This is a genomic window from Albidovulum aestuarii, assembly GCF_029961185.1.
Taxonomy (GTDB): domain Bacteria; phylum Pseudomonadota; class Alphaproteobacteria; order Rhodobacterales; family Rhodobacteraceae; genus Albidovulum; species Albidovulum aestuarii.
On the sequence record NZ_JASBQQ010000002.1, the window covers coordinates 1 to 57,329 of the forward strand.

Below are 57,329 nucleotides of genomic sequence, written 5' to 3' on the forward strand. Positions count from 1 at the left end.
GTCGGTCTGTTTCCGTTTCCCATAGAACACCTCCTGGTTCCTCAGTTGGTGCTCTCCACTTTTCTCGGGCAAGTCCAGGTTGCATTGAGCATCCTGTCGTCACAATGCAGCTACACCGGGCGCAGCTGGAACAGGCGGTGCATAGCCGCCAAGGCGTGAGGTGTGCAGATTGAGCCGGACCATCGCTTCGCTCAACGCCACTGCCGACACCACTCCGTCGATCACCGGCACCCCGTGTTTGGCTGAAAGCGACGCGGCGAAATCGGCCATGCCAGCGCAGCCGAGAACAATGGCTTCCGCCTTATCCTCGGCAATCGCGCGGGCGACCTCGGCGCTGATCCGTCCGCGTGCATCCGATCCCGGACTCTCCAGTTCCAGTACCGGCACATCAGATGCCCGCACGTTCGCGCAGCGCGCCGCGAGCCCATATCTCGTCAGGTTGTGTTGAAGTGCGGGCACCGAACGGGCAAGAGTCGTGACCACGGAGAACTTGTTCGAAAGCATCGAGGCCATGTGATAGGCCGCCTCGCCGATGCCGATCACCGGCCGGTCGGTCAGGCAGCGCGCGGCATCGAGGCCGGTATCGTCAAAGCAGGCAATGACCACGGCATCAAACCCATCGGTGGTTCGGATGATGTCGAGAAGGCCGGGAACGCACATTGCCTCGTCATAGTAGCCTTCGATGGCGGCGGGGCCTTCATTAGGGTTCACTGCAATGATCTCGGTCCCCGGCAGTGCGACACGCCGGGCGGCGGCACCGACCTTTTCGGTCATGTGCCGCGTGGTGTTCGGATTGATGACGAGTATGCGCATCATATTACCTATAGCTCGCCGCCGAGATAGGCGGCCTTGATCCGGTCGTCGGTCATCAGCTCCTTGCTTTTGCCCGAGAGCGCGATCGACCCAGTTGACAGGGCGTAGGCCCGGTTCGAGATCGACAGCGCCATACGGCTGTTCTGCTCGACCAGAAGCACGCTGACATTTTCGTCGCGGTTGATCGCGACGATGGCCCTCGCGATGTCCTGCACCAGCTTCGGCGCAATGCCGAGCGACGGTTCGTCCAAGAGCAGCAGGCGAGGTTTCGCCATCAGCGCGCGGCCGATCACCATCATCTGCTGCTCGCCGCCCGAGAGCGTGCCAGCCTGTTGGCCGTAACGTTCCTTGAGCCGGGGAAAGCGTTCCAGCACGCTGTCGAGCGTCTGCTGGATCTCGATCTTGTCGGTTCGGGTGAACGACCCCATCAGGAGGTTGTCCTTCACCGACATGTAGGGAAAGACCCTGCGCCCTTCGGGCACCATGGCGATGCCCATCCTGACGATATCGGCCGCCGGGGTCCCGTCGAGACGGGCGCCCATATAATGGATCTCGCCCGACTTGATCTTCCGCAGGCCGGTGATCGCCCTGAGGATCGACGACTTTCCGGCGCCGTTCGCACCGATCAGCGCGACTGTCTCGCCCTCGTTGACCTCGATCGACACGCCCTTCAACGCGTAGACGTGATCGTAGTAAAGCTCGACATCCTTGAAGTTCAGAATCTGGGTCATGGCCTACATCCCGATCGCGGCGTCTTCGCTGCCGAGATAGGCCTCGATGACTTTTTCGTTAGACTGGATCTCGGCGGGCGTCCCCTCGGCGATCTTCTCGCCGAAGTTGATCACCACGATCCGGTCGGAGATTTTCATGACCGCGGGCATGTCGTGTTCCACCAGAAGCACGGTCACACCCCGCTCGTCCCGAAGCCGGCGTACGAGCGAGACCATGCGCATGGTCTCGTCGTGGTTCATACCCGCGAAAGGTTCGTCGAGCAGCAGGACGGTCGGGTTGGTCGCCAGCCCGATCGCCATGCCGAGCGCGCGCAGATGACCTTGTGGCAGGTTCGAGGCGAGCTCGTCCCGGATTGCCTCCATGCCGAGAAACTCGATGATGTCGTCGGCCGAGGCACCGAACTCCGTCTCGTCGGCCCGCGCCTGCGCGGTGCCGAGGAAAAAGCCCAGAAGCGATGCCTTGGACCGCAGGTGATGCGCCACGATGATATTCTCGCGCACGGTCATCGAACGGAAAATCGTGGTTTCCTGGAAGGTTCGCACCACCCCCATCTGCGCCACCTTGTGCGGCGCGAGGTTCGATATTCGGTTCCCCCTGAACAGAACTTCGCCCGACGTAGTCTTGAGGAACGAGGCGATGAGCTTGAAGAGCGTCGATTTGCCAGCCCCGTTCGGTCCGATAACCGACAGTATCTCGCCTTCGGCGACGTCGAAGGAGATGTCGTTGTTCGCGGTGAGCCCGCCGAAGCGCTTGGTCACGCCCCTGACTTGCAGAATGGGGGTCATTTGCGGCCTCCCTTGCGTTCAAAGAGGCTCAGCACGCCGTTCGGCAGAACCAGCATCAGGATGATCAGGAGCGACGAGTAGATCAGCAGTTGGTAGCGCCCGGTGGTGAACAGAAGATCCCAGCCGAAGTACAGCATCAGCGTGCCGAGCATCGGACCGAAGACATAGCCCAGACCGCCGAGGAAGCAGTTCAGCATGAAGTTGACGCTGTCGGCGACCTGGAACGACGAGGGGTAGATGGATTGTGAGATCGCCACGAACATGGCCCCCGCGATGCCGCCGAAGAAGGACGAGATCGAATATGTCAGTACCCGGAGATAGGCGGTATTTACGCCGATCGAGGCCGACAGTTCCTCGTTCTGCTGAAGCGAGCGGCAGAGGTGGCCGAGTCGCGAGTTCACGATCCGGTAGAGCGCCGCGTAGCAGGCCACCATCAGGAAAACGGCGGCAAGGTAGAAGGCCAGCTTCGGGTTCTGCAGCGTCGCGAAATCCGGGATCAGGGTCAGGCCGAAGATCGACAGTTCCCCCGGCAGCGGGATCGAGGTGATGCCCTTGGCGCCATTCGTGACCGGCAGCGCCAGCGCCGAGAGCCGTCCGACCTCGGTCAGCACGAGCGTGACCATCGCGAAGTAGACGCCGCGCAGCCTCAGGATCGGCAGGCCGATCAGGACCGCCAGACCGGCGCAGAAGAGCCCCGCGAGAGGCAGCGTCACCCAGAAGTTAAAGCCCGCCTTGGTCACCAGGATAGCCGAGACATAGCCGCCGGCCAGCGCATAGGCGCCCTGCCCGATGTTGATCCGGCCAATGTAGAAGGTCAGCCAGACCCCGGCCGAGGCGATGGCAAGAAGCGCCACCGACGTCAGCGTATAGTAGAAATCCCACCGCCCGCTTGTGGCAATCAGCAGGGGCACGATCACGAAGACTGCGATCAGGAACGCCCCGACTCCGATTAGTCTGTTGGTGTTCATGTACTTAGCCCCAAGGCTTGCCCATCAGGCCCTGTGGCCGGATGGCGAGGAAGATCATCAGTGAGGCGAAGATCACGAGATATGTGATGTCGCCATAGGCAGCGAGAAGGGTGAGCCCGATGCTTTCCATCATGCCGAGGATGAACCCGCCGGCGATGGCGCCCGAGATGACGCCCGCTCCGCCGATCATGATCATCATAAAGGCCTTGATAGAGGTCGGGCCACCCATGCCGAGGTTGATGCCGGTAATCGTGACCAGAAGTCCGCCGACAAGCCCCGCGAGCATAGCGCCAAGCGCGAAACCGATCATCGAGTACCGCTTGACGTCGACACCCATCAATTCAGCGGCCATGCGATCCTGTGCCAGCGCGCGCATCGCCCGTCCGGCCTTGGTGTATTGCATGAAAAGAATGAAGCCTGCGATCATCGCGATGGCCAGCACCCCGATCAGGATGCGATCATAGGGCATGATGATACGGAAATCCCAGTTGAGGACGCCGTTCAAGATTTTCGGTACGCCGCGTTGCTTTTCCCCGAAGACCAGCAGGATGACCGCGTCGAGGAAAAACGCGATACCCGCCGCAAGCAGCATCGTTGATTCTTCGCGTTTCGATTTCTTGATCACGGGGGCGAAGAGAAACTTTTCGATCGCCGCACCAACTGCCGCGAGGATCGCCGCAGAGGCCAGAAGGCCAACGATGAACGGCAGACCGAATTGCGAGACGACTGTGTACGTGACGAAGCCGCCCAGCACATACATCTGTCCGTGCGCGAAATTCAGCACGTTCATCAGCGAGAAGATGAGCGTCAGCCCAAGCGCAATAAGAGCGTATTGGGCACCTAGATAGAGCCCATTGGCGATGATCTGTTCCATGATGTCCTCGGATAGAATGGGGTCCGGCGGGAGATTGAGGGCCGGACCCCATGTGAGACAGAGCTCAGTGGTCGTCAGTCAACCTGTGCCACGAACAGCGTCTCGAAAGCGCCGTCTTTGAACACGTTGACAACCAGAGGAACCGAAACCTGGCGTTTCTGCCCGAATGAGGTCGAGCCGACATAGCTCAGCTTGGCGTCGCCGACCATGTAGGGGTTCGGCGCCTCGAACGTATCCATGGCCTTCTTGAACTCCTCGACGTCGGTCATCGCGGCGGGGTTCGCCTTGATGGTTTCGAGAATGTACTCAAGAGCATAGACCTTGGTGTTCGACTCGTCGTTATATTCGCCGAACATCTTGGTGTAGCGGTCGACAAACTCGCGCATGGCGTCGGACGCGAGTTCCGGGGTCGAGGCGCCGCCCACCGAGATGAAGCCGTTGGCAAGCTCGCCCGCGCCTTCCTGCAGCACGGTCGCGTCCTGCGCGGTTTCGGTCGAGATCAGTCCCTCGTAACCCAGTTCGCGGGCCGAGCGGATCAGCTGCGGCGCGTTGGCGGGCGAGACGCCTGACAGGACAAGCAGGTCCGGCTGTGTCTGGATCACCGGCAGAAGGACCGGGGTGAAGTCCGTCGTATCGACCTGATAGGTCACGCTGTCCGACACGACCTCCATCCCCAGCGCCTTGGCGGCCTCGACACCACCGTCACGCTGCGACAGCGGGTCGGATTCGTTGGCCGCGACGAAGGCAACCTTCTTCACCCCGTTGTTTTCCATCAGGTATTTGTAGATCGCCGGGCCGGACTGATAGTTCGCCACCATGCCCAGTACGGCGTTCGAGGCCGGGGCCGTGTAAAGCTCCTTCGGGAAGGCATAGGGGAAGTACATGATTCCGTTCTGCTCGGCCACCGGGCGAACGGCCGCGGCGCCGTCATCGACGTTCGGTCCGACGACGTAATGGATGCCGTCCTGCGCCATCTTTTCCATGCCCGCGATCGCGCGCTTGGGATCTTTCTGGTCGTCGAAGGCGACGATCTCGATGTCGTACATCGTGCCGTCGATTTCGTAACCGCCAAGTTCGTTCAGCCAAGCCGCGCGGGTCTCCATGGAGCGCTGGTTGGAGATGCCCCATGCTGCGGCAGGGCCCGAGGTTACGCCGACAAAACCGATCTTCAGGACCGGGTTTTCGGCGTGCGCCATGCCAAGGAACGACAGGCTGGCGACGGCGGCAAGGGCCGTGGACTTGAGAAGGCTGCGTCTATTCATGTGATGTCTCCCTGGATGCAATTCAGTTCTTTTGTGGTGCTCCGCTGCACGAGAGCTTATGCGGTAACGTCATTCAGCATTATTGTTAACAATCGTGTCAACAAATATCTGGCAGCACTGTCAACAAACATATAGCCTTGTTGAGGACAAGGCTAACCTATATCTAATGGCAAAGCCCTATGGACGCCTGAAAAATCACCACCATGTCTCTACCCGGCCCAAACAAGGAACAGCTTTCGACCGCCGAAGAAGTGGCAGAGGAACAGATCGTCGACCGCATTTTCGAAGCGGTTATCGAGCAGCGTCTGCCAGCGGGAACGAAACTTTCTGAATCGGCGCTCTGCGAGGTCTTTGGGGTCGGTCGCATGCGCATCCGTCGCAGCCTTCTGCTTTTGGCCAGCCGTGAGGTCGTCGAACTGCAATCCAACCGGGGCGCATTCGTCGCGCGGCCAACCGCCGAGCAGGCCCGCGAGGTGTTCGAGGCCCGGCAGGCAATCGAACCCAACGTCGCCCGGATGGCGGCAAGACGCGCAACTGCCGAGGATATCGCGACACTCGCCCGTCACCTGGAGCTGGAATCGCAGGCCCATGAAAGTGGCAACCGCCGCGACGCGATCAGGCTGTCGGGCCAGTTCCACACGATGCTGGCACAGATCGCCGGAAACGGCGTTATGCTCAGGATGATCAAGGAACTGATCACCCGCACCTCTCTCATCATCGGGATTTACGGTGCGCCGGGTGTTACAAACTGCCGCGACGATGATCACGCTGAGCTGATCGATGCCATGCGCCAGCACGACCCGGTACGCGCATCCGAGATCATGGCAGAGCACTTGCGCCATATCGAAGAGCGGGTCGATCTGACGGCCAAACCCGGTGCTGGTGTCGATCTTGTCTCGGTGTTTGGTCGACGCGACAGGTAGCGCGAGCGACACGGCGATGGAGCACGTCTGTGAGCAATGTCAGACAGATCTTTCGCGGGCTTAGAAGGTATTGATCTGAGACCCCTCAGCGTTCCGGTCGCATATCGGTACTTCGCTCTGCGACCATCGGCGCTGCGGCCGAGAAGTCGGAGGCCGTTCGAATTGGACTGCCCTGACCAGTCTTTCGATGCCAAAAATCGCTCGAAGACGTCGCCGTTGTCCGCGCCCTAGAAATGCTGCGCACTCGATCAACGTCCGCCTCTACCGACCGCACAGCGGCACCATGGCGGTCAATGGAACGGTCGCTCTGGGCCGAACCTGAAACGCTCGCACGGGGTGCGCCTGACGGCGCACCCTGTTTGATCGCCCCACAGCTCAGAAAAAGCCGAGCTTGTTCGGGTTGTAGCTGACCAGCATGTTCTTGGTCTGCTGGTAGTGGTCGAGCATCATCTTATGCGTCTCGCGCCCGATGCCGGACTGCTTGTAGCCGCCAAAGGCCGCGTGTGCTGGGTAGGCGTGGTAGTTATTGACCCAGACACGCCCCGCTTCGATCGCTCGACCGAAGCGATAGGCCCGGGTCCCGTCGCGGGTCCAGACACCGGCGCCGAGGCCGTACATTGTGTCGTTGGCGATGGCGAGCGCCTCCGCCTCGTCCTTGAATGTGGTGACCGAGACAACCGGCCCGAAGATCTCTTCCTGGAAAACCCGCATCTTGTTGTGGCCCTTCAGAATGGTCGGCTGGATGTAGAAGCCATTCGACAGATCGCCGTTGAAGCGTGCGGCATCACCGCCGACGAGGACTTCCGCACCTTCTTCGCGGCCGATCGTCAGGTAGGACATGATCTTGTCCTGCTGTTCCCGGCTCGCCTGCGCACCGACCATGGTTTCCATCAGGCGTGGATCGCCCTGCTTGATTGCCCGGACGCGGTCGATGGCGCGTTCGATGAAGGCCTCGTAAATGTCTTCCTGGATCAGCGCACGGCTCGGACAGGTGCAAACCTCGCCCTGGTTGAAGGCGAAAAGCACGAAACCTTCGACCGCCTTGTCGAGAAAGGCGTCATCCTGGGTCATCACATCCGAAAAGAAGATGTTCGGTGACTTGCCACCCAGTTCCAGAGTGACGGGGATCAGGTTCGCGGTGGCGGCTTCCATGATCTTGCGCCCGGTCGCGGTCGAACCGGTGAACGCGATCTTTGCGATGCGCGGGCTGCGGGCAAGCGGGGCGCCGACCTCGGCACCGATGCCGTTGACGATGTTCAGGACGCCTGCCGGCAGAAGGTCGGCGATCAGTTCGACCAGAACCATGATCGCTGCCGGGGTCTGTTCGGCCGGTTTCAGAACGATGCAGTTGCCCGCGGCCAGCGCCGGGGCCAGTTTCCATGCTGCCATCAGGATCGAGAAGTTCCACGGAATGATCTGGCCAACGACGCCGAGCGGTTCGTGGAAGTGATAGGCCACCGTATCGTGGTCGATTTCCGACATCGTGCCTTCCTGGCTGCGCAGGACGCCCGCGAAATAGCGGAAATGGTCGACCGACAGCGGAATGTCGGCATTCACTGTTTCGCGGATCGGCTTGCCGTTGTCCCAGGTCTCGGCGGTCGCGATCAGTTCGAGGTTCTCCTCGATCCGGTCGGCGATCTTGAGAAGGATGTTCGAACGTTCGGCGGCTGACGTCCTGCCCCAACCCTCCTTGGCGGCATGCGCGGCGTCCAGCGCCAGTTCGATATCCTCAGCCGATGATCGCGCGATCTCGCAGACCTTTGCACCGGTGATCGGGGTGATGTTGTCAAAGTACTGCCCCTTCACGGGCGGAACGAATTTACCACCGATGAAGTTGTCGTAACGAGTCTTGAATGGCGACCGGAACTGGCCGGCGGTTTGGGTCATCTCGTTCATGTTATCTCCTCCTTGAACCGGGTCCTCGGCCCGGATGGAGAAGGTATTGTGGATCGGAAATGCGCTGTCAGTCGGGGGGCATGAGCGGGCATACTGCTTTTGTCTCAGATTTGAGACAGGTGGTCGGATCAATCCACGACGCCAAGCCGTTTCATGCGACGGTAGAGCGTCGCGCGGCCAACGCCGAGTGCGCGCGCAGCCTCCGAGACATTACCGTCGGCGCGCGCAAGTGCGCGCATCACCGCCGCACGTTCGGCCTTTTCAAAACCCGAGGGGCCGTCGTCGGGGCCAAGGAGATCCGAGGCCGGACGCGGCCGAAGACCGCCCTGCGCTTCCAATCCGAAAACGCGGCGTGCGCCCCGCGTCGCGCCGATAACCAGATCGTCACTGTCCAGCGCCAGCAAGACGGCAGCATCGGTGTCCCCGCCGTCGGCAACCACGATCCGCGCCTTAGGGAATGACGCCCGGAAATAGTCGGCTTCGATTGCGCGCGCGGTCTGGGTCACCATCGCGCCGATAAGCCGGTTATAGGCTGCCGTCTGATCGGCCCGCGCCGACGAAACATCGAGTGCAGCCAGAAGCCTTCCGTCATCGCCGAAGATCGGTGCGTCCATGCAACTCATACCGATGTTCCGGGCGAGGAAATGCTCGTCGCGATGGATGGTGATCTGACGTTTCTCGGTCAGGCAGGTGCCAATCCCGTTCGTACCTTCGCTGGCTTCGCTCCAGTCAGCGCCAAGCGCAAGTCCCCAGTCTTCGAAGACCGTGGAATCCGATTCTGTGCAGCGCTGGTCCAGCACGATCCCGCTTTCGTCGGTAAGGAGCACGGCGCAGCCAGAATTGCCGACGAGCCCAAAAAGTTGATCGAGCTTGGGCGCGGCGACCTGCAAGAACCGATCAAGCTTGTCGCGGCGCTCATCCAGTTCCGTCTCGCCAAGTCGGCGCGCCGATTGGGACCGCGCCGGGTCCAGTTGATGATGCTCCATCGACCGACGCCAGGACGCCGCAAGCCCCGACCGCGCCGCTGCTGAGCCGGACGTTACGGCGTTGACCACGGCGTCGATATGTTGCCTTGTTTTCGAGATCTCCGGCCACCTCCGACTTAACGCTAGCGCGTCAATGTTCTTCTGGCAATTTCAGCACTGCGAAAACTTTTAATCTGCCAACATGTCTGGGACACCATGCGCACGCGGACTATTCCAATGTTGCTGGTCCGGTGACCGCTTAGAATGACGTGCCGCGTAGCGGCATGGCCGAAGCTTGGTCAATGGCAGGAATGGGTCGTTCACCGCCCTGTCCGCTGGGGGCGGGAAGAAACCATTTGCTGCAGTGGGTCTAAAAGCCCGCTCCTCTAGGAGGCAAAACGACCAAACCGGCCGATGATCAATCGCGAACTTGAGTACGCGCGCGCACAATTAAATCATCACTGGTCAACCGATGCCGACAAAGTATTTGTCGGGGCAGAAGCGGGCAGTTCTACATAGACCGAAGCGCAGTTTCATGGGTCACCGCTCAAACGATGCTCAGGTTTCGCGCCTTTGCAGCCGCCTCACCGCGTGACGCCACTTCGAGTTTTGCGAGGATGGCCGACACATGGTGATCCACCGTCTTGGGTGACACGAAGAGCCGGTCTGCGATTTCGGAGTTGGACAGGCCGTCGTTCAGTGCCCGCAGGACATCGAGTTGCCGGTTCGTCAGGCCAAGGGGATTCTTGAGCGTCGAGGCGCGTGGTCCCATTTGCGGACTTGCAATGCCGTCGCGTCGCATCTTCGCTTTCAGACACTCGATAGTTCCGCTGGCGCCAAGGCGCGTCAGGATCGCGATGGCACGCCTTTGCGCGGCCTCGTCGCCCTGTGCAAGCACCATTGCCTCATCGAAGGGTGCTCCCAGCGACGCCCAGGCCTCGGCGGCTCCCTGGTGGTCGCCCCTGATCTCCAATTGGTAGGGCAGAGAAAGTTCAGGCGTAACGTCGATGGCGGTTGCGGGATCCAAGCGCTTTAGCCAGATGGCTGCATCCGGCACCAACGCCACGTTCTCCGCGCGATCGAGGACCTTTCGAAGCGCCGCAATTGCCAATTCGGGGTCCTCGTGCCTGTGCCAGGACAGTTCGGCGAGGATCGCCGCGTGCACATGCAGTCGCTGCAACTCATCGGCGCCAGTCATGAAGTCAGACAAGAACCGGCTCACATGAGACGGGACAGGTTCGCCCTTGCGGATGGAAATCCATGTCAGTGCGCAGGCCGCGGGGAAGGCCCAGCTCGCCGTGGCGACCTCCAGGCCTTCGTCATCGGGCAACTCTTGCGAGAGATGGGTTTCCGTCAGTCTCGCAGCGTCCTGCCAGCGACCAATGCGCAGCAGCACCCAGGCGAGCGAGCCGGACTGGTATCTTCTGTATCCGTCCAGTTCATGCTCGACGGAATAGGCGATCCCCGCAGTCGCAGCTTCCTCGGCCCTCACGAAGTCAAGTTGCTCCATTTCGTAGTATATCGTGTTGGTATAGCCGCGCGCGACATTGTCGACGTCCTCAAGTCGCAGCGCGATGTCGATGCTTTCGCGCAGCATCTCGCGACCTTGATCCGGGTCGGAGATCGCCAGCGACTGACCGAGATTGTTGAGCGCGTGGGATTCAATATCCGGGCGATCGAATTCGCGGGCGATGACGATTGCTTCGCGTGCGGGAGGTCCCACGATAGCGAACGTCCTGTTGAGCATCGCCAGTTGCGCCTGGGTGGACAGGGCCATCGCCAGTTCAGGGCCGCGATGCTGTGCAAGGACGCGTACGGCCGTGTCTGCCAGTTCGCGGGCCCGTGCAATCTTTGTCGCCAGCCAATGAAATCGCGACAGTCGTCGGTAGCTATCGCCCTCTCTGAGCGTGTCCCCGGCGGCGTGGTAGATGTGCAGCGCCTCTGATTGCAAGGCTATTGACCGTGGGGCATTTCCAACCAGGTAGTGGGCCCAGGCCGCGCGTTCCAAGAGCGCCGCCCGCTCCACAGGCGCACGTGTTTCCTCGTGCTCAATTGCCAGTTCGAAATATTCCGCCGCCTCCCGCATGGCACCCATCTTTACAGCCTCTTGTGCCGCGATAGGGGCCAGACCGCGCAGTGTCGCCTCGTCGCCGACTTGTTTTGCATGATGGAGCCGACGCGCGGCATGAACCGAGCCGCCTGCTTCCAGCAGGGAAAGACAAGTCAGGTGCAGTTGTCGACGCATCGTCGGTGACAGCGAAGCCTCGACCGCAAGTCGCGCGATTTCGTGTCGAAATGCCAGAAATTCGCCGTCTGCCTCGAGGATACCGCCGAGGACGCATTCCTCTGCGACGGTTTCGAAGTTCTCACCCGCTATTCTGGAAAGCATGGAGATCTCAGCCCGGCGGGGAAAGATCGACGCTGCCGCGACCAGCTTGCGCGCCGCCGCCCCAAGCACATCGAGACGTGCCAGCACCGCGTCCTCCAGACTCCGCGGCACTGGCGCAAGGCCGGATTTCAGAATTTCACTGACGTAAAATGCATTGCCGTTCGATACGCGGAAGATGGCATCGGCGTCGATACCGGATCCCTGCGAGAGCGCCGCAACTGCCGACCGGGACAGAGGCTTAACGTCGATGCGCGTCAGGTGATCTGGGCTGACGCCAGACAGCATGTGCCGCACATTCGCACGCCCGCGGCCATCATTGCGTGCCGTGACCAATAGGAGCAACCGTCTCCGCTCCATCCGTCGGGCCAGGAATTTCAGGAAATCAATGGTTGCGGCATCTGCCCAATGCAAGTCCTCGACGACAATCAGCGTGGTTGTCGTCGCCGCGTCTAAGGAGGTCAGAACATCAGAAAACGCCGCTATCCGACTTCCCGCTTCACTAAGATCGGCAGTCAGTCGCCAACCCGCTTCGCGCGCGAGGTCTCTTAACGGTCCAAGCGGTTCCGCGATGGCGAGATCCTCGCACGAGCCGCGCAAGATAGTCAGGTCTGTGCCAAGGCTGTCAAGGAAAGCTCTCAACAACGTCGTTTTGCCGATCCCAGCTTCACCCTGTACGACAACGCAACGGCCCTCGCCCCCGCAGGCGCGGTCAAACCCGTCGCGCAGCACTTCCAGTGATTCTTCGCGTTCCTGCAACTGCATGCGCCGACGCTCCCCTAATGCGAAGATAACCGTCTGCACCGAGACATGGGGAAAAAAATAGGGATGGTCCCGAGCGCAAAATGGGGAATCCCTCCGACGCGGGATCCTCCGGGTTTTGCGACAGTGAGAGTACGGAACGACGACACCTGGAGCAGAACAAAGAGACGACGAAACGCTCTGCCCGCTCTGCACAGGAAACTGCTCACCTAGCAACCCGCTAAGCCTGGAGACAAAAATGTTTAAGAAAATCGCTCAAACGCTAAAAAACGAGAAGACATCCACCCGCCGGCCCCGCAAGGGACGTCTCTACATGGACGAGCTTTCAGATTACCTGCTCCGTGACATCGGTTTCCGTCGGTGACGACCGCAATTGCAGGGAGGGTGAAGCCACCGACGGCCCTTTGTGGCTTCACCAGCCGATTTCGGCGTCGCGAATCCGGATGTGTCGGCGGTGCCTAAGTCGGAACGATTCTTCGAGCAAAGTTATCGGAGTAGTGTCACACTTAGATGCAGGTTCGAGCTGCATCAAATGAGGTCCACATGGCCAATGGCCCGACAAGATCGACAAAAGTGACGTCGAGCCACTGGGGTGCGTTTGAGGTGGAGGTCGAGGGTGACCGGATCGTTGCGACCTACCCATTTGCCGCGGATCCCAACCCATCGCACATTCCGGATATCCTCGCCGCCGCTGTTCACCACCCACGCCGGGTGACCCGCCCGTCGGTCAGACGTGGCTGGCTGGAAAAGCGAGAACGGAACGGGCGCGGAAGCGACAGTTTCGTTGCACTGCCTTGGGATGAGGCACTCGATATCGCTGCCGCCGAAATCGACAGAATTCGCCGTGATCACGGCAACGAAGCGATCTTCGGCGGATCATACGGCTGGGGTTCGGCCGGGCGCTTTCACCATGCGCAAAGCCAGGTGCACCGCTTTCTCAACAGTATCGGAGGCTATGTCGCCTCATTTGGCAGCTATTCGACCGGATGTGCGCAGTCGATCATGCCACACGTCTTCGGCATCAATTTCCTCGAACTGCTCTATGAACATCAGGATGGCTGGCAAACGATCCACGACCACACTGAAACGCTGGTGATGTTTGGCGGGATCAACCCGAAGAATTCTCAGGTCAGCATGGGGGGGATCACCGAACACGAGACAGCAGGATGGTTTGAGCGCTTCGCCACAAAGGGAATGCGTCGCATCAATATCGGCCCGCAACGCGGCGACGCCCCGGAGGGGTGCGAGTGGGTCGCCGTCCGGCCTGCATCGGATACCGCCCTGATGCTGGCAATTGCCTATGTGCTGGAAAGTGACGGGCTGACCGACCGCGCATTTCTTGACCGTTACACCACCGGGTTTGCGCGTTTCCGCCCCTATCTGATGGGCGATGCCGATGGCCAACCCAAAAGCCCCGAATGGGCGGAGGCGCTGTGCGGCGTCTCGTCCGAGACGATCCGCGCTCTTGCGCGGCGGATGGCCACGACCCGAACGCTGATCACCGTGGCATGGTCACTCCAGCGCGGCGAGCACGGCGAACAACCCTATTGGATGTCGGCCGTTCTCGCGGCGATGCTTGGCCAGATCGGGTTGCCCGGAGGCGGGGTGGGATACGGATATGGCGCCATCGGCGGGGTCGGCAAATCGCTGATCGGTATGCGCGGCATGACCTTCCCGCAACTAACCAACCCAGTCAAAAAGGTCATTCCGGTGGCTCGGATCGGCGACATGCTGCGGCACCCGGGCGAAGACTACGATTTCAACGGAAAACGCGAACCCTATCCCGATATTCGCCTGATCTACTGGGCCGGCGGTAACCCGTATCATCACCATCAAGATTTGAACGCGCTACACGAGGCTTGGCAACGCCCCGATACGGTCATTGTGAACGAGCCCTGGTGGACGGCGACGGCCAAGCGCGCAGACATCGTCTTTCCCGCGACAACTCCTTATGAACGCGAGGACATCGGTCGCTCAAACCTCGACGACTATCTCTTCCACATGCCGCAGCTGATCCCACCGGTTGGCGAGGCTCGGGACGACTACGAGATATTTGCTGACCTTGCCGGACGTCTCGGGACGCGAGAGACTTTTACTGAGGGAAGAAGTGCGAGTGCGTGGATTGCGCAGCTCTACAGTGAGTTCAAAAACCTCGCGGACGCCCAGGACATCAATGTGCCAAGCCTTGAGGAATTGAGGGCACTCAACTGGGTTCGTCTTCCCATCCAGGCAGAGGGGCCCAGCCGCACACTCTTCGCGCCTTTCCGTGACGATCCGGAATCCGCGCCGCTTGGCACACCATCCGGAAGGATCGAAATCTTTTCCGAGACGATTGCCGGGTTCGGCTATGATGATTGCCCCGGGCATCCGGTCTGGCTGCCGCCTTCGGAATGGCTTGGCACGGCGGACATGGCTACACCTCTTCACCTGGTCTCACCACAGCCCGGCGACAAGCTTCACAGTCAGCTTGAATGCGCACTCGCCGATCGTGAGGGCGCGCGACCCGCGACGATACTCATCCACCCCGACGATGCCGATCCGCGCGGGATCAGAACCCATGATCTTGTTCGAGTATTCAATGCCCGCGGGGCATGCCGGGCGCGGGCATTGGTTACTCACGAAATCCGTCCGAACGTGGTCGCCCTGCCGACCGGCGCCTGGTATGGCGATCCCTCGGACAACATCGATCCCCATGGCAATCCGAACGTTTTGACAAAGGACGTGGGTACGTCGCGGCTAGGACAGGGATGCAGCGCCCACACGGCTCTGGTTAATGTGATCAGAATGAACGTGTGAACATGGGTGGTTGGCTTGCCCCGGCTCAGCGCAAAAAATAGTCTATATATTGCAAGTTATTCAACTTAGGTGGCATTTCACGGGCATGAGTGGAGCAGAATTAGGCCAGTCTGATTTTGGCTTGCCGAGCCGAATTGCGGACGTTTCTAAGGCCAGACGCCAACGACGGCTAAGGGCCACCAGCGGACATGTCGGCCACCGGCCCGTTCCTGACGGTCGATAGATAGCGTCGCGCTGCATTTCAGCTTCCCCAGACCGGACGCAGACGCCCGGTGCAGCATCAGCCGATCGCGACAAATCTGAGTCCGCTATTCTACCGTTGTTAAGACGCACCGGAAACGTCTTGGCTCGATCGCATGTGTAAGCAGAGCATCGCGTATCCGCGCTGCCAGAGCAACGGCTGCCGGCGTGTCGCCGTGGACACAGATCGTGTCGATCCGCGTCGGAATGACCTTGCCGCTTTCCGTGATGATCGCACCCTGCTGCAGCATCTCGACCATCCGCGAGGAGGCAATGTCCGGATCGTGAATGAGCGCGGCCGGCTGCTTGCGGTCGACGAGCGTTGCATCATCGTTATAGGTGCGATCTGCAAAAACTTCGTGGATCGCCACTGCGCCTATCTCTTCGGCAGCGGCTTGCTGGGCCGAGCCGGCAAGCACCATGATTCCGGCCCCCGGCATGGCGGCAAGGGCTGCCTCATAGCAGGACCACGCGACCTCTTTGTCCTCCGAGGCGATGTTCGCAAGCGCACCGTGCAGCTTCACATGACGAAGCTCAGCGCCGACGAAACGCGCAATTCCCTGCGCTGCACCAACCTGATAGGCGATCAGGTTGCGCAGAGAGCCACTGTCCATTGTCATACGCCGGCGACCAAAGCCCTGAAGATCGGGAAAACCGGGATGCGCGCCGATTCCGACGCCACGACGGGCCGCCGCGCGCATGGTCGTCGCCATCGTTTCCCAGTCACCCGCATGCATCCCGCAGGCGATATTTGCCGAGGTCACGATGTCGAGAAGCGCGGCATCGTCCCCCATGCACCAGGGACCAAACCCTTCGCCCATATCAGCGTTAAGATCGACGCTTTGTGTCATGGGTCCTGCCGTTCAAGATCGTCGCCTGCGGTGACCCCGCCAATCAACTGGCAGGATAGAAGATCGGGGATCTCTTCCGGCCGCCGGACAAGGCGGCGTGTGCGCGCCGACAACCTCTGCCAGTCCTTCCGTGCCGCCGCTTCGATGGACAAGCCCTTGTCGAAGTCGACAAACTCGAACCGCAGCGTGTCGCCGGGTCGCGCCTGTGCGACCCGAGGCAGATCGGCCTGCAGGACAGTGCCGATGCGGGGATAACCACCCGTCGTCTGGCATTCGGTCATGAGGACGAAGGGCGTGCCATCACCAGTGATCTGAATGTCGCCGGGAACGACAACCTCGGAGAGAACCGAAAGCCCGGCCTCGCTCGTGAACGGCGCGCCCTCGGGCAGGAACCGCACCCCCATCCGATTGCCGCGGGTGTCACGCCGAAAGCTCTCGGCGGCGAAGCGCGCCTGCTCTGTGTCAGCGAAGAGTCGCGTCTGGGGACCGCAGAGCACGCGCACGGTGAAACCCTCGAATCGCTGTTCCGGATCGATCCCGAAGCCGAAAAGCTCGGAATCAGGATCTTCTGCGACGGGCAAGACGTTGCCGGCAACAAGTGCGGCGCCAATGCCACCAGCAAGATGTGCCGACCGGGACCCGAGGCAGACCGGCGTGTCGAAGCCGCCACCGACATGCAGGTAGCCGTAGCAGCCAAGGATCGCCGGCCCAATCACCAGCTGTGCGCCCTTGGGCAAAAGGTGGCTTGCCGACCAGGCGACGGACTTTCCGTCAATCTTGGCGCGCATCGGTGCTCCGGTCAGGGCAATGCGCATGTCCGCCGATGCTTCAAAGACACCGCCGAAACCGGCCATTTCAACTGCCGCCAGGTCCGGCTTCTGTCGAAGCAGAGCCGCGCCTTCAAAAAGAGCCTGGCGATCCATGGCGCCACCACGTGAAAAGCCTGAGCCAAGCAGGCCCTGACGTCCGAAATCCTGCACCGTCACACCCGAACCGACACTGCGAACGATCAGTGCCCTCATGGCAAAAGCTCCGACAGCGCGCCACCGTCCGGACCCGCCGCCTCAAGTGTGGAGTAGTCATCTGCCGTCACTGGCTCAAAGATCACCTCGTCCCCGGGGCGGAGCGGGAAAGGGTCCGCCGCATCGGGGCGGAAGGCGCGGAATGCGGTCTGGCCGATATGGCGCCAGCCAGTCGGCGTCGAGACCGGGAAAAGCACGAGCTGCCTGATCGCAACGCAGAGCGCGCCGACCGGGATACGCTCGGTCAGTTGCGTCTGGCGGGGAATGTCCCATTCAGGCGACAGCTCACCGAGATAGGGCTGGCCCGGGGCGAAACCGATCGTCTGCACCCTGACCCGTGTTTCTGCGATGGATCGCACGGCTTCGTCGGGGGTCAGACCCGCCTCCGCTGCGGCCTCGGCCAGTTGCGGCGCGCGGTCGGTGCCGAAGAGGCAGGGAATGCGCCACAGTTTGCGGTTTTCCGGCAGGGCTGCGGCGAACCAGTCGCGCCCGGCCAGAAGCGCCTGAACCTGCACCATCACCCGCGCGCGGTCCTCAAGCGCGGGTTCAAGGCGCAGGTAGGTGGAGGCGAGGCTGGTCGCGGTCTCGGCGACACCGGGCATGCCCGCGCGGTCGACCGCCGCGCGAAAGGCTAGCGCTGCTCGGTTCGCCGCCTCCTCCAGCCGTTCGCCGAAGCTGACCAGCAGGCCATCGCTGCCAAGCGGGCTCAGGCGCGGCCACTGCGGCGCGCGCATCCCGGAACTGTCTGGATTGGTCATTGCATTGCGTCTGGCAGGTAGAGGGCGATCTGGGGAAAGGCGATCAGGGCGGCGACCATGGTCAGCATTACCGCGATGTAGGGCAGCGTTCCCAGCATCACCTCGCTCATCGTCCCGCTCTTGCGTGCGCCCTGCACCACATAAAGGTTCAGCCCGACCGGGGGCGTGATCAGCGCCATCTCGATCAGCACGATCATCAGGATGCCGAACCAGATCGGATCATAGCCCTGTTCCATCACCAGTGGCACGACGATGGGGATGGTGACAACCATCAGCGACAGCGTTTCGATAAAGAAGCCGAGCACGATGTAGATCAGCACGATCACCATCATGAAGGCGAGCGGCGACAGGCCGAGCCCGCCAAGAAACTCCTGCAACTCGCGCCCGATGCCTGCCGAGGCGAGCGTGAAGTTCAGAAACGACGCCCCCATGATCACGAGCATGATCATCGAGGTGATCTTGACCGTCCCGAGGATCGCCTCAGTCAGCATGGCCATGCTTATGCCGCCGAAAAGTGCCGCGATGCCGAAGGCGCCTGCCACGCCGACGGCGGCGGCCTCGGTCGGTGTGGCCCAGCCTTTGTAGATCGTGCCGATGATGATGCTGAAGAGAAGGATGATCGGGATCAGGTCCAGAAGCGCCCGCAGCATTTGCTGCAGGGTAAAGATGCGACGTTGCCCTCCGAGAGACGGGCGAAGGGTGCAGATGAGGACGGTGACAAGGATGAAGGCCAGCGCCAGGGCGATCCCCGGCACAAGCCCGGCAAGGAAAAGGCGCGGGATCGAGGTCTGGGTCAGGAAGCCATAGACGATGAGATTGATCGATGGCGGGATCATGATGCCCAGCGTCCCCCCGGCGGCGATGGCACCGGAAAAGAGCTTCGGGTCATAGCCGAGTTTCTCGGCCTGCGGCATCGCCACCGTGGCCACCGTCGCGGCGGTCGCGACCGATGATCCCGAGGTTGCTGAGAACATCGTCGCCGTCGCGATATTGGCATGGACAAGCCCGCCCGGCAGCCAGCTGACCCAGCGGTCGAGCGCTTCGTAGGTCCGCGTGGCGATGCCGGACCGCACGAGGATCTCGCCCAGCATCACGAAGAAGGGGATGGCGATCAGCGTCGAATTGTTCGAGGTCGACCAGACCAGATTGCCAAGCCCCTTGGTCAGGGGAAAGGGGCTGAAGAACAGGTCGATGCCGAAGCCGAGCAGGAAGAGCACAATGCCGACCGGGATCGACAGGCAGAGAAGACCCAGAAGGCCGATGGTGAGATAATAAATCATTTCAGCGCATCCAGTTCGCCGAAGGTGCCGATCGTGGCCTCGGATGCTGCGAAGTCGCGGCGCATGACCATCGTCACTGCAGCCACGAAGGTCAGCCACGAGACCACCGCGAACCACGCCCAGCCCAGCAGCCAAGGCGTCTGAACCAGCGCCAGCGGCGTCTCAAGCGGGGTATTCGCGCGTGAACTGTTGGCTAGGGACCGCGCCAGAACCGGCCAGCCCTTGACCGCGATCAACGTCACCGTAACCGACAGCGTAAGCAATGACAGAAGGTCGAACAGCGCGCGGCCGCGGCTTGCGACGCGGCTGCGCAACAGGTCGATGCGGACATGACCAAGCTCGATCAGCGTGAAGGCCATGCCCCATGAGGTGGCGATGGCCATCACATAGCCGCTGATCTCATCGGTCCCGCCAAGCGAGGAGCCGAGCTGACGCAGCACGATGTCAGCCAGAACGAAGGCCACACAGGCCAGCAGCAGGACCCCGACGAGGATCGCGACCCCGCGGTTGATCCGCCGCAGTCCGGACAACATCGTCTGCATTGCCATGCTCTCCACGTCCTCTTATCCGCCGATCGTCACGCCGACGACCTGACCGACAGATGCGTTCCACCGTTCGGCCCAGTCGCCGCCGGCACGTTCGGCCCAGTCAGGCAGCACTTTGCCCACCAGAACCTCGCGGGCCTTGGCGAAATCGGCATCCGAAACTTCGACAAGCGTCATCGACCGTGCATCGCCGGAGGCGCAAGCGCCGTTGCCAGTCAGGCAGGCGACATCATTGTCGAGTGCGCCCTGCGCGGCGGCCCAGGCCGGCGCTTCGAACTCGGTCGCGATCTTGTCGGTGATCAGTGCCTGGGTTTCAGCATCGAGGCTTGCCCACTTGTCGCTGTTGATCGCAGTGACGACACTGTCCCAGCCGCCGAGCGGGATCGGCAGAAGATGGGTCGAAACCTCCCACCAGCCTGCCGAATATCCCGACCCGGCGCCCGTGATGGCGCAGTCCACAACCCCCTTCTGCAGCGCGCCCGGAACTTCGGAAAAGGCGACATTGACACCCTCGGCGCCAAGTGCCTCGAGGAACAGCGTCGTCATCCGCCCCGATCCCCGCACCTTCTTGCCCGCAAGATCATCAAGCCCGGTGATCTCGCCGTTGCAGAAGACGACCTGCGGCGGATAGGGCGCGATGGCCAGAACATGGCTGTTGAAGCGGGCGTTGTAGATGTCCTCGACCATCGGCCGGGCGGCGTCGACCATTGCCTTCGCTTCGTCGGCCGTCAGCGCCACCAGCGGCACGTCAAGCCCTTCCAGCTCCGGTGCATCCGCCACCGCATAATCGGCGACCGTCATCGCGACATCGTAAACACCATCGCCGAGCAGGCGGTACACATCGCCGACGCCGAGATTCATCTGGTTATGCGTGGTCAGGGCAACATTGATCTCGCCGCCCGAGGCTGCGGGCAGCGTCTCGTTCCAGAACGGCGCCTCGAAGTCGTTGTGAAGCGGCAGGCTGGACCAGCTGCCGACGACGGACAGATCCTCGGCCATCGCGGGGGTGGCCAGAATGGTGGATGCCACAAGCATCGTCAGGGTGCGTTTCATTGGGTTCCTCCTTGTCGGGTTCATTTGTTACGCGTTGGCAACGGTGAGAATTGGGCTTTCGACATCCTCCGGCACATCGGTGATCAGCATGTGGCCGGGCGTATGGGTGATGCAGAGCGGCACGCCGGCGGCCTCGATCGCGACCTGGGGCGTGACACCACAGGCCCAGAAGACCGGCACCTGCCCCTCTGCAACCGGGGCAGGATCGCCCCAATCCGGCCGACCAATATCAGAAATGCCGATCGCAGCGGGATCGCCTATGTGAACCGGACCGCCATGGGCCAGCGGGAAACGCCGCGATATGGCGACGACGGTATCGACCGCGCCCGCATCGATGCTGCGCATGGACACCACCATTTTGCCGCCGAAGGGGCCAGCCGGAACCGTATCGATGTTCGAACGGAACATCGGCACGGTCGTATCATTGTCGATATGCCAAACCGGAATGTCCGCTTCCTGCAGCGCGCGCTCAAAGGTGAATGAGCAGCCAAGCGCAAAGGCGACCATGTCTTCCGACCAGATGTCTCGGATGTCCGATCTGCGTTCTGCAAGCCGACCGTCGCGATAGACGTTGTAGCTGGGCACATCCGTCCGGATGTCTATGTCCCGGCCAAGCGTGAACAGCAACGGATTGCCGGTATCTGAAACGCCGACCAGCGGACAGGGCTTCGGGTTGCGCTGGCAAAAGCGCATGAAATCGAGTGCGAAAGCCTCGGGCAGGATCGCAAGATTGGTCTGAAGATAGCCCGCGCCCAGCCCTGCGGTATGCGACCCATACTCGTTGACACGGATCGCCGCCCTGACGGCGTCAATGCTCTTGTCGCGAAGCTGGCGATATCCCTGAACCATGACGGGCCCTCCTCCTGGAAGGCTGCCACCGACGCATCATAAATTCCAATTCAAAATTTATTCAGTATTTCATAAATCAGATTTATCATCTGCAAATTCCACGGCGACGTCCCGCGCCAGCCGGGCCGCGGTTTCGGCCAGGGTCCGGCGCGGCTCGGCGAGATAGGTGGCGGTGAAATTCAACGGGCCGGGTATCCAGCCCGGATCAAACTCCCGGATCGTGCCGCGCGCGACGTGAGCGTTTCCCAGCGCGCGCGGCAGGGCGGCGACACCAAGATCGGCTTCCACCAGGCGGAAGCAGGTCGACAGGGAGGACGAGGGAAACATGGCGACATCCGGCCCGATCCGCTCCAGCAGAAGTTCACGCAACTCCCGGTAGGGCCGTGTTTGCCGTGCATAGGTCAGAACCGGGCGCTTCAGATAATCGGCGGGAACGATGCATTCCGGGGCTTTCGCGGACACGTACCAGGCAAGTTCAAAACCGGGCAGGTCCACATTCTCTGCCGAATATTCGGACACCGGCCCGAGCAACACCGCCAGATCGAGCGCCCGGTTCAGGAGAGCCGATCTGAGGTTGATGGAGATATCCACGTTGAACTCGATCTCAAGGCGCGGATAGCGCTCGTGCAGCCGCGCGATCAGTTCCGGCAGCCAGCATTGGGCAATGGTTTCCGACACGCCGATGCGCAGGCGCCCCTCCATCGCGTCCGGCGCCACGATGTCGCGGGTCATCAGGTCGTGGAGGCTTTCGAATTTCTCGGCATATTTCAGCAGGATCTCGCCCCGCTCGGTCAGCCGCATCCCCCCGGCCCCCCGGCTGAAGAGCGCTGATCCGATGGTCTGTTCCAGATTTCTGATCCGCGCGGTCACGGCCGGCTGGGTCAACCGAAGCGCATCGGCAGCCTTGCCGACACCGCCAAGACGGACGACGTGAAGAAACGCATTTATCTGATCCAAGCCAATCCCGTTCATGCACAGAGCTTTGCACTATTTGACACGCGTGGTCAGCAGGCTTGTTGGATGAGACCTCCACGTGGCGGCATCAATGGAATATCGGCTTCCCCTAACGTGACAGCTGTCCTGCTGCGGCCCATACCGGACCTCCATGAAAAATCCCAATGCCGCTGCGCAGCTTCTGAAAAGCGGTCATCCAATTCAGCTGAACGATTGGACCGAGTACCGGGCCTTGAGGCGTCTGGGCTACCCGGTGCGGCGGGGATCGACATCGCCTAGGCTCAATGTGTTGGCCCGTCTCTTGCCGACGATCGAGGATATAACGGCAGAACTGGCGGTATCGATATGCGCGAGGCGCCAGCCCATCGACCGCGCACCGGAAAGCCAGACGGCATGCAGGATGATCACAGGGGGAAATCGATGACGGGCATAAGAAATCTGGTGCATGAGGCTCCATACCGCCGCGCTCCAGCCAACGCCACCTCGTTAACGTGACCGCGCCGTAAGGGGTAATGCGGCCTTGAGCAATGTCAGGTCAGAGTGACTCAGCCCCATCCAGAACCAGTGTATGGCCGGTCATGAAGGACGATCGGTCAGAGGCCAGATAGACGATGCTTTCGGCGATCTCTTCCGGCGTTCCCCAGCGCCCCATCGGTATGTTCTCCGAGACATAGGTCTCAAGAGCTGCCCTGCCGCCCATCTGCGATTCAAACCCTGCGTTGAAGACAGTATCCACGAAGCCCGGACACAGCGCGTTGCAGCGCACACCGAAGCGGGCGTAGTCGACGGCGATCTGGCGCACCATCGCGATGACTGCGTGTTTCGTTGTGCAATATGCGATCATCTCACGGTCGTACTGCACACCGGAATTCGACGAAGTGATGATGATCGACCCCCGCCCGCGTGGCCTCATGACCGCCATCGCGGCACGCGCCGCAACAAAATGCGACCGGACGTTGAGCCGCCAGGACGCGTCCATCTGGTCCGCGCTGACCTCTTCCAGCCGCCCCGGGATCTGGATACCTGCATGGGAATGGAGGATGTCGAGCCGTCCGAACCTATCATTGGTGTCTGCGATCGCGTCCTCCAGCGCCGCATCGTCGGTCACGTCAAGGCCACGCGCCTGCGCCTTGCCGCCACCGGAAGAAATTTCGCTGGCAACGGTTCGGGCGCGGTCGGGATCGAGATCGCTCACCACGACCGTCGCGCCGTTTCGGGCGAGCGCCAGCGCCCCGGCCCTGCCGATGCCCGAGCCTGCGCCGGTCAGAAAAGCCACGCGGTCCTGAAGCAGCACCTCCATCTCCGTTCAGCCGGTTTGAGCGCGGCGACCGCGCTGAAGGATCGATTGCGCAACGACGAGGATCAGCAGCGACACGGTCAATACCATCGTGCCGATGGCGTTGATCTCGGGTGTCACGCCGCGGCGGATCGACGAGAACACATAGATCGGCAGCGTGGTTTCCGAACCCGCGACGAAGAAAGCGATGATGAAATCGTCGAAGCTGAAGGTGAAGGCCAGCAGGAATCCGGCGAGGATCGCGGGGAAAATTTGTGGCAGGGTCACCTGCCTGAAGGTGCCAAGGGGTGTTGCACCCAGATCGGCGGACGCCTCGATCAGACTGCGGTCCATACCCGCGACGCGGGCGCGGACAATGATCACGACCAGCGCCATCGTGAACATCCCATGCGCGGCGATGAGCGAGCCCTTGCCCATCTGCAGCTTGGGGGCGCTTTCGGCCACCGGCCAGAACGCGGCGATCATCGGATTCAGCCAATCGAAAAGCGTGACGAGCGCGATCAGGGTCGAGATGCCGATGACGATGCCGGGCACCATGACGGCGATGTAGAGCAGCGCGTCGAAGATCATCCGGGGTTTGCCGGTTACCCCCTGCAGCGCCAGGGCGGCGAGCGTGCCGGCGATGGTGGCAAGCGTTGCCGATACGGCGGCCACGGTCGCGCTCGTTTGCAGCGCCTCCATCACGAACGGGTTCGAGAGCGCCTTGCCGTACCACTGGGTCGAGAAGCCCTGCAACTGCGCAGCGTATCGCCCGGCGTTGAACGAAAAGACCGCGATCACCCCGATCGGGATGTAGAGGAAGAGATAGACGGCAATCGCATAGAACCGCATCGCGCCCTCACATCAACGAGACGTCGTCGCGCCCGCCCGCCCAACGGCGGGTAAACCGCATATAGGCGGTTACGGTGACGAGCATTATGACGACAAGCGCAACAGCTACGGCCGCGCCGTAAGGCCAGTTGCGTGATTGCAGGAAGAGATCGACAAGCGCGTTGCCAACGAAGAAGACCTTGCCGCCGCCGAGCATCGCCGGGATCAGGAATTCACCCATCAGCAGGATGAAAACCAGCATGCAACCGGTCGCAACGCCGGGCATCGACAGGGGCAGCGTGACCTGCAGGAAACTCCGCCAAGGCGGGCTGCCAAGGTCGGCCGATGCCTCCAGCAGGCGCTTGTCGAGCCGTTCAAGGCTGACATAGATCGGAAAGACCATCAGCGGCAGGTAGCCATAGACGATCCCGATCAGCACCGCGAAGGGCGTGTTGATGAGTCGCGGATTGCCGAGACCGAGAGTCGAGATAAGTTTGGGGATGCCCTGACCGCCCAGAAGGTAAATCCAGGCGTATGATCGGATCAGGATAGATGTCCAGAATGGCACGATCACGAGGATAAGAAGCAGGGTGCGCCACTTCGGATCGGCCTTGACGGCAAGGTAATACGCGAGCGGGTAGGCTATGAGCAGACAAAGGACCGTGCCCGCTGGCGCCAGCATCAGCGTGTTCTTGAACGCTGCCCAACGAGCGCCGAGATTGGCAAAGTTTTCAAGTGTAAGGGCGGCGGAGTATCCCCCCGCCGCCGCGCGTTCGCCGAAGCTGAAGACGACGACCACGACCAGCGGCAGGACGAGCATGGCCAGAAGCCATGCCGCCGCTGGCGTCAGCAGAAGAATGGTCCTCAGCCGCGTGGTCACGGTGTCAGGCCGATTTGAAGCGCGCCATCAGTTCGGCGCGGTTCGGGTCTGTCAATGTCACCGCCGCGCCGAATTCGAGTGCGTCGAGCAGTTCCTGTGCCGGGTAGAGGATCGGATCGTTCAGGACCTCGGCCGGCAGCAATGCATCGACGCGCGCGTCGGCGGTCGGGTATCCATGGAAAAGGGACTCTTTCGCGTTCACCGCCGGATCGAGCAGGAAGTTGATCAGCGCATAAGCCGCGTCCATGTGCGGTGCGCCCTTCGGTATAGCGTAGAAATCGGACCAGAGCTCTCCGCCCTCCTTGCCAAGAACGTATTCGATCTCGGGCATGTCGCGGTTCATCTGCTTTCCGTCGCCGGTCCAGCAGATCGTCATCCAGGCATCGCCCGACCGCATGGAAGGCTGGTAGTCCGAGTTGATCGCGAAGAGGTGCGGTTTGGCGTCGATCAGCAACTTCTCGGCCTCGGCAAGTTCTGCGGTATCGACCGAATTGAACGAATAGCCGAAATACTTCAGTGCGTTACCGATGGTGGTGAGCTGGTAGTCATGCACCATCGTGCGGCCCGAGAAATCGGCCATTGTGATATCCCAGAATTCCTTCCAGGTCGTCGGCTTGGGATTGTTGCCCAACTGCGCGGTGTTCACCGCAAAACCGGTCGTGCCCCAGTTCTTCGGCACCGCATAGACCGTGCCGTCCACCGTGCCGGGGCCAGCGAAGCGCTGATTGTAGGATGCCGCGTCATAGTTGGCGATTTTTGAAAGATCGAGCGGCTCGATCAGGTCTTCGCCGACATAGGTAGTGATCGTGTAATTCGTCGGCACGAACACGTCCCACCCTGAGCCACCGGCCTGCAGCTTGGCCAGCATCTCCTCGTTCGAGCCGAAGACATTCACGTCGACCGCAGCGCCGGTTGCGGTGGTGAAGGCCTCGAAGTTCGCCGGATCGTGGTAGTTCGGCCAGGTGGCAAGCACGACGCGGTCGCCGATATTGGCCTGCGCCCAGGCCGCCGAACGCAACCCCGGCATCGCCGAGCCCAGCACCGCAGTCGCTGCCCCAAGGCCGGTCACGCCAAGGAAATGCCGCCGTGTGACGGAGCCCTTCTTGTAGCGGTAAAGCTCGGCCATGAACTTCTCGCGTGAGATGAAATCATTCCGGTTCGTCATGTTCATTCTCCCAGTTGGTGTCAGTCGTTGTTAAGGATCAGCGCCGCGCCGTCCCGCCAGCTTACGCTGCCCGTTTCCCCCGGTTCGAGATTGCCCTCACCCGCCTCCGCCTGCCGCGAGGCAAGGATCAGGAACTGGCCCAGATCGGGGTTCTGGACCAGATATTCGGTATGTTCCCCAAGAAAGATGCGGTTCACGACGGTGACTGGAACGCCGCCGTCGCCCCGGCTGAGGCTTATCTGTTCCGGCCTGAGGCTCGCGATTGCACGCTGGCCGACCGCGATGCCGGCGCCGGCATGGCCGATGAACGAAATGCCAGCAGCGCCCTGCAAATCCGCCGTGTCGCCAGCGACAGACGTCACCCTACCTTCGAAAAAGTTCGACTTGCCGACAAAGTCCGCGACATAGCGGTTCTTCGGCCGGTCATAGAGATCGCGTGGGCTACCGATCTGGACAATACCGCCGTCGCGCATGATGCAGATCCGGTCCGACATCGACAGTGCCTCTTCCTGATCATGGGTGACGAGGATGAAGGTGATCCCGAGCTTTCGTTGCAATGTCTGCAATTCGATCTGCATGTCATGGCGCAGCTTCTTGTCAAGCGCAGCCATCGGCTCGTCGAGAAGCAGAAGTTTTGGTTCGTTGATGATCGCGCGGGCCAGCGCCACACGTTGCTGCTGACCGCCTGACATTTCCCAGATGCGGCGCGGACCGAAACCGGGTAGGCGCACGGTTTCGAGCGCTCGGTTGACCGCAGCCTCAATTTCCGCGGCAGGCGGCTTGGGACGCCGCTGACGCAATCCGTAGGAGATGTTTTCTGCCACGGTCAGATGCGGAAAAAGCGCGTAGTGCTGAAAGACCATGTTTACGGGGCGCTGATGCGCGGGAATATCGTTCACCCGCTGCCCGTCGAGATAGATGTCGCCCTCGGTCGGCGCCTCGAATCCCGCCAGCATCCTCAGCGCTGTCGTCTTGCCGCACCCCGAGGGTCCCAGAAAGGACAGGAATTCTCCGCGATTGATGCTGAGATTGATGTCTCGGGCCGCGACAACAGCGCCGAAGCGTTTGGTCGCCCCGCGCAGTTCCGCGATGGAGGATTTATCGGCTCCGGTCAAACTTTCAGCACCCACAACTATGCCTTAGATTAGCATAAATCGTAGAAAATGGCCTTCGGCTTGTATATACCACAAAGAGCATAGTTTGACGAAAGATGCGCCAGATGAGCATAGGGCTTCAATTCGACCGGATCGGCCGGATGATCGCCGCCGAAGGGACTTCAGACTTTCCGAAATGCCTTGCAGAGTTCCTGCGGACGGTCGCAACCTATGATTTCACGGTCATGTTCAGCTATCGCGGTGCTGCGCGGCCGCTTGACCTGTTCGACGACTTTCCGAGCAAGAAACGGGCGGTCTTCGTCACCGACTATCAGGCGGGGCCCTACATGCTCGACCCATTCTATCTCGCTGCGACGAAGCCGGTCGATCCGGGGCTTTATCGGATGCGCGACCTCGCGCCCGACCGCTTTTATCAGGGCGAGTACTTCCGCAGCTACTATGTTCAAACCGGGCTCGCCGAAGAGATTGGCTTTTTTATAGATGCCGGTCGCGGGGCCGTCGTCGTCGTTTCACTCATGCGTGCGAAGAAAGTCTTCTCGGCCAAGGAATTCGCCGCGATACAGCGCGCCTGGCCGATTGTGGAAGCTGCCTGCGCGCGCCACTGGGCCGACATCTCCGATCAGTTCAAAACTGAAGGCGCGGCAGATGCCGACGCGGCAGATGGACAGATCGAACGCACCTTCCAACGTTTCGGGGACGGTCAATTGACGCCACGCGAACGTGAGGTCGTCGAATACACACTCAAGGGTTATTCAGCCGAGGCGATCCGGCAGGTTCTGGGCATCTCATCGGGCACGGTGCGCATACACCGGCGCAATATCTACGCCAAACTTGGCATCAGTTCTCAGGGAGAGCTGTTTGCACGGTTCATTGACACTTTGATCAAGACGTAAAGTGGCATGAAGCCAACAAAGGCGTCACATCGGTCAGAGGAAGTCTCGGCTGACTGAGGCGGGGGTTGGGACCAACAGGTACCCGCGCCATCCCATCGGAGCGACAGAGATGATCGGCGGTCACTCGCCCGCCAGGTACTCGTGTCATCAATGTCCGCTCCGGCAGCTGCTCCTTGGCAATGCCGCACTCGTGGGAAATGCCCGCTTTCCTGAACAAACGGACCGTTTTCGACGTGCGAGTTTAGGCTGCCCGCACGGTTTCAACGCATGATCGGAGAACGCGGCCCCCGATGAGAGGGCCGCGATAATCGGTGTCAGCCGAGGTGGTGCACCTCCTGCAGTCCATAGACTGGTGTCGGGATACCCCCCATACGCGCCTTGATCTGTAGCGACAGGAACTGCGAATAGTGCCGCGACTGGTGCAGGTTGCCGCCATGGAACCACAGCGCCTCCTGCTGGGTCGGCTTCCACATGTTGCGCTGCTCCCCCTCCCAGGGCCCCGGGTCCTTGGTCGTATCCGATCCCAGACCCCAGACCTTGCCGACCTTGTCGGCCATCTCCTGCCCCATCAGGTCGGCCACCCAGCCGTTCATCGAATTGTAGCCGGTCGCATAGACGACGAGGTCAGCGTCCAGATGCGTGCCGTCATCAAGGTTAACGCCGGTCTCATCCAGGCTGACCACCTGGCCGCGCTTAAGCTTGATCTCGCCGTCGATGATCAGCTGGCTCGCACCCACGTCGATATAGTAGCCCGACCCGCGGCGCAGGTACTTCATGAAGAGGCCGGAGTCGTCGTCGCCCCAGTCCAGCCAGAAACCCGCCTTCTCAAGTCCAGCATAGAAATCCGCATCGCGCTTCTTCATCTCGGCATAGGCCGGGATCTGGAATTCGTGCAGGATACGGTAAGGCAGCGAGGCGAAGATCAGGTCGGCCTTCTCGGTCGTGACACCATTGCGCACCGCCTCCTCCGAATAAAGCGCGCCCAGCCCGACATCCATCAATGTGTCCGACCGCACGATATGGGTGGACGACCGCTGCACCATAGTGACGTCGGCATCATGCTCCCAAAGCGCCGCCGCAATGTCGTGGGCGGAGTTGTTCGACCCGACGATGACGCATTTCTTGCCGGCATATCTGTCGGGCCCGGGATGTTGCGAGGAGTGGTGCTGAACGCCCCTGAACTTGTCCATGCCCGGAAATGTCGGAATACGCGCCTTGCCGGACATGCCCGTGGCCATGACGAGTTGCTTCGGCCGCAGCACAACCTCCTTGCCATCGCGGTCCACCACGACGGTCCATTCCTTCGTCTTCTCGTCATAGGTCGCGGACTTGGCGGTGGTCTTCGACCAGTAGTTCAGCTCCATCACCTTGGTGTACATCTCAAGCCAGTCGCCGATCTTGTCCTTCGGCGCAAAGATCGGCCAGTTCTCTGGGAACTTGATGTAGGGCAGATGGTCGTACCAGACCGGGTCATGCAGGCAGAGCGACTTGTAACGCTTGCGCCAGCTGTCACCGGGCCGATCATTGCGTTCGACGATGATCGTCGGCACGCCAAGCTGGCGAAGCCGGGCGCCAAGGGCGATGCCGCCCTGCCCGCCGCCGATGATGAGGCAATAGGGCTGCGTCTTGTAGCCGAGTTCCGCCGCCTCCTTCTCGCGCTCCTCTTTCCAGGTGGTGCGGTTCTTGCCCGCCCCGTGCTTGGCGCCGAGCGGGCGGCCCAACCCTTTCGGTTCCTCATGGCCCTTCAGTTCCGCCATCGTCGTCAGGAGCGTCCAGATCTTGCCGTCCCTCAGCCGGATCAGCCCGTAGCCGCGCGCCACATCGGTCTCGAAGCTGATCCACGCCGTCGTCACGCCGCCATCCTCGGTCGGCACTTCCCCCTCGGCGATCTGCCAGTTGCGCGGCCTGGTCGTGGCAAGCTGATGTTTCAGCATGTCCTCGACACCATCCGGCCCCTCCACCGTCTTGATGTTCCATGTGAAGGTGACAAGGTCGCGCCAGTAGCTGTCATTCAGGAACATCGCCTTCGCTGCGGCAACGTCCCCGGCCTCCAGCGCGGCCCCGAAATCGTCCAGAAACGCCTGCGTTTCTCCGGCTATTGTTGAATCGAGCATTGTCTTCCTCCCTGAACCCGTTTCGGCGACAGGCTGGCAGAGAGCGAGACTTCATCAAACGGAATTGCGGATGCGCCACGACGAAAGTCTCATGCGCCGCACACCGACGTTGCGCGCGCAACACCGACGCAACAAAACGCCGCTCTTTAGTGTGGTGGCGTCAGCCCCGCCTTGCGGACTCGCCGCAACACCGTCGAGCGGTTGACCTGCAGTCGACGCGCGGCCTGCGCCATGTTCCAGCCGACGGCGGTCAAGACCGCCTCGAGGTCGTCGTCGGGTTCGGTCTTCTCTGACTTGCGGACGGTCGGCTGCGGCAGGTCAGGAAGGTCGATGACCGGGCTTTCCACAAGCACAGTCGCAACATCCAGCACGCGTTCCAGTTCGCGGATATTGCCGGGCCAGTCGCGCACCTGAAGCTCGGCCCGTGCCGAGGGCGTCAGCGTGTGGTCGGGGTGGGATCGCATCAGCCGGTCGATCAGCCAGCCGAAATCGGCCCTAAGCCGCAGCGGCGGCAATTCGAATGTCGCCCCGGCCAACCGGTAGAAAAGATCCGTGCGGATCCTGGAGGATAGTGCCGCAGGTGTCGCGCGGCTTGACGAGATCACCCGGATATCCGGGCGCCGGTCCATGAGGTCAAGAAGTGCGGCTTGCGCTTCTGACGAAAGCTCCTCGACTCCGCGCAGCAACAACGTGCCGGATGCGTCCGCGGAAAGACCGGTGATCGATCCCGGCGTCGAACACCGCACGGCATGCAGTTCCCGCGCCTCGGGGCCGCTGACATGGATGGCCCGCGCCAGCCGTTCCTTGCCGGTCCCGGATTCACCGCATAGCAAAAGCGGCACCGACGTAGCGACAAGCCGCGCGATCTGGGCAAGGATGCGCTGCATGGCCGGGTCGCTGCCCGCGAAATTCGCCAGCGGCGCTGGCAGGGCATTGGATCTCGCCCGCGGTAGAACCGGCCGCGTCTGCGGCGCGATCGCATGCCCAAAGAGCGTGCGCCCATCCCTGAGATGCACCACCCGTTCCTCGGTCGGCTGGCCGCGCATCAGGTTCGGCAGATCGTCGAGCGACAGGTCGAACACTTCCTCGATGCGCCGTCCAACAAGTGTCCCACTCCCATCCGGCAGAAGTGCGCGCAGCGCACCCCGCGTCATGCCGACGATGTTGCCAGACTCGTCCAGTGCGACTGCCGCATCGGGATCAACTTCCAGAAACTCGGGCGAGGCCGAGAACCGCAACACCCAGTCGCGCCGCGTCATGGCCATGAGGTTGGCCATCTCCACCCGACGCGCCGAGGCGGTGACGAGGCTCATGGCCAGGTTCTGCGAGGCCTTCGGCGACGGTGAACGCAGGAGCGAGATGTCGAGAACCGCCGCCAGTTGCCCGCGCGTGTCGTAGATCGGCGCGGCCGTACACGACAATGGCGTATGGGCAAGACCGAAATGGTCAGTCTGATGGATCGTGATCGCCTCGCCTGTCACGATGCACGACCCGACGCCGCAGGTACCCGCAAGATCCTCGCTCCAGTCCGAGCCCAGATACAGGCCCGCTTTGCGCAGGTCATCCTCAAAGCGCGGATCGCCGAAGAAGTCGACGCAGACGCCCTTGGCATCGGCCAGAAGCAGAACATAGTTCTGCCCGGCAACCTGCCGGAACAGCGCCTGAAGGCCAGAACGCGCGGTGGCGATCAGCCGCTCCGCCTGTTCGCGGTGCTCCCTCAGCTTGCCCTCCGTAACGATATGGGCCGGATCGGGGCGGGCCGGGTCCATCCCGTAGGTCTCGACGCAGCGCCGCCAGCTTTCAGCGACGGTTGCGTCGCGCCCCGTCGCTTGACCCAGCAAGACCCGCTCGATCTCCGTTACGTGCTCCTGATCGCCCACGCCGTCCTCCGTATGCTGCGATGGCTAGCTTAGCACGGGTTCTGCGATCCAAAACACGTCACCTTCGGTCATTCCCTCCCGGACGGGAATGCCCTTACTAAAACGGCACGACATTATGTTGAGGAAACGGCGGTCTGAGAACGGCGAACAAACTAAACAAACCCGAACAGATGGTTCAGAAGCTTCCGCGGGTTCATGTGCTTGACCTCTATCCACCCTCCTTATCATCTCCGGATAGTACCACGCGCGGTAGTGTGCCTTTATTTCCGTGCCCATTGCGGAGCATGGTCAGGACTTTGGCGGGATCTGGTCTCAGCACGGGGGCCGAGCGGCGGTTCGGCATGAGTGGTCCGTTGGACCGTTGCTATGACAAAACCGGTGCCATTGCGAACTGACCGGGCATGATTGCGCTATCAGCGTGTATGCCTGGAGCAGATCAAGCTTTCAGCTTGGTCCCCGCCCCGACCTTGCCGATAGCCCGGCATTGGTGTTCAGAAAGAATTGCGCAAAAACCGGATTGCTCGCGGCGCCGATGCTTCTTGCGTTTTCACCGACGCTGCCGGCTTCGATCCGGGGTTTGATCAGGCCGCGTGTATCCTGGTTCTCGATGTATCGCCGCACCCTTTCGACGAGTTCGCCGCGCACTTCTGACGGAAACGCGCCGTCGATCACGATGGCTTCGAAGTCGATGACCGAGCAGATCGACAGTGACGCCTTCGCGAGTTCTTGGGCCGTTTCGCCGATCCATGGCGTCACGTACCGGGTAAGAGTGCTCCAGTTCTGCGGACGCTGCCACATCACTTGCGGGTCGAGCCCGGCCTCGATCAGGCGCGCTTCGAGAAGATGCAGGGAGGCGACGTCTATCAGTTGCTTGCTTTCACCAAGGGGACTCGTGGTTCGCATTGACCCAAGGGCACCAGCATTCCCCTGATTGCCTTCAAAAACGGTGCCGTTCAGGGCAATGCCACCACCGATGAACGAACCGATAAAGAAATAGGCATAGTCACGAAACTCCTTGCCGCGACCATAGAGCTGTTCTGCGTGACAGCCGGCAGTCGCGTCGTTGACCACGAAAACCGGAAGGTCCGAAAATTCCAAGACTTCGGCAACAAAGTCTATGTCTTTCCAGGACCGGAAACTCTCGGCCGCCGGCCCCGTCAGATCGTGCCATCGCCAGAGTTCAAAGGGCGTGCCGATCCCGATGCCACATATCCGGGCCCGCACATTTTCAGACTCTGCCTCAAGTATGCGATCTAACCCGTTCTTCAGAAACCCAAAAACGGCGTCCGGAAAGGGATAGTCGTAAGAGGTGAACAATTGCTGCCTCGGTTTTCCCGAAAAATCCATGAGCAACAGTTCCGCGCTGCGTCGCCCGATCTTCATTCCGATCGAAAACACGCCATCGGGATTAAGCTCCATCGGGATCGAAGGCTTGCCGACCTTGCCACGAATAGGATCACCGCGCCTGATGATCCCGTCACTTTCCAACTCGCGAAAGATGATCGAGATGGTCTGCGGTGAAAGCCCGGTAAGGCGCGCCACATCTGCGCCCGGGGTCGGTCCATAGCGTTGCAGAACGGAAAGGATCAGACGCTCGTTATGGTCGCGTACGCCGCGCTGATTCACGCCGCCGGTCAGTCTGATCATCGATTCCCCGTACATCGGACTGACCATAGACACCTCTGCTTCCCCTTTAAACTATGGACTTTTCAATTAATAAATCAAGTTTATTTATTTATTGACAGAAGTGGAGGAATCGCGCTTTCTTATGGGCGACCCGCACCAGACCACTTAGGGGGACCGGGGCGGGACGTCCGGCTAATAAAGCGACACAAACGCACGGGAGGACCAAATGAAAAGACTTCTGACACTTGGCGCATCCGCCACAGCCATCGTCATTGCCGCAACTTCGGCACAGGCCGCTGGAGAAACCGTCTGCCTGATCACGAAAACGGACACGAACCCCTTCTTCGTAAAGATGAAGGAAGGCGCCGAAGCCAAGGCGACAGAGCTTGGGATGACGCTGAAATCATTTGCCGGCAAGATTGACGGCGACCATGAAACCCAGGTGCAGGCGATTGAGACCTGCATTCTCGATGGGGCGAAGGGCATCCTGCTGACCGCATCGGATACCAGTTCCATCGTCCCCGCCGTTCAGCAGGCGCGGGATGCAGGTATTCTGGTCATCGCGCTCGACACGCCGCTTTCCCCGATTGACGCGGCCGATGCCACCTTCGCGACCGACAACTACAAGGCTGGCCTTCTGATCGGCCAGTGGGCGAAAGCGAAGCTGGGCGATGCCGCTGCCGAGGCCAGGATCGCGACGCTTGACCTGAATGTCAGCCAGCCGACGGTCGATGTCCTGCGCAATCAGGGCTTCCTTGAAGGCTTTGGCGTCGACCTCGCCGACCCCAACGTCATCGGCGACGAAACGGACCCGCGCCTTGTCGGCAGCGATGTAACCGACGGCAACGAAGAAGGCGGACGCCGCGCGATGGAGAACCTTCTCGCCAAGGACCCGACGATCAACGTCGTGCACACGATCAATGAACCCGCCGCAGCCGGTGCCTATGAGGCCCTCAAGGCGATCGGGCGTGAGAATGATGTGCTTATCGTCTCGGTCGATGGCGGCTGCCCCGGCGTTCAGAACGTCGAGGCCGGGGTCATCGGCGCGACCAGCCAGCAATATCCGCTGCTGATGGCGTCGCTCGGCGTGGAGGCGGTGAAGAAGTGGGCCGACGAAGGCGCCAAGCCGGAAAACACCCCCGGCAAGGATTTCTTCGACACCGGCGTCGCGCTGATCACCAATGAGCCCGCCGACGGCGTCGAGTCTATCTCGGTCGCCGAGGGGCTGAACCTCTGCTGGGGCTGATCTGCCGAGACCAGATCGGAGGCGCTTCAAGCGCCTCCGAAACGCTAAGGAAACTCCCGTTTATCCGTTAGACTTACCGCGCGGCGGATCCGTCCGTCTGCGAAAGGGGGCAGAATGTCTGGTGCGAACCAAAACAGCGACACGTTCGAAGCTGCGGCCGACCGAACCGAGGCGGTTGCCCATTTCGGAAACCAGCGGCGCGGATTTATCGGGCAGTTGCAGCATATCCTGCATGTGAACTCATCTTTCGTGCCCATGATTGTGCTGGTCGCGGCGATCCTGATCTTCGGTCTTTTGCTCGGGTCGAAGTTCTTCTCTCCCTTTGCTCTAACCCTCATCCTGCAACAGGTGCAGATCGTCGGCATTGTCGCCGCCGCCCAAAGCCTCGTGATCCTGACCGCAGGCATCGACCTCAGCGTCGGCGCGATCATGGTGTTTTCGTCGGTAATCATGGGGCAGTTTACATTCCGATACGGGATCCCTGCCCCGGTCTCGGTACTGTGCGGTCTCGGCTGCGGCATATTGATTGGCGCACTCAATGGCTGGCTGGTCAGCCGGGTCAAACTGCCACCGTTCATCGTTACGCTGGGCATGTGGCAGATCGTTCTTGCGACGAACTTTCTTTATTCCGCGAACGAGACGATCCGCAGTCAGGACATTGAGGCCAATGCACCGTTCCTTCAGTTCTTTGGCGCCAAGTTCAACGTCGGTGGTGCGGTTTTCACCGTCGGCGTGGTCTTCATGCTGGTTCTTGTTGCCGTTCTCTCCTACGCGCTTCGCCACACGGCATGGGGCCGTCATGTCTATGCGGTCGGCGATGATCCTGAGGCTGCGGAACTGTCCGGGGTCAATGTGCATCGCACCCTGATGTCGGTTTACATGCTGTCCGGGCTCATATGCGCCTTCGCGGGTTGGGCATTGATCGGGCGTATCGGTTCGGTCTCTCCGACGTCGGGTCAGCTTGCGAATATCGAAAGCATCACCGCAGTTGTGATTGGCGGCATATCTCTCTTTGGCGGTCGCGGTTCGATCCTAGGCTCGCTCTTCGGCGCATTGATCGTCGGGGTCTTCACGCTGGGGCTCAGACTTCTTGGCGCGGACGCGCAATGGACCTTCCTTCTTATCGGCCTTCTCATCATCGCCGCTGTTGCGGTCGACCAATGGATCAGAAAGGTATCGGCATGATGTCTGACAACGTACCGGTGGTCGAGGGGCGCGGAATTGTAAAACGCTACGGTCACGTCACGGCCATAGACCGCTCCGATTTCGAACTTCGCAAAGGCGAGATCCTCGCGGTCATCGGTGACAACGGCGCTGGCAAGTCGTCCATCGTCAAGGCGATCTGCGGCGCGACCATACCGGACGAGGGCGAGATCCTGATCGAGGGGAAACGAGTCAATTTCACGTCCCCAATGGATGCTCGCAACATGGGGATCGAAATCGTCTACCAGACCCTCGCGATGTCCCCTGCCCTGTCGATCACCGACAATATGTTCATGGGGCGCGAAATCCGCAAACAGGGCTTCATGGGCAGGTATCTGCGGCAGCTTGACCGCCCGGCGATGGAGAAATTTGCCCGCGAGAAGCTGACCGAGCTGGGCCTGATGACCGTTCAGTCAATCAACCAGGCCGTAGAAACACTCTCGGGCGGTCAACGCCAGGGCGTTGCAGTCGCCCGCGCCGCCGCCTTTGCCACGAAGTTCATCATCATGGACGAACCGACCGCTGCCCTGGGTGTCAAGGAAAGCCGGAGAGTACTGGAGCTGATACAGGATGTCCGGTCGCGGGGCATTCCGATCATCCTGATCAGCCACAACATGCCGCATGTCTTCGAGGTTGCGGACCGGATTCACATCCACCGGCTTGGAAAGAGGCTCTGTGTCATCGACCCGAAGGATTACACAATGTCCGACGCCGTCGCCTTCATGACCGGGGCGAAAGAGCCTCCGAAGCAGAGCGATTAAGCGCCAGTTCAGGCTGATGCGATCAGAAGCGACGCCCGCGCCATTCGTTGTGCATTGAGGTTCCGGCCTTTCTTGATCGCCCGCTCATCTGACATCCGCCATGGCGGTCAGAAATTTTCGAATAAGATCTGATGCTGCAGCAAAGTCTGCCGGGTTGGTCCTACGTGGAATAGTTCGGAAATATTGTGAGTGCCGCCCGTGACCATGTCGCTGGTTTTACAATGCAGATCGGCAGCGAGTTGAGTGCGTCCTCGGCGATTCGCAATTAACCGCGCCGATGCACCTGTCAAAATTTCAGCATGCGGTCCGCCGCGCGGACATTCGAACCGACCAACACTCCCGGATCGGTCAATGCAAACCCAATATAGGCTGGAAAAGGACAAATGGCCTGCTGACCAGGCCTCATGATTTTGCTTGCGGCACTCGCCATGGCCGCCTAGCGTGACATAAAACTGTTACAAAATGTTTACATTGGGAGGAACTGATCATGCGGAGCATCGCGCTCGGAGTGTCGTTGTTTGCTGTCTCGGTCGGAGCGGCCAACGCAGCCGGAAAACTCAATCTTTACTGTGCCGCGCAAGAGGAATGGTGCCAGGTGATGGCGCGCGGATTTGAAGACGCAACGGGGATCGACGTCGACATGACGCGGAAGTCCTCGGGCGAAACCTTCGCGCAGGTGAAGGCAGAAGAATCCAATCCGAAAGGCGATGTCTGGTGGGGTGGCACGGGCGACCCGCATCTTCAGGCCGCAGAGGAGGGTCTGACCGAACCCTATGTTTCCCCGATGCGCGATCAGCTTCATCCCTGGGCCATCTCTCAGGCGACGAGTGCGGGCGACCGCACCATCGGCATCTATTCCGGCGCACTCGGCTTTGGCTACAACTCCGACCTTCTGGCCGCGAACGGCCTGACCGCCCCGGCCTGCTGGGAGGATCTGACCAAGCCCGAGTTCAAGGGCCATGTGCAGATGGCAAACCCGAACTCCTCTGGAACCGCTTATACGACGCTCGCCACGATGGTGCAGCTATTCGGCGAGGATGGCGGGTTCGACTACATGAAGCGGCTGCACGCCAATATCAACCAGTACACCAAGTCCGGCTCGGCCCCGATCAAGGCCGCAGGTCAGGGTGAGACCACGATCGGCATCGTCTTCATGCATGATGCGGTGGCGCAGACCGTCGCCGGGTTCCCGGTCGTGACCGTCGCGCCATGTGAAGGCACGGGATACGAAATCGGCTCAATGTCGATCATCGCGGGCGCGCGCAACATGGACGAGGCCAAGCAGTTCTACGACTGGGCGCTGTCCGCCGAGGCGCAGAACCTCGCGCTGGAGGTCAATGCCTTCCAGGTCCCGTCGAACATGGGCGCACAGACCTCGGACAAGGCGCCGGATCTGTCGTCGATCAAGCTCATCGACTACGACTTCAAGAAGTACGGGTCGAGCGACGAGCGCAAACGGCTTCTGGCCAAGTGGGATAGCGACGTCTCTACCCTGCCGCAGTAAGCTTTGTGCGGGCCATAACGTCCGAAAAAACCACCCATCCGGTGCTGATCTTCTGGATCGTTGCCGGTTGGGTCGGATTTGTTCTTCTGCCCTGGTACGGGGTGGAGGAGTTCTGGTTTCTCGAATGGCTGACGGACGGCTGGCCCACGGACAGCGACTATGCGCCCGGCGCCTTTCTGCTTGGGCAGGGTGAAAAACCCTGGCTCTGGCCGCTCGTGCCTGCGCTTCTGGCGCCGCTACTGGTGCTGCAACGGCGCAAGACCGATCCTGTCTTCGCCTATGTGCTTCTGGCGGCGGGCGGATTCGGATTTGCCTGGCTTGTCGCGCAGGGGCTTGGGATCGGCATCAGGGGCTGGACGGCCGATTGGCTCGCCGCACTCTTCGGGCCGCTGGAGGACCGCCAATACGGCATGGGTTATGGCGCGCTGATTGTCGCCTCGGCATTTCTGTTTCTCTTCACTCAAGGCATCGCGGCGCGCGGTGCGATCAACGGCGATGTCTTTGTCACCGGCGCCATCGGCGGGGTCATCGCTGTCGTCACGATCTTTGTCTTCTTCCCCATCGCCAAGATGCTTGCAGCCGCCTTCATCACCGAGGAAGGCGGCTATTCGATCCCCCTCTTCTTCGCGAAGTTCTTCGACAACCGCATCTGGGGGCTTGGTTGCTTGTCCGGCACGCGGTGCGGCGTGGCTTGGAATTCGCTGTTCCTTGCCGTGCTGGTCGGCGTGCTGACCACGCTTCTCGGCCTCGTCTTCGCGCTGGTCCTGACGCGCTCAGGCTTCCGGTTCAAACGGGAACTCAGGGCAATCACCGTTCTGCCGATCATCACGCCGCCCTTCGTCATCGGCCTCGCCATCATCCTTCTCTTCGGCCTCTCGGGCGCCGTCACGACCTGGGTCGCCGACCTCATTGGTATCAGGCCGACGCGCTGGGTCTATGGCCTGCCCGGTATTCTGATCGCCCAGCTTTTGGCCTTCACCCCCATCGCCTTCCTCGTCCTCATCGGCGTGGTCGAGGGCGTTTCCCCATCGATGGAGGAAGCGGCGCAGACCCTGCGTGCGACGCGCTGGCAGACCTTCCGCACCGTCTCGCTGCCCCTGATGCGCCCCGGGCTCGCCAACGCATTCCTTCTGGGCTTTATCGAAAGCATGGCCGATTTCGGCAACCCGCTGGTCCTTGGCGGAAATTACGACGTTCTATCGACCGAGATCTTCTTTGCCATTGTCGGCGCGCAATACGATCAGGGCCGGGCGGCGATCCTGTCGATGGTGCTTCTGGGCTTCACGCTCGCGGCCTTCTACCTGCAACGGTTCTGGCTGGGAAAGAAAAGCTACACCACCGTCACCGGCAAGGGCGACGCCGGCGTGCATCCGCAGATGCCGAGGGGATTGGCGATCCCGGTCTATGTCATTGCGGCGCTCTGGGGCACGTTCACGCTGATCATCTACGGCATGATCCTTTACGGGTCCATGGTGCAGCTCTGGGGCGTCGACAATACGCTGACCTTCAAGCACTACATCACCGCCTTTGCGGTCCGCTTCGAAGAGGGTGGCATCCGCTGGGTCGGCTCGGCCTGGGACAGCTTCTGGACGACGATGATGATCTCGACCGTCGCGGCCCCCCTGACCGCCGCCGTGGGTCTGATCACGGCCTACCTGCTGACGCGGCAGGATTTCGCGGGCAAGCGCAGCTTCGAATTCGGCACGATGCTCAGTTTCGCCATCCCTGGCACGGTGATCGGAGTCAGCTACATCCTCGCCTTCAACGTGCCGCCGATCGAGATCACGGGAACGGGCCTGATCCTCGTCATCAGCTTCATCTTCCGCAACATGCCGGTGGGTGTCCGCGCCGGCATCGCCTCGATGAGCCAGCTCGACCGATCGCTGGACGAATCCTCGCTGACCTTGGGCGCGAACAGCTGGCAGACCTTCCGGCGGGTGATCCTGCCGCTGCTGCGCCCCGCGATCCTCGCGGCGCTTGTCTATTCCTTCGTCCGCGCGATGACCGCGATCTCGGCGGTGATCTTCCTCGTCTCCGCCCGCTACGACATGGCGACGAGCTACATCATCGGGCGGGTGGAGAACAACGATTACGGCCTCGCCATCGCCTATTCGACGACGCTCATCTTCGTGATGCTGGCCGCCGTCGGGCTGTTGCAGCTTCTGGTGGGACGCACGCAGATCGGGCGCAGGCTGGCCCATGAACAGGGAGGCTCGTGATGGCCGGTGTCAGTTCCAAGGCCGCCTCGGTCGTCTTCGACCATGTGACCAAGGTCTACGGCAAGGATGTCGTGGCGGTGAACGACGTGAGCCTATCGATTGCGCCGGGCAAGCTGGTGACGCTTCTAGGCCCGTCGGGCTGCGGCAAGACAACGACTCTCAGGATGATCGCGGGGCTGGAGATGGCGACCTCGGGCCGCATCCTGATCGGCGACAAGGATGTGACCACCCTGCCCGCCACCGACCGCGACGTGTCTATGGTGTTCCAGTCCTACGCTTTGTTCCCGCACATGACCGTGCTGGAAAACGTGAGCTACGGGCTGAAATTCTCCGGCTTCACAAAGGCCGAGACGCTGGAGCGGGCGAATGCCGGGCTGTCGCTGGTGGGGCTGGAGGGATACGGCGGGCGGCTGCCGTCGGAGCTCTCGGGCGGCCAGCAGCAGCGGGTGGCCGTCGCCCGGGCGCTGGTGCTGGAGCCGCAGGTTCTCCTTTTCGACGAACCGCTTTCAAACCTCGACGCCAAGCTGCGCCGTCATGTGCGCGAAGAAATCCGCGAGATCCAGCAGAACCTCGGTCTGACGGTCGTCTACGTCACGCATGATCAGGAAGAGGCGCTGGCCGTCTCTGACGAAATCGTCGTCATGAAGAACGCCGCCATCGCCCAGATCGGTCGCCCGCGCGAGCTATACGACGCCCCCGCCGACACATTCGTCGCCGACTTCATCGGCGAGGCCAATCTGCTCGAATGCCAGATCGTGGCGGTTGACGGCGACATGGCCGAGATCGAAGTCGGCGGCATCCGCCACCGCCTGCCGTCGAGGGGCCTGACACCCGGCAAGGCGATGCTGGCTTTGCGCCCCTCCCGCATCCGTGTCACCGACGGCGAGGGGCTGGCGGCGACGGTTGAGAAGGTCACCTATGTCGGACCGCGCATGGAATACACCTTCGCGGGCGATTTCGGTCAACTCTTCGCGGTCAGCGATGATGTCGACGCACCGTTGAAGGTCGGCGATGCGATCAGGATCGGCCTTGCGGCCTCCGGCCCGGTTCTGGTGCCTGATGCGTGATCCGACCGGACATGGCCGGTCAGTACTGACCCGGGGCATAGGCCCGTTCGGCGATGGCCATGAGCTCATCAAAGACCTCGGGCGTTCCAACCAACACGCGCCCGCCTTCTGCAATCATCCGCGCCGCGTCCTGATCCTCGATCACACCGCCCGCTTCCGCGACCAGAAGCTGACCGGCAAGGCAGTCCCAGGCGTTCATATGCTCCTCGACGTAACCCAAGAGCTTACCGCTCGCGACATAGGCGAGCGACAGCGCGCCCGAGGCATTGCGGTAAAAGATACCGCCCGCTTCGATGATCTCGGGGATAAGGCGTTTGATGCCCCCCGCGCTTGTCCGGCCAGAGAATCCGACGCCGACCGACCCTGTGCGGATGTCCCGGCCCCGCAACACGCCCAAAGCCCGATCATTGACGAAAGCGCCCGCGCCCCGGCGGGCATGGTACATCTCGGCGTGATTGGGGTCGTGGATGACACCAATTTCGGTCCGGCTGCCCAAGACCACGGCAAGGACAACCGTCCAGCCTGGAATCCCGTGGATGAAATTCGTCGTGCCGTCGATCGGGTCGATCACCCAGGTAAACCCGCTCGCCCCCGCCTTTGGCGCGTCCTCCTCACCGACGATCCCGTCATCGGGGAAGGCTTCGGACAGGGCTTTGCGCACGAAAGCCTCGACATTCTTGTCCGCCTCAGAGACAAAATCCTGATGGCTTTTGACCTCGACATTCAGACCGTCGAAACGGCGGAAGTAATCGAGCGCCAGCGCGCCGGCTTCCTCTGCGATCCGCCGCGCGCCGGCATAGCGCCGGTCAATTTCCTGCCCGTTCATTCCTGCCCCCTCTCGTCAGACATCGGGAGGCTAGCAGCATGACACAGCAACTGCGAGAGGCCACGTTCGACCTGACGCGCTACCGGGCCGCGATCTTCGATCTGGATGGCACACTCGTTCACAGCGAGCATGTCTGGGAAAAGGCCAAGATCGAGGTGACCGCCCGCTACGGCAAGCGACCTTCGCAGGCACTGCTCGACGCCCATGTTGGGCGGGGGCTCAAGGATTTTCTCGACGAACTCTTCGGAATGCCGCTGACGCCCGAGATGCGGCGGGCCATAGGTGACCAGATCGGGGCCGAGGCGGATATCTGGCTGGAACGGATGCGCGAACCGGTGCCGGGGGCAAAGGACTGGCTGCTCGGCCTTGTCGATGCAGGCTTGCGGATCGCGATCTGTTCGTCCTCGCCCCGCCGCCATATAGACGGCGCGGTCGAGATGCTCGGGCTTCAGGATATCGTAGAATTGGCCGTTTCAGGCGCAGAACTGCCTGTGGGCAAGCCCGATCCGCTGCCGTTCCTGACAACGCTCGACGCACTTTCGCTAGCGGCCGACGCGGCCTTCGCGGTCGAGGATTCCGTTCCGGGCGCTCGGGCCGCGCATGGCGCGGGGTTGTTCACCATCGCCGTCGGGCCGGGCTGCACCGGCCCCGCCTATGATTTCTGCCCAATACGCCGCGAAACCTTCGCGGACCTCATGACCACCACACGATCGTTACACAGGAGCGCGACAACACCGGCCGCATGACCGGACCCCATAAAGACCAACTGACAAGGAGGATACGATGACCCTTTCAAAACTGCTTTCGACCATGGCCGCCACGGCTGCATTCGCAGTGATGGCGATGCCTGCCGCCGCGCAGGACTGCCCGCGCGGCGATCTCGACGAACGGTTCTGCGATGCCGACGGCGACCTGATTGCCGACATCCCGACCGATCCGGCCCAGCAACTCGACCCGGACGAACTTATCTTTGCCTACACGCCGGTCGAGGACCCCGCTGTCTACAAGACCGCCTGGTCGGACTTCCTGACCCATCTCGAAGCGAAGACAGGCAAGAAGGTCGTCTTCTTCCCCGTTCAGTCGAACGCCGCCCAGATCGAGGCGATGCGCTCGGGTCGCCTGCATATTGCGGGCTTCAACACCGGCTCCAATCCCCTCGCCGTCAATTGCGCGGGCTTCCGTCCCTTCACGATCATGGCCAGCGAGGACGGCCATTTCGGCTATGAGATGGAGATCCTGACATATCCCGGTTCCGGCATCGAAAAGGTCGAGGATATCAAGGGCAAGCAGATGGCCTTCACCTCGGAAACCTCGAATTCCGGCTTCAAGGCACCCTCAGCGATCCTCAAGGCCGATTTCGGCATGGTGGCCGGGACGGACTTTGAACCGGTCTTCTCGGGCAAGCACGACAACTCGATCCTCGGCGTGGCAAACAAGGACTATCCGGCGGCTTCCATCGCCAACTCGGTCATGAGCCGGATGATCGAACGCGATGTGATCAAGCCGGATCAGGTGATCTCGATCTACAAGTCGCAGACCTTCCCGACGACCGGCTTCGGCGTGGTCTACAACCTGAAGCCCGAACTGCAGGAGCAGATCAAGGAAGCGTTCTTCGATTTCGAATGGGACGGCACGACCCTTCAGGCCGAGTTCGAGAAATCGGGCGAAGGCCAGTTCCTGGAAATGAACTACAAGGATTTCTGGGAAGTGATCCGCAAGATCGACGCCGCGAACGGCGTGTCCTACGCTTGCGAGTGACATAACAAGCGGCGGCCCCATGCCGGGCCGTCGCGACCCATGGGGAAGAGGGGCAGGAATGCTGAGGCTGGAAAAGCTGACCAAGACCTATCGCACCGGCGACAAGGCGCTGAAAGCGGTCGATCTCGAAGTGCCGAAGGGTCAGGTCATGGCGTTGATCGGGCCATCGGGCGCGGGCAAATCCACGCTGATCCGCTGCATCAACCGGCTGGTAGAGCCGACAAGCGGCAAGGTCTGGCTGGGCGATGTGGAGCTCACGGGCCTCGGCACCTCCGCCTTGCGCCGTGAACGGCGCCGCATGGGCATGATCTTTCAGGAATACGCGCTGGTGGAGCGGCTGACGGTGATGGAAAATGTCCTCTCCGGCCGCCTCGGCTATGTCGGCTTCTGGCGCAGCCTCACACGGCGCTATCCGCAATCCGACGTGGATGAGGCATTCCGCCTGCTAGACCGCGTAGGTTTGGTCGAGATGGCTGACAAACGCGCCGACGAATTGTCGGGTGGCCAGCGTCAGCGGGTCGGAATCTGCCGGGCGCTGATCCAGAACCCGGCACTGCTTCTGGTCGACGAACCGACGGCGAGCCTCGATCCCAAGACCTCGCGCCAGATCATGCGGCTCATCTGCGAGCTTTGCGCCGAACGGGGTCTCGCCGCGATCATCAACATCCATGACGTGGCGCTGGCGCAGATGTTCGTCTCGCGCGTCATCGGCCTGCGCTTTGGCGCCGTCGAGTTCGACGGACCACCCGAGGCGCTGACGCCCGAAGTGCTGACCACGATCTACGGTGAGGAGGACTGGCAGGCGACGATCCGCAAGGTTGACGAAGACGAGGAGGTGCAACCATGAGCGCCGCGCTCGATGCCCGCCTCGGTCAGCCATGGCGAAAACCGCCACTGATCAAGCGCGCCTGGCTGCGATGGTCGCTCGCTGTCGGGGCGGTGATCTACCTCGCGCTCGCCATCGCCTCGATCGAGGTGAACTGGAGCCGGGTCTGGGAAGGGCTGGACCGGGGGGCGGCCTTCATCATGTCCTTCGCGCGCCCCGACTTCGTCAGCCGCTGGGGCGACATCTGGGACGGAATGCTGGAAAGCGTGATCATGACCGTCGCCGCCTCGGTCGTCGGCATCCTGATCTCGATCCCCATCGGGTTGGGGGCCGCGCGCAATATCGCGCCCCTGCCCGTCTATGTGATCTGCCGCGGGATCGTCGCGATTTCCCGCGCGCTTCAGGAGGTGATCGTGGCGATCCTTCTAGTCGCGATCTTCGGCTTCGGGCCGCTTGCCGGGTTCCTCACCCTCAGCTTTGCGACCATCGGCTTCCTGTCAAAGCTACTGGCCGAAGACATCGAAAGCATGGACCGCGTGCAGGCCGAGGCGATCCGGGCGACCGGATCAAGCTGGATGCAGTGGATCAATTATGGCGTCCAGCCACAGGTGATGCCGCGCCTCATCGGGTTGTCGATGTACCGCCTCGACATCAATTTCCGGGAAAGTGCCATTCTCGGTCTTGTCGGCGCGGGCGGGATCGGGGCCACGCTGAACACTGCCTTCGACCGCTATGAATTCGACACGGCGGCAGCGATCCTGCTGATAATCATCGGAACCGTCATGGCGCTCGAATATCTCTCGGGCATCATCCGGGCGAAGGTGCAGTAATGCCGATCGCGACATCACCCTCGGGCCAGAAAGTCTGGCAGCGCCGCACCCGCAATCAAAGCATGATCCGCTGGGCGGCATGGCTTGTCGGAACCGCGATCTTCCTCTGGTGCTGGGGACAGATTTCCGAAGCGACGACGTGGTTCTTCGTCTGGGATGCGCCTGCCATCGCGGGCGACATCCTGGAGCGTGCCACCCCGCCGCGCTGGTCCTACATGGAAAAGCTCTGGTGGCCGATCTGGGACACGCTGAACATCGCGACACTCGGCACGATTGGCGCGCTCTTTCTCGCCGTCCCAGTCGCCTTCCTTGCCGCCCGCAACACAACGCCTTCGGCGCGCTTCGTCCGACCCATCGCGCTTCTTATCATCGTGGCGACCCGCTCGATCAACTCGTTGATCTGGGCCCTGTTGCTCATCGCGATCATCGGGCCGGGGGTCTTTGCCGGGGTCATCGCCATCGCCATCCGTTCGATCGGCTTCTGCGCGAAACTTCTCTACGAAGCGATCGAGGAGATCGACCGCACGCAGGTCGAGGCCGTGACGGCAACCGGTGCCAGTCCGTTGCAGGTCATGGCCTACGGGATCGTGCCACAAATCCTGCCCGCCTTTGCCGGGATCGCAGTCTTCCGCTGGGATATCAATATTCGGGAATCCACGGTCCTTGGCCTTGTTGGTGCCGGCGGGATCGGCTTGCAGCTTCAGGCTTCTCTCAATGTGCTGGCGTGGCCGCAGGTATCTCTGATCCTTCTGGTCATCCTCTTCGCGGTCGTCGTTTCAGAATGGGTCTCGGCCAAGGTTCGGGGCGCGATCATCTGATGCGGGCGATGACTGACGCGAGGTGGGCTTTCGAGGCCTATGAATCGATCCGTTCCCGGCTGCCGCAAGCCCGCTTTCCCGCTGCTCCGCGTCGGATCGGCAGACTCACCGACCTGATGGACGAGGCCGACCTCTTCCTGCTCGATGCCTTCGGCGTTCTGAATGTCGGCGAAAGCGCGATTCCGGGGGCGGTGGAGGCCGTCGTAACGCTGATTGCGGCTGGTAAGCGGGTGATGGTCGTCTCGAACGCCGCAGGCTACTGCAAACGCGTGATGCTCGCCCGCTACCGGCGGCTGGGATTTCGGTTTGGCGCGGACGACGTCGTTTCGTCCCGCGACGTCCTGCTCACCGAACTGGACGGTGGTCCAGCCTTACGCTGGGGTCTGATGGCGGCAAGTGCGCATGGGCACGAAGGCATCGAGCACCTGAACGGTACGTTCCTCGGCGACGACGCCCATCCCTACCATGACGCAGAGGGGTTCCTGCTGCTCGGATCAGGCGAATGGTCCGAAACCCGGCAGGCGCTGCTTGAAGCCACTTTGATCGCCAATCCAAGACCCGTCCTTGTCGGCAACCCCGACCTTGTCGCCCCGCGTGAGGCCGGCCTTTCGAAAGAACCCGGACACTACGCGCATCGCCTGATTGACGCGACGGGCATTTCGTCACGCTTCTTCGGGAAACCTTACGCCAGCATATTCGATCATGCGCTCGCAATGTGTCCGGGGGTCGACAGAAGTCGGACCGTCATGGTCGGAGATACCCTCCACACCGACATCCTCGGGGGGGCAGCCGCCGGGATAAAGACAGCGCTTGTGACCGGCCATGGTGCGCTCGTCGGGCTTCACCCCGAAGCTGCAATCGAAGCGTCCGGCATCCGGCCTGACTTCGTGATGTCTTCGATCTAGGGCATTTCGGAGACGGCCCTTTGATCAAGATCGGCGGGCAATTTCCTGATGACGAAAGCTGCGCGCATGCCTATCAAGTGATGATGACGGCCAGCGATACCCATCGCGCCGGCATGAACCTGATCGTGGGAGAGCAGCATGACAATCTCGACGGCCTTGAAACCCCGCCGGAATATCGACCATTGGCAGGAACGGGTTGAGCTTGCCGCCGCGTTCCGCTGGACGGCGCGGCTGAACATGCACGAAGGCGTTGCGAACCATTTCTCGCTCGCGGTCAATCCCGACGGTACGCAGTTCCTGATGAACCCAAATCAGGCACATTTCTCGCGCATCCGGGCCTCGGACATTCTGCTATTAGATGCCAACGATCCCGATGTGCTTAAAACGCCGGACGCGCCCGATCCGACCGCTTGGGGCCTGCACGGATCGGTCCACCGGCGCTGCCCGCATGCGCGCTGCGTGATGCATGTGCATTCGATCTTTGCGACCGTGCTCGCCTCGCTTGCCGACAGCAACATGCCGCCGATCGACCAGAACACCGCGACCTTCTACAACCGGTATATCATCGACGAGCATTTCGGCGGTCTCGCCTTCGAGGATGAGGGCGAGCGCTGCGCGGCGGCCCTGACCGACCCGACGAAGAAGGTAATGATCATGGGCAATCACGGTGTCCTCGTCCTCGGCAAGGATGTCGCCGATGCCTTCAACCGGCTCTATTATTTCGAACGTGCCGCCGAGACCTATATCCGGGCCCTCCAGACTGGTCAGAAGCTGCGCGTGCTCAGCCCCGAGATTGCTGAAAAGACGGCGGCCGAGTTGGACGATTACCCCGGTCAGGCAGACCGCCATCTGGCCGAACTGAGGGCGATCCTTGACGAGGAAGGCTCAAACTACGCAAGCTGACGCGGCTGGGTTTCAGCTGCGCTCATCCGTCTGCATCCGGCGTTCCAACCAGCGCACCCCGCCTGAGACGATCAGGATCAGAACGAGGTATTCCAGCACGAGTACCGTGTAGATTTCCAGCGGGCGGTATTCAGTCACCACCAGCTCATTGGCCTTGCGGGTCAGTTCCTGCATGCCGATGACCGAAACCAGCGACGACATCTTCAGCATGTAGGCAAGCTGGTTGCCAAGTGCCGGCAGGATGCGGCGGATGGCCTGCGGCAGGATCACGTAGCGCATCGTGTCGATGTAGTTGAGCGAAACGGAATAGGCGGCCTCGTACTGGCCCCGGGCGATTGACTGGATCCCTGCGCGGAAGATTTCGGCCTCGAACGCGCTGTCGGAAAGCGCCAGCGCGATCACCCCGGCCCAGAACACGCCGATGGTCAGACCGGTCAGTTGCGGCAGGCCGTAATAGACCCAGAGGATCATGACAAGGATCGGCACAGCCCGGATCAGTTCCACATAGATCCGGCTGGCCCGCCGCAGCCATGGCCGTGTCGAAAGGCCCGGCAGGGCGACCAGCAGCCCCAGCGCGATGGAGATCAGGATCGCCGTCAGAGACAGAAGAACGGTGTATTTCAGACCGCTGAGAAGGAAGGTAAGGTTGGTCCAGCCCGCCTTGGTCTGAGGGTTCACCACATACCAGCCCCAGTTTGCCGAACAAGCCGAGAGCGCGAAGGCGAGGAATACAAGTAGCAGTCTGTTCATCGCCCGCCCCTAATGATTGAGGATCTTGTCGAGGAAATCGCGGCATCTCTGGCTTTTCGGTGCGGTGAAGAACTCCCCCGGCGCGGCGGTTTCGACGATTTCGCCGTGATCCATGAAAACCATGCGGTCGGCCACCTTGCGGGCAAAACCCATTTCATGCGTCACGACGATCATGGTCATGCCGGTGCCCGCAAGTTCGACCATCACATCCAGCACTTCGGTGATCATCTCAGGATCAAGCGCGGAGGTGGGTTCGTCAAAGAGCATGATCCGCGGCTCCATGCAGAGCGAACGGGCGATGGCCACGCGCTGCTGCTGGCCACCCGAGAGCTGGCGCGGATATTTGTCGGCCTGTTCGGGGATGCGCACCCGTTCCAGATAGCGCATGGCGATGTCACGGGCCTCACCGGTGCTCATCTTACGTGCCCGAATCGGACCGAGGGTGAGGTTTTCCAGCACCGTCAGATGCGGAAAGAGGTTGAACTGCTGGAACACCATGCCGACCTGGTTGCGTACCTTGCGCAGCGCAGCGGCATCTTTGCCAAGGCGCTGACCATCGACCGTAATTTCTCCCTGTTCGTAACTTTCCAGCCCGTTGATGCAGCGGATCAGTGTCGATTTGCCTGACCCGGAGGGGCCGCAAACCACGATGCGTTCGCCCGACATTGCCTCGAAATCAACGGATTTCAGAACCTGAAAATCACCGTAGAATTTCGATACATCCCTGAACCGGATGATCGCGGTCCGCTCTTTTTCCGACATTCGTCCCCCTTCGGAAAAACGTCACCGCGAACCGGCGCGGGACAGGATCGTGCTGATAGTCCTCGCACATTTTGTGATTTGACGCTACAATATTATGTCTGCACATTATCAAATATACCTGAACATAAAGACACTGACCAACGACTGGGAGAAGGCATCATGAAACTGGTGAAGGCTTGTATCGCCGCTTTGGGACTTGTTCTTGCAGCACCCGCGGCAATGGCGCAATCGGCGCTTCAGGACATTCTGAACAATGGCGTTCTGAAGGTCGGGACGACGGGTGACTGGAACCCGATGACCATGAAGGACACCGCGACGGATTCCTATACCGGATACGATATTGACGTCATGACTGCACTTGCCGCCGATCTGGGGGTTGAAGTGGAGTTTGTCCCGACCGACTGGAAAACGCTGGTCAGCGGGGTGACGGCAGGTAAGTACCACATGACCGGGTCGGCCTCGATCTCACCCGCGCGGGCAAAGGCCGCTGGTTATTCGCAAAGCTACTTCTCTCTCGCCACCGTGCCGCTGATCAATAAAAAGGACGCCGACAAGTTCAAGGACTGGGGCGATCTGGACAATGGAGACGTGACCGTCGCGGCGACGCTGGGCACGACGCAGGAAAAGCAGGTGAAGGAGTTCTTCCCCAACGCCCAGTACAAGATCGTGGAAGCCCCCGCGCGTGACTTCCAAGAGGTGCTGGCGGGTCGGGCGCAGGCGCATATCACCTCGAACGTCGAGGCCAACAAGCTGATTGCGCAGTACCCGGAACTGATGATCATACCGGTATCCGCGCCCCGCGCACGGACCCCCATCGCGATGCTGCTGCCGCAGGACGATCAGGTCTGGATCAACTACGTGAACACGTGGATCACGCTTAAGAAAGAGGCCGGGTTCTTTGATGAGCTTGGCGCCAAGTGGAACCTTGGCAACTGACGGGGACGGGGCGCTTTCGGGCGCCCCTTTTCTTCCATGCTTAAACTCTATGCCATTCCGGTTAGCCTCTACTCTGCCAAGACGCGGGTCGCGTTACGGTTCAAGGGGCTGGACTGGCAGGAACTGCCGCCGCCCGGCGGCTATGGCTCGGACGAATACAAGCGCATCGTGGCCAGCGGCAACCTGCCTGCGCTGGATGATGACGGCTTTCTGATTGCGGATTCCGAGGCCATCGCCGAGTATCTTGAGGAACGTTTTCCCGAACCGCCCTTGTTGCCGAACAATGCGCAAGACCGGGCGCGGATGCGGGAACGTTCGCGGTTTCACGACACCCGGCTGGAACCTGCGCTGCGAGCGCTTTTCGCCAATCTCACACCTGACCGGCGCGACACCGAATTGAACGCCCGGCAGTCACTCGCGATGAGCGAAAGGCTGGGCCAGCTTGCGCGGCTGCTGGATGCAGCCCCTGACCTTGCCTTTGGCTTGGGCGATTGCGGGTTCGCGGTGACATTCGCATGGATCGACGCCCTGACGCCGCGTCTCGGGCTTCATGTCAACTGGCCGGATCCCGTCCGCGCCTATCGGGCAAAACTGTCCAACGAGGCGGCGGTTGCGGCGGAGTTTCTGACCTATCTGCCAAGACTTCAAAGCTGGCTCGACGCGAAGGAGGACTAGGCCTTGCGGCTTGATCACATGACCTGGCCCGAGGTCGAGGCGCATCTGGCCCGCAAGGGCGGCGTCATCCTGCCGGTCGGCTCGACCGAACAGCACGGACCGATCGGGCTTATCGGGACCGATGCGCAATGTGCGACGGTGATTGCCGAACGGGCGGCGGGCCTCTGCGGTGCGGTGGTGGCCCCGACGCTGGCGCTGACGCCCGCCCCTTTTAACATGGCCTTCCCCGGCACCATCTCGATTTCAGCGGCGACATTCGCCGCCCTTGCCGGGGAAGTCGTGGATGCTCTGGCCCATCATGGCTTCTGCCCCATCTATATCCTGAATGCACATGGCGCAAACCTCGCCCCGCTGCGAGAGGTCGCGACGGCGCGCCCTGCCCTGCCCCTGCGCCTGAAAAGCTGGTGGGATTTTGAGCCGGTCAACGTGTTGCGTCGCGAGTTTTACGGCGATTGGGAGGGGATGCACGCAACCCCGTCCGAGATCGCCATTACCAAAACCGCGATCCGCGACGCACCCTTGACCGAAGCTGCAAAAGCACCGCCACGAAAACTGACGGCCAATTTCATTCGCGAACACGCCGGAGATCGTCACGGCCCACCCGATGAACACCGCCGGGATTTTCGCGATGGCAGGGTCGGTTCGCATTCCGCACTCGCACGGGCAGAACACGGCGAATTGCTCATTAAAGCGGCAGCGGCAGCCGTGGCTGAGGACTACCGGCTGGCGACCTGATCGGGCATCATGTTTCTGCCGGTTTTGGCCGCATTAAGTATATACTTATTGCGAATTGCCGCTAACATGATTGCAGGCGCGAACTGGACCACGGGGGAAGACAGCGTTGAATCCCGGCGCATCGTCCATCATCGAACTGACCGGCGTTTCCAAGTATTTCGGGCCGTTCAAGGCTCTGGATGACATCAATTTGTCCGTCATGACCGGCGAACGCGTTGTCGTCTGCGGCCCGTCCGGGTCGGGCAAGTCCACCATGATCCGCTGCATCAACCGGCTGGAAGAACATGATGAGGGGCGGATTGTCGTCGATGGGATCGAACTCGGCGAGGATACCCAGAACATCCGCGCCGTCCGGCAGGATGTCGGGATGGTGTTTCAGCAGTTCAACCTCTTTCCGCATCTGACGGTGCTTGAGAACCTTACGATCGGCCCTATCCGGGTCCGCAAGATGGACAAGGCAAGGGCCGAGGCGCTGGCGCGGCAATATCTGGACCGCGTTCATATCCCGGAACAAGCCGACAAGTATCCGGCCCAGCTTTCTGGCGGACAGCAGCAGCGCGTGGCCATCGCCCGCTCGCTCTGCATGGAGCCGCGCATCATGCTGTTCGATGAACCGACTTCGGCGCTCGATCCCGAGATGATCAACGAGGTTCTGGACGTCATGGTCGAACTCGCGGGCACCGGCATGACCATGGTCGTCGTCACGCACGAGATGGGCTTTGCCCGCAAGGTGGCCGACCGCATGGTCTTCATGGAAGCGGGCCGTATGGTCGAGGTGGCCCCACCGGCCAAGTTCTTCTCCAGCCCCGACAGCGACCGGGCGCGGCTGTTCCTAGATCAGATTCTGGAGCATTGAGGTGAGCGCGGGCGGACAGATGGCCGGGACCGGCGGCCGCAGGGCGCAGCCAAGACCCCAATGGCGTCGGCATCTGGGCCGGGTGATCGCCTCTCGGCCCGCATCGGTCCTGATCTATTTCGCCGTTATGTTCGCGATCATCGCGACCGCCCTGAAAGGGGCGGAGGCGATGGGCTATAACTGGCAGTGGTACCGCATCCCGCGTTATTTCTATGACGTGACAGAGGGTGGCATCGTCCTCGGAGAAATTCCCTGGGGTCTTGTCGGCACCATCGCCCTGTCGGCCACGGCGTTCCTGCTGGCCACGGTGATCGGCCTGATCGTGGCGCTTCTGCGCCTGTCCGATCTGATCGTCGGGCGCTGGGTCGCGCAGGGATTTCTGGAAATCGTCCGCAACTCGCCGCTTCTGGTGCTGCTTTACGTCTTTTACTACGTCTTCGGCCCGATCTTCGGGCTGGACCGATACTCCGCCTCGGTCCTTTGCCTTGCAGTGTTCCACGGCGCGCTGATATCCGAGATCTTCCGCGCCGGAATCAACGCGGTGGCGAAGGGCCAATGGGAAGCGGCTGACGCCATCGGTATGACCCGCTGGCAGGTCTATCGCTATATCGTCTTGCCGCAATCGGTGCGCTTCATGCTGCCCCCGATGACCGGCGAAGTCGTGAACATGATCAAGAGCTCGGCCATCGTCAGCGTCATCGCAGTTGCCGAACTGACCACGATCGGGCGCAACATCATCTCTGACACTTACATGAGCTTTGAAATCTGGTTCACCATCGCGGCGGTCTACATGGTCGTCACGCTGATCATTTCCACCGGCGCCACGCTGCTTGAACGGCGCTACACCGTGCGCGACTGACGCAAACTAGACCAACCGCAACAGGGAGAAACGACATGAAACTGACAAGACGAATGCTCAATGCAGGGCTCGGCGCGGTCATGGCCGCGGCCCTCGCCCTGCCCGCCATGGCACAGGACACGCGGCAGATGCTGTCCTCGGAAAGCGTGATCGAGTCGATCAAGGAACGCGGGGTCATCAAGATTGGCCTATCGCTCTTCGTACCATGGTCGATGCGTGACAAGAACGGTGATCTGATCGGGTTCGAGCTGGATGTCGGGCGGCAACTGGCCGAGGATATGGGCGTGGATGTAGAGTTTGTGCCCACCGCCTGGGACGGGATCATTCCGGCGCTGGTTTCGGGCAAGTTCGACGTGATCATCTCGGGCATGTCGATCACGGCGGAACGGAACCTGACCGTCAACTTTTCGGACCCTTACGCATTCTCAGGTCTGACGATCCTGGCCAACAAGTCGATGACTGAAGGTTTTGCGTTTGAGGACTTCAACAAGCCCGAGGTCACCTTTGCCGCCCGTCGCGGCGCGACACCTGTGCAGGTGATCGGTCGCCTCTTCCCGAATGCGACCCTTCTGCAGTTCGACGAAGATGGCGCGGCAACGCAGGAAGTCCTGAACGGCAATGCCCATGCGACAATGGCGTCCGAACCGACACCGTCGCGCGAAGCGCGGAACTATCCCGAAACACTCTATGTGCCCTTCGATCAGGTCTGGGACGCGCGGGGCGAGGCCTTTGCCTATCGCAAGGGTGATCCGGACGCGACGAACTATTTCAACAACTGGATCGGTACGCGCTGGCGGACCGGCTGGCTGAAGGAACGCCACGACTACTGGTTCAAGGGAAACGAGTGGGAATCGATGGTCGAACAGTGATCTGATCTCGCCCGGCCTTCGGGCCGGGCGGCCATCGCGGGCAGGAAATGCGGAAGACACGCAGGAAATTGCATTGGTTGGACTGGCTGATCCTCGCGGTTCTCGCGGGGTTCTTTGCGGTGATCTGGTTCCGCATTTCCGGTACGCTGAACTACAAGTGGCAGTGGGACCGTATCCCCAACTACATCCTGCGCTGGGATGAGGAGGATGGCCGCTGGGTTGCCAACCTGCTGCTTCAGGGGCTGATCACGACGATCCGTATCTCGATCTACGCCAGCGTTCTGGCGCTGATCCTCGGCACGATACTGGGTATCGCGCGTTGCGCGGAAAATCTCGCCATTCGTATGCTGGCGCGCACCTACCTGGAATTTCTGCGCAATATCCCGCCCGTCGTCGTCATCTTCATCTTCTACTTCTTCCTCTCCGAACAGATCGTCGCCGCCTTCAATATCGAAGGCTGGGCGCGCGGCATTGCAAAGCAGGAAGGCAACGGCATCTGGGAGTTCTTCTTCGGCGACATGCGGCGCTTCCCCTCGATGATTTCGGGGGTCATGGTGCTGGCGCTTTTCGAAAGCGCCTTCGTGGGTGAGATCGTGCGCGCCGGCATCCAGTCGATCCCGCGCGGCCAGCGCGAGGCGGCACGGTCAATCGGCATGAGCTGGCTGGATGAGATGCGCTTCATCGTGCTGCCTCAGGCGATGCGCAAGGTGATCCCGCCGATGTCGAACCAGTTCATTTCTCTGGTGAAGGACAGTTCGATCATCTCGCTCATCTCGGTGCAGGAACTGACCTACAAGACGGTGGAACTCGTCTCGTCCACCCGGATGATCTTTGAAGCCTGGCTGACGACGGCGGCGCTATACTTTATTCTGTGTTTCGGCCTGTCGCTTCTGTTCCGGCGGCTGGAACGGGTGCCGCAGCGGTGAAAAGACCGCCGATCAGCGCTCGCGCGGTCCGTTCGGCGATGAAGAGCGAGAGTACCAGCCCGGTGGTCACCGCGACGGCGATGCCGAACCAGACACCCCAGGTGCCGAGGTCGAAGACCCGCACGAACAGATAGCAGAAGATGGCGACGGCAAAACCCTGCCGGTAAAGCCCGATCCACACGGTCGCCATCGGCCGCTTCAGGGCCTGAAGGAACGAATTCAACGAAAAGAGCACGATATAGACCGGCAGAATGAAACCATCGACATGCAGGTAATCGCCTCCGAGCCGTACCACGTCTGGATCGGATGTAAAGACACCCACCAGGGGCCGCGCGGCGAACCACAGCACCAGTGAGCCGCAAAGCATGATCGCAACCCCCGCCTTGCAGCAGAAGAACACCGCCTCGCGCACCCGGTCGAAGTTCTTCGCCCCGAAATTCTGCGCGGCAATGGGCAGAAGCGCCCCGGTAAGCCCGAAACCGGGTAGGAGGATAAGCTGTTCGATTCTTAGCCCCACTCCATAGGCCGCCAATGCGGCGGGGCCAAAGTATTTGAGGTAATATTGCACGACGAATCCGGCGATCAGCAGGATCATCATCGC

55 protein-coding genes (1 of these 55 running past the window's edge) are annotated in these 57,329 nt (G+C 61.3%); 25 read left to right on the plus strand and 30 right to left on the minus strand.

Features of this window, described 5'->3' with window-relative positions; translation table 11 throughout:
• Window positions 1-99 precede the first annotated feature (99 nt).
• The 6 genes from QKW60_RS04640 to QKW60_RS04665 all read right to left on the minus strand — a co-directional run bounded on the left by QKW60_RS04640 (window position 100) and on the right by QKW60_RS04665 (window position 5,434).
• Complete coding sequence (locus QKW60_RS04640; protein WP_282366880.1) at window positions 100-813, minus strand: aspartate/glutamate racemase family protein; 714 nt, start codon at window positions 811-813, stop codon at window positions 100-102.
• An 8-nt stretch (window positions 814-821) separates the two neighbouring features.
• Entirely contained in the window at window positions 822-1,544 is a 723-nt protein-coding gene (locus tag QKW60_RS04645) for an ABC transporter ATP-binding protein (RefSeq protein WP_282366881.1), read from the minus strand.
• 3 nt (window positions 1,545-1,547) lie between these two features.
• On the minus strand, window positions 1,548-2,330 hold the full coding sequence (locus QKW60_RS04650; RefSeq protein WP_282366882.1) for an ABC transporter ATP-binding protein: 783 nt from the start codon (window positions 2,328-2,330) through the stop codon (window positions 1,548-1,550).
• On the minus strand, window positions 2,327-3,298 hold the full coding sequence (locus tag QKW60_RS04655) for a branched-chain amino acid ABC transporter permease (protein WP_282366884.1): 972 nt from the start codon (window positions 3,296-3,298) through the stop codon (window positions 2,327-2,329). The genes QKW60_RS04650 and QKW60_RS04655 overlap by 4 nt, the downstream gene beginning before the upstream one ends.
• A 4-nt stretch (window positions 3,299-3,302) precedes the next feature.
• Entirely contained in the window at window positions 3,303-4,172 is an 870-nt protein-coding gene (locus QKW60_RS04660) for a branched-chain amino acid ABC transporter permease (RefSeq protein ID WP_282366886.1), read from the minus strand.
• A 74-nt stretch (window positions 4,173-4,246) separates the two neighbouring features.
• A complete protein-coding gene (locus QKW60_RS04665) occupies window positions 4,247-5,434 on the minus strand; it encodes an ABC transporter substrate-binding protein (RefSeq protein ID WP_282366887.1) in 1,188 nt (395 codons plus the stop codon).
• Between the two features lie 203 nt (window positions 5,435-5,637).
• Here QKW60_RS04665 and QKW60_RS04670 point away from each other — a divergent pair, with 203 nt between their 5' ends.
• Complete coding sequence (locus QKW60_RS04670) at window positions 5,638-6,357, plus strand: GntR family transcriptional regulator (RefSeq protein ID WP_282366888.1); 720 nt, start codon at window positions 5,638-5,640, stop codon at window positions 6,355-6,357.
• A 375-nt stretch (window positions 6,358-6,732) separates the two neighbouring features.
• Here QKW60_RS04670 and adh read toward each other — a convergent pair whose 3' ends face one another.
• From adh to QKW60_RS04685, 3 genes are all read right to left on the minus strand, one after another.
• Window positions 6,733-8,253 carry an aldehyde dehydrogenase gene (gene adh, locus QKW60_RS04675; RefSeq protein WP_282366889.1) on the minus strand — a complete coding sequence of 507 codons (1,521 nt, stop codon included), beginning with the start codon at window positions 8,251-8,253 and terminating at the stop codon, window positions 6,733-6,735.
• A 128-nt stretch (window positions 8,254-8,381) separates the two neighbouring features.
• Window positions 8,382-9,239, minus strand: coding sequence for a helix-turn-helix domain-containing protein (locus tag QKW60_RS04680; protein WP_282366890.1), 858 nt, complete (start codon window positions 9,237-9,239; stop codon window positions 8,382-8,384).
• Between the two features lie 526 nt (window positions 9,240-9,765).
• Window positions 9,766-12,561 (minus strand): helix-turn-helix transcriptional regulator, encoded by a 2,796-nt coding sequence (locus QKW60_RS04685; protein ID WP_282366891.1) that lies wholly within the window; start codon window positions 12,559-12,561, stop codon window positions 9,766-9,768.
• Between the two features lie 43 nt (window positions 12,562-12,604).
• Here QKW60_RS04685 and QKW60_RS04690 point away from each other — a divergent pair, with 43 nt between their 5' ends.
• Both QKW60_RS04690 and QKW60_RS04695 read left to right on the plus strand, forming a co-directional pair.
• A complete protein-coding gene (locus QKW60_RS04690) occupies window positions 12,605-12,730 on the plus strand; it encodes a hypothetical protein (protein ID WP_282366892.1) in 126 nt (41 codons plus the stop codon).
• 179 nt (window positions 12,731-12,909) lie between these two features.
• Complete coding sequence (locus QKW60_RS04695; protein ID WP_282366893.1) at window positions 12,910-15,162, plus strand: molybdopterin-dependent oxidoreductase; 2,253 nt, start codon at window positions 12,910-12,912, stop codon at window positions 15,160-15,162.
• Window positions 15,163-15,470: 308 nt separating this feature from the next.
• Here QKW60_RS04695 and QKW60_RS04700 read toward each other — a convergent pair whose 3' ends face one another.
• From QKW60_RS04700 to QKW60_RS04765, 14 genes are all read right to left on the minus strand, one after another.
• Window positions 15,471-16,253 (minus strand): LamB/YcsF family protein, encoded by a 783-nt coding sequence (locus QKW60_RS04700; protein WP_282366894.1) that lies wholly within the window; start codon window positions 16,251-16,253, stop codon window positions 15,471-15,473.
• Window positions 16,250-17,275 (minus strand): 5-oxoprolinase subunit C family protein, encoded by a 1,026-nt coding sequence (locus QKW60_RS04705; RefSeq protein ID WP_282366895.1) that lies wholly within the window; start codon window positions 17,273-17,275, stop codon window positions 16,250-16,252. Before QKW60_RS04705 ends, QKW60_RS04700 begins: the two co-directional genes overlap by 4 nt.
• The gene (locus QKW60_RS04710; RefSeq protein ID WP_282366897.1) at window positions 17,272-18,033 is read right to left on the minus strand and encodes a 5-oxoprolinase subunit B family protein; all 762 of its coding nucleotides are present in this window, start codon (window positions 18,031-18,033) and stop codon (window positions 17,272-17,274) included. The genes QKW60_RS04705 and QKW60_RS04710 overlap by 4 nt, the downstream gene beginning before the upstream one ends.
• Complete coding sequence (locus QKW60_RS04715) at window positions 18,030-19,313, minus strand: TRAP transporter large permease (RefSeq protein ID WP_282366898.1); 1,284 nt, start codon at window positions 19,311-19,313, stop codon at window positions 18,030-18,032. The genes QKW60_RS04710 and QKW60_RS04715 overlap by 4 nt, the downstream gene beginning before the upstream one ends.
• Complete coding sequence (locus QKW60_RS04720) at window positions 19,310-19,861, minus strand: TRAP transporter small permease subunit (RefSeq protein WP_282366899.1); 552 nt, start codon at window positions 19,859-19,861, stop codon at window positions 19,310-19,312. The genes QKW60_RS04715 and QKW60_RS04720 overlap by 4 nt, the downstream gene beginning before the upstream one ends.
• Window positions 19,862-19,876: 15 nt before the next feature.
• Window positions 19,877-20,911, minus strand: a complete 1,035-nt coding sequence (locus QKW60_RS04725) for a TRAP transporter substrate-binding protein (protein ID WP_282366900.1) — start codon at window positions 20,909-20,911, stop codon at window positions 19,877-19,879.
• A gap of 27 nt (window positions 20,912-20,938) precedes the next feature.
• Window positions 20,939-21,760: a putative hydro-lyase gene (locus tag QKW60_RS04730; RefSeq protein ID WP_282366901.1), complete on the minus strand. Its 822-nt coding sequence runs from the start codon at window positions 21,758-21,760 to the stop codon at window positions 20,939-20,941.
• Window positions 21,761-21,829: 69 nt separating this feature from the next.
• Window positions 21,830-22,717 (minus strand): LysR family transcriptional regulator, encoded by an 888-nt coding sequence (locus tag QKW60_RS04735; protein WP_282366902.1) that lies wholly within the window; start codon window positions 22,715-22,717, stop codon window positions 21,830-21,832.
• A gap of 243 nt (window positions 22,718-22,960) precedes the next feature.
• Entirely contained in the window at window positions 22,961-23,161 is a 201-nt protein-coding gene (locus tag QKW60_RS04740) for a hypothetical protein (RefSeq protein ID WP_282366903.1), read from the minus strand.
• 88 nt (window positions 23,162-23,249) lie between these two features.
• Entirely contained in the window at window positions 23,250-24,008 is a 759-nt protein-coding gene (locus QKW60_RS04745) for an SDR family NAD(P)-dependent oxidoreductase (RefSeq protein WP_282366904.1), read from the minus strand.
• A 12-nt stretch (window positions 24,009-24,020) separates the two neighbouring features.
• Complete coding sequence (locus QKW60_RS04750) at window positions 24,021-24,842, minus strand: ABC transporter permease (protein ID WP_282366905.1); 822 nt, start codon at window positions 24,840-24,842, stop codon at window positions 24,021-24,023.
• A 7-nt stretch (window positions 24,843-24,849) separates the two neighbouring features.
• On the minus strand, window positions 24,850-25,641 hold the full coding sequence (locus tag QKW60_RS04755) for an ABC transporter permease (RefSeq protein WP_419762657.1): 792 nt from the start codon (window positions 25,639-25,641) through the stop codon (window positions 24,850-24,852).
• A gap of 64 nt (window positions 25,642-25,705) precedes the next feature.
• On the minus strand, window positions 25,706-26,866 hold the full coding sequence (locus QKW60_RS04760) for an ABC transporter substrate-binding protein (protein WP_282366909.1): 1,161 nt from the start codon (window positions 26,864-26,866) through the stop codon (window positions 25,706-25,708).
• Window positions 26,867-26,886: 20 nt separating this feature from the next.
• Window positions 26,887-27,981, minus strand: a complete 1,095-nt coding sequence (locus QKW60_RS04765) for an ABC transporter ATP-binding protein (RefSeq protein WP_282366910.1) — start codon at window positions 27,979-27,981, stop codon at window positions 26,887-26,889.
• Between the two features lie 104 nt (window positions 27,982-28,085).
• On the opposite strand from QKW60_RS04765, the gene QKW60_RS04770 reads away from it, so the two are divergent.
• A complete protein-coding gene (locus QKW60_RS04770; RefSeq protein ID WP_282366911.1) occupies window positions 28,086-28,874 on the plus strand; it encodes a helix-turn-helix transcriptional regulator in 789 nt (262 codons plus the stop codon).
• Between the two features lie 314 nt (window positions 28,875-29,188).
• Here QKW60_RS04770 and QKW60_RS04775 read toward each other — a convergent pair whose 3' ends face one another.
• The 3 genes from QKW60_RS04775 to QKW60_RS04785 form a co-directional block, all read right to left on the minus strand.
• A complete protein-coding gene (locus QKW60_RS04775; protein WP_282366912.1) occupies window positions 29,189-30,988 on the minus strand; it encodes an NAD(P)/FAD-dependent oxidoreductase in 1,800 nt (599 codons plus the stop codon).
• A gap of 146 nt (window positions 30,989-31,134) precedes the next feature.
• Window positions 31,135-32,868: a sigma-54-dependent Fis family transcriptional regulator gene (locus QKW60_RS04780; protein WP_282366913.1), complete on the minus strand. Its 1,734-nt coding sequence runs from the start codon at window positions 32,866-32,868 to the stop codon at window positions 31,135-31,137.
• A 444-nt stretch (window positions 32,869-33,312) separates the two neighbouring features.
• Window positions 33,313-34,515: an ROK family transcriptional regulator gene (locus QKW60_RS04785; RefSeq protein ID WP_282366914.1), complete on the minus strand. Its 1,203-nt coding sequence runs from the start codon at window positions 34,513-34,515 to the stop codon at window positions 33,313-33,315.
• A gap of 205 nt (window positions 34,516-34,720) precedes the next feature.
• On the opposite strand from QKW60_RS04785, the gene QKW60_RS04790 reads away from it, so the two are divergent.
• From QKW60_RS04790 to QKW60_RS04815, 6 genes are all read left to right on the plus strand, one after another.
• Window positions 34,721-35,740 (plus strand): sugar ABC transporter substrate-binding protein, encoded by a 1,020-nt coding sequence (locus QKW60_RS04790; protein WP_282366915.1) that lies wholly within the window; start codon window positions 34,721-34,723, stop codon window positions 35,738-35,740.
• A 114-nt stretch (window positions 35,741-35,854) separates the two neighbouring features.
• Window positions 35,855-36,925: an ABC transporter permease gene (locus QKW60_RS04795; protein WP_282366917.1), complete on the plus strand. Its 1,071-nt coding sequence runs from the start codon at window positions 35,855-35,857 to the stop codon at window positions 36,923-36,925.
• Window positions 36,901-37,704, plus strand: coding sequence for an ATP-binding cassette domain-containing protein (locus tag QKW60_RS04800; RefSeq protein ID WP_419762644.1), 804 nt, complete (start codon window positions 36,901-36,903; stop codon window positions 37,702-37,704). The genes QKW60_RS04795 and QKW60_RS04800 overlap by 25 nt, the downstream gene beginning before the upstream one ends.
• Before the next feature lie 487 nt (window positions 37,705-38,191).
• A complete protein-coding gene (locus QKW60_RS04805; RefSeq protein ID WP_282366921.1) occupies window positions 38,192-39,208 on the plus strand; it encodes an ABC transporter substrate-binding protein in 1,017 nt (338 codons plus the stop codon).
• A gap of 5 nt (window positions 39,209-39,213) precedes the next feature.
• Entirely contained in the window at window positions 39,214-41,427 is a 2,214-nt protein-coding gene (locus QKW60_RS04810) for an ABC transporter permease (RefSeq protein WP_282366923.1), read from the plus strand.
• Window positions 41,427-42,494 carry an ABC transporter ATP-binding protein gene (locus tag QKW60_RS04815; RefSeq protein WP_282366925.1) on the plus strand — a complete coding sequence of 356 codons (1,068 nt, stop codon included), beginning with the start codon at window positions 41,427-41,429 and terminating at the stop codon, window positions 42,492-42,494. Before QKW60_RS04810 ends, QKW60_RS04815 begins: the two co-directional genes overlap by 1 nt.
• Window positions 42,495-42,513: 19 nt before the next feature.
• On the opposite strand, the gene QKW60_RS04820 is transcribed toward QKW60_RS04815, so the two are convergent.
• Window positions 42,514-43,320, minus strand: coding sequence for an inositol monophosphatase family protein (locus QKW60_RS04820; protein ID WP_282366927.1), 807 nt, complete (start codon window positions 43,318-43,320; stop codon window positions 42,514-42,516).
• Between the two features lie 38 nt (window positions 43,321-43,358).
• Between QKW60_RS04820 and QKW60_RS04825 the strand changes: the two genes are divergently transcribed.
• The 8 genes from QKW60_RS04825 to QKW60_RS04860 all read left to right on the plus strand — a co-directional run bounded on the left by QKW60_RS04825 (window position 43,359) and on the right by QKW60_RS04860 (window position 49,360).
• Window positions 43,359-44,066: an HAD family hydrolase gene (locus QKW60_RS04825; RefSeq protein WP_282366929.1), complete on the plus strand. Its 708-nt coding sequence runs from the start codon at window positions 43,359-43,361 to the stop codon at window positions 44,064-44,066.
• Window positions 44,067-44,130: 64 nt separating this feature from the next.
• Window positions 44,131-45,078 (plus strand): phosphate/phosphite/phosphonate ABC transporter substrate-binding protein, encoded by a 948-nt coding sequence (gene phnD / locus QKW60_RS04830; protein WP_419762658.1) that lies wholly within the window; start codon window positions 44,131-44,133, stop codon window positions 45,076-45,078.
• Window positions 45,079-45,136: 58 nt separating this feature from the next.
• The gene (gene phnC, locus QKW60_RS04835; protein ID WP_282366931.1) at window positions 45,137-45,925 is read left to right on the plus strand and encodes a phosphonate ABC transporter ATP-binding protein; all 789 of its coding nucleotides are present in this window, start codon (window positions 45,137-45,139) and stop codon (window positions 45,923-45,925) included.
• A complete protein-coding gene (gene phnE, locus QKW60_RS04840) occupies window positions 45,922-46,734 on the plus strand; it encodes a phosphonate ABC transporter, permease protein PhnE (RefSeq protein WP_282366933.1) in 813 nt (270 codons plus the stop codon). The genes phnC and phnE (QKW60_RS04840) overlap by 4 nt, the downstream gene beginning before the upstream one ends.
• Window positions 46,734-47,552: a phosphonate ABC transporter, permease protein PhnE gene (gene phnE, locus QKW60_RS04845; protein WP_282366935.1), complete on the plus strand. Its 819-nt coding sequence runs from the start codon at window positions 46,734-46,736 to the stop codon at window positions 47,550-47,552. The genes phnE (QKW60_RS04840) and phnE (QKW60_RS04845) overlap by 1 nt, the downstream gene beginning before the upstream one ends.
• Before the next feature lie 8 nt (window positions 47,553-47,560).
• Window positions 47,561-48,457, plus strand: a complete 897-nt coding sequence (locus QKW60_RS04850) for a TIGR01459 family HAD-type hydrolase (RefSeq protein ID WP_282366937.1) — start codon at window positions 47,561-47,563, stop codon at window positions 48,455-48,457.
• Between the two features lie 20 nt (window positions 48,458-48,477).
• Complete coding sequence (locus QKW60_RS04855; protein ID WP_282366939.1) at window positions 48,478-48,657, plus strand: hypothetical protein; 180 nt, start codon at window positions 48,478-48,480, stop codon at window positions 48,655-48,657.
• The gene (locus tag QKW60_RS04860) at window positions 48,596-49,360 is read left to right on the plus strand and encodes a class II aldolase and adducin N-terminal domain-containing protein (RefSeq protein WP_282366941.1); all 765 of its coding nucleotides are present in this window, start codon (window positions 48,596-48,598) and stop codon (window positions 49,358-49,360) included. Before QKW60_RS04855 ends, QKW60_RS04860 begins: the two co-directional genes overlap by 62 nt.
• 12 nt (window positions 49,361-49,372) lie before the next feature.
• On the opposite strand, the gene QKW60_RS04865 is transcribed toward QKW60_RS04860, so the two are convergent.
• Both QKW60_RS04865 and QKW60_RS04870 read right to left on the minus strand, forming a co-directional pair.
• Window positions 49,373-50,110, minus strand: coding sequence for an amino acid ABC transporter permease (locus QKW60_RS04865; RefSeq protein ID WP_282366942.1), 738 nt, complete (start codon window positions 50,108-50,110; stop codon window positions 49,373-49,375).
• 9 nt (window positions 50,111-50,119) lie between these two features.
• Complete coding sequence (locus QKW60_RS04870) at window positions 50,120-50,872, minus strand: amino acid ABC transporter ATP-binding protein (RefSeq protein ID WP_282366943.1); 753 nt, start codon at window positions 50,870-50,872, stop codon at window positions 50,120-50,122.
• Window positions 50,873-51,031: 159 nt separating this feature from the next.
• Here QKW60_RS04870 and QKW60_RS04875 point away from each other — a divergent pair, with 159 nt between their 5' ends.
• From QKW60_RS04875 to QKW60_RS04905, 7 genes are all read left to right on the plus strand, one after another.
• On the plus strand, window positions 51,032-51,808 hold the full coding sequence (locus QKW60_RS04875) for a transporter substrate-binding domain-containing protein (RefSeq protein WP_282366944.1): 777 nt from the start codon (window positions 51,032-51,034) through the stop codon (window positions 51,806-51,808).
• A gap of 36 nt (window positions 51,809-51,844) precedes the next feature.
• Window positions 51,845-52,483, plus strand: a complete 639-nt coding sequence (locus QKW60_RS04880; RefSeq protein ID WP_282366945.1) for a glutathione S-transferase family protein — start codon at window positions 51,845-51,847, stop codon at window positions 52,481-52,483.
• 3 nt (window positions 52,484-52,486) lie between these two features.
• Entirely contained in the window at window positions 52,487-53,218 is a 732-nt protein-coding gene (locus QKW60_RS04885; RefSeq protein WP_282366946.1) for a creatininase family protein, read from the plus strand.
• Between the two features lie 106 nt (window positions 53,219-53,324).
• Complete coding sequence (locus QKW60_RS04890) at window positions 53,325-54,074, plus strand: amino acid ABC transporter ATP-binding protein (protein ID WP_282366947.1); 750 nt, start codon at window positions 53,325-53,327, stop codon at window positions 54,072-54,074.
• Window positions 54,075-54,093: 19 nt separating this feature from the next.
• Window positions 54,094-54,933: an amino acid ABC transporter permease gene (locus tag QKW60_RS04895; RefSeq protein ID WP_282366948.1), complete on the plus strand. Its 840-nt coding sequence runs from the start codon at window positions 54,094-54,096 to the stop codon at window positions 54,931-54,933.
• 35 nt (window positions 54,934-54,968) lie between these two features.
• The gene (locus tag QKW60_RS04900; RefSeq protein WP_282366949.1) at window positions 54,969-55,802 is read left to right on the plus strand and encodes a transporter substrate-binding domain-containing protein; all 834 of its coding nucleotides are present in this window, start codon (window positions 54,969-54,971) and stop codon (window positions 55,800-55,802) included.
• Window positions 55,803-55,879: 77 nt separating this feature from the next.
• Window positions 55,880-56,728, plus strand: a complete 849-nt coding sequence (locus QKW60_RS04905; RefSeq protein WP_282366950.1) for an amino acid ABC transporter permease — start codon at window positions 55,880-55,882, stop codon at window positions 56,726-56,728.
• On the opposite strand, the gene QKW60_RS04910 is transcribed toward QKW60_RS04905, so the two are convergent.
• Window positions 56,667-57,329 carry the final stretch of an MATE family efflux transporter gene (locus QKW60_RS04910; protein WP_282366951.1) on the minus strand. It continues 753 nt past the right edge of the window, so 663 of the gene's 1,416 nt are visible here — the last part of the coding sequence; the start codon falls outside the window, past its right edge; its stop codon occupies window positions 56,667-56,669. The genes QKW60_RS04905 and QKW60_RS04910 overlap by 62 nt on opposite strands.

Bases quoted from the DNA above. Each gene is read 5' to 3' on its own strand.
- QKW60_RS04665 (WP_282366887.1), bottom strand. From the start codon at position 5,434: ATGAATAGACGCAGCCTTCTCAAGTCCACGGCCCTTGCCGCCGTCGCC.
- QKW60_RS04850 (WP_282366937.1), top strand. From the start codon at position 47,561: ATGACTGACGCGAGGTGGGCTTTCGAGGCCTATGAATCGATCCGTTCC.
- QKW60_RS04800 (WP_419762644.1), top strand. From the start codon at position 36,901: ATGGATCAGAAAGGTATCGGCATGATGTCTGACAACGTACCGGTGGTC.
- QKW60_RS04645 (WP_282366881.1), bottom strand. From the start codon at position 1,544: ATGACCCAGATTCTGAACTTCAAGGATGTCGAGCTTTACTACGATCAC.
- QKW60_RS04895 (WP_282366948.1), top strand. From the start codon at position 54,094: ATGGCCGGGACCGGCGGCCGCAGGGCGCAGCCAAGACCCCAATGGCGT.
- QKW60_RS04760 (WP_282366909.1), bottom strand. From the start codon at position 26,866: ATGACGAACCGGAATGATTTCATCTCACGCGAGAAGTTCATGGCCGAG.
- QKW60_RS04705 (WP_282366895.1), bottom strand. From the start codon at position 17,275: ATGAGGGCACTGATCGTTCGCAGTGTCGGTTCGGGTGTGACGGTGCAG.
- phnC (WP_282366931.1), top strand. From the start codon at position 45,137: ATGCTGAGGCTGGAAAAGCTGACCAAGACCTATCGCACCGGCGACAAG.
- QKW60_RS04690 (WP_282366892.1), top strand. From the start codon at position 12,605: ATGTTTAAGAAAATCGCTCAAACGCTAAAAAACGAGAAGACATCCACC.
- QKW60_RS04725 (WP_282366900.1), bottom strand. From the start codon at position 20,911: ATGAAACGCACCCTGACGATGCTTGTGGCATCCACCATTCTGGCCACC.
- QKW60_RS04650 (WP_282366882.1), bottom strand. From the start codon at position 2,330: ATGACCCCCATTCTGCAAGTCAGGGGCGTGACCAAGCGCTTCGGCGGG.
- QKW60_RS04700 (WP_282366894.1), bottom strand. From the start codon at position 16,253: ATGACACAAAGCGTCGATCTTAACGCTGATATGGGCGAAGGGTTTGGT.
- phnE (WP_282366935.1), top strand. From the start codon at position 46,734: ATGCCGATCGCGACATCACCCTCGGGCCAGAAAGTCTGGCAGCGCCGC.
- QKW60_RS04870 (WP_282366943.1), bottom strand. From the start codon at position 50,872: ATGTCGGAAAAAGAGCGGACCGCGATCATCCGGTTCAGGGATGTATCG.
- QKW60_RS04795 (WP_282366917.1), top strand. From the start codon at position 35,855: ATGTCTGGTGCGAACCAAAACAGCGACACGTTCGAAGCTGCGGCCGAC.
- QKW60_RS04815 (WP_282366925.1), top strand. From the start codon at position 41,427: ATGGCCGGTGTCAGTTCCAAGGCCGCCTCGGTCGTCTTCGACCATGTG.
- QKW60_RS04680 (WP_282366890.1), bottom strand. From the start codon at position 9,239: ATGGAGCATCATCAACTGGACCCGGCGCGGTCCCAATCGGCGCGCCGA.
- QKW60_RS04825 (WP_282366929.1), top strand. From the start codon at position 43,359: ATGACACAGCAACTGCGAGAGGCCACGTTCGACCTGACGCGCTACCGG.
- QKW60_RS04695 (WP_282366893.1), top strand. From the start codon at position 12,910: ATGGCCAATGGCCCGACAAGATCGACAAAAGTGACGTCGAGCCACTGG.
- QKW60_RS04710 (WP_282366897.1), bottom strand. From the start codon at position 18,033: ATGACCAATCCAGACAGTTCCGGGATGCGCGCGCCGCAGTGGCCGCGC.
- QKW60_RS04775 (WP_282366912.1), bottom strand. From the start codon at position 30,988: ATGCTCGATTCAACAATAGCCGGAGAAACGCAGGCGTTTCTGGACGAT.
- QKW60_RS04715 (WP_282366898.1), bottom strand. From the start codon at position 19,313: ATGATTTATTATCTCACCATCGGCCTTCTGGGTCTTCTCTGCCTGTCG.
- QKW60_RS04880 (WP_282366945.1), top strand. From the start codon at position 51,845: ATGCTTAAACTCTATGCCATTCCGGTTAGCCTCTACTCTGCCAAGACG.
- QKW60_RS04655 (WP_282366884.1), bottom strand. From the start codon at position 3,298: ATGAACACCAACAGACTAATCGGAGTCGGGGCGTTCCTGATCGCAGTC.
- QKW60_RS04670 (WP_282366888.1), top strand. From the start codon at position 5,638: ATGTCTCTACCCGGCCCAAACAAGGAACAGCTTTCGACCGCCGAAGAA.
- QKW60_RS04660 (WP_282366886.1), bottom strand. From the start codon at position 4,172: ATGGAACAGATCATCGCCAATGGGCTCTATCTAGGTGCCCAATACGCT.
- QKW60_RS04900 (WP_282366949.1), top strand. From the start codon at position 54,969: ATGAAACTGACAAGACGAATGCTCAATGCAGGGCTCGGCGCGGTCATG.
- QKW60_RS04640 (WP_282366880.1), bottom strand. From the start codon at position 813: ATGCGCATACTCGTCATCAATCCGAACACCACGCGGCACATGACCGAA.
- QKW60_RS04770 (WP_282366911.1), top strand. From the start codon at position 28,086: ATGAGCATAGGGCTTCAATTCGACCGGATCGGCCGGATGATCGCCGCC.
- QKW60_RS04865 (WP_282366942.1), bottom strand. From the start codon at position 50,110: ATGAACAGACTGCTACTTGTATTCCTCGCCTTCGCGCTCTCGGCTTGT.
- QKW60_RS04790 (WP_282366915.1), top strand. From the start codon at position 34,721: ATGAAAAGACTTCTGACACTTGGCGCATCCGCCACAGCCATCGTCATT.
- phnD (WP_419762658.1), top strand. From the start codon at position 44,131: ATGGCCGCCACGGCTGCATTCGCAGTGATGGCGATGCCTGCCGCCGCG.
- phnE (WP_282366933.1), top strand. From the start codon at position 45,922: ATGAGCGCCGCGCTCGATGCCCGCCTCGGTCAGCCATGGCGAAAACCG.
- QKW60_RS04755 (WP_419762657.1), bottom strand. From the start codon at position 25,641: ATGCTCGTCCTGCCGCTGGTCGTGGTCGTCGTCTTCAGCTTCGGCGAA.
- QKW60_RS04730 (WP_282366901.1), bottom strand. From the start codon at position 21,760: ATGGTTCAGGGATATCGCCAGCTTCGCGACAAGAGCATTGACGCCGTC.
- QKW60_RS04875 (WP_282366944.1), top strand. From the start codon at position 51,032: ATGAAACTGGTGAAGGCTTGTATCGCCGCTTTGGGACTTGTTCTTGCA.
- adh (WP_282366889.1), bottom strand. From the start codon at position 8,253: ATGAACGAGATGACCCAAACCGCCGGCCAGTTCCGGTCGCCATTCAAG.
- QKW60_RS04805 (WP_282366921.1), top strand. From the start codon at position 38,192: ATGCGGAGCATCGCGCTCGGAGTGTCGTTGTTTGCTGTCTCGGTCGGA.
- QKW60_RS04820 (WP_282366927.1), bottom strand. From the start codon at position 43,320: ATGAACGGGCAGGAAATTGACCGGCGCTATGCCGGCGCGCGGCGGATC.
- QKW60_RS04860 (WP_282366941.1), top strand. From the start codon at position 48,596: ATGACAATCTCGACGGCCTTGAAACCCCGCCGGAATATCGACCATTGG.
- QKW60_RS04750 (WP_282366905.1), bottom strand. From the start codon at position 24,842: ATGCGGTTCTATGCGATTGCCGTCTATCTCTTCCTCTACATCCCGATC.
- QKW60_RS04740 (WP_282366903.1), bottom strand. From the start codon at position 23,161: ATGCACCAGATTTCTTATGCCCGTCATCGATTTCCCCCTGTGATCATC.
- QKW60_RS04785 (WP_282366914.1), bottom strand. From the start codon at position 34,515: ATGATCAGACTGACCGGCGGCGTGAATCAGCGCGGCGTACGCGACCAT.
- QKW60_RS04720 (WP_282366899.1), bottom strand. From the start codon at position 19,861: ATGGCAATGCAGACGATGTTGTCCGGACTGCGGCGGATCAACCGCGGG.